Genomic DNA, 44954 nt, shown 5'->3' on the forward strand with positions numbered 1-44954 from the left:
TTGTCGATGGCCTTGAGCACGCCGTGCCGGCTGATTATGTAACGGGTGCCGCCTCCGGTGGACAGACGGGAAAGGACGGCGTACTGGCTGGCCGTGATCTCCGGCACGGGTATCGCCTGCTGCTGTTCGGCGTGCTGTTTCAGGTCCCGGGTGATGCCGCCAGCGAGGTAGTAGCAGCCGGTGTAGGCCAGGTCGAGCTGGTGGGCGGCGTTTGCGAGGTGCTCCGCCATGGCGGGGACCGCCTCCGCGTGCCGTGCCGTGCGCACGGCTGCATCATCGCCCGGCGGGCCGGGGAACGGGGCGCCCTCCAGCGGGTTGGCCTCCAGCGCGCAGGCCAGGTCGGATGCGGCGACACTGGCGGCCAAGACGACGGAGGCGAGCAGTTCCAGAGCCGGGCGGCTGCCGGGTATGGCGGTGTACTGGCTGCCGTCGAGGGCGGCGAGGCGGAACATGGCCTGTTGGACCAGCTCGTTCGTGTCCACAATCTTCGCCGTGAGCTGCTGCCGGGCGTCGGTGCCGGGTGTCAGGGCGAGAGAGCGGATCTCGCTGTGCAAGTCCTCGAAGTCGCTGCCGAGTTGCCGCAGTCGGGCGATCTCGGCTTGCAGGTCGATCTGGCGCATGGTGCAGTGCTCCGGGGAAGGCGGACGGTGGTCAGCGGCTGCGCCGCTTAACCTGTGTGGTGGGCGGCGGTGCGAGGGCGGCACCGGGGCGGGATGGCGTCGGCGGGATGTCCTGCCAGGCCGCGATGCCGAGGTCGATGCGCACGCTGATGCCGTCGGCGTAGAGGTGGGCCTCGGCGCGGACAACAGCGCTGAGGGCATCGCGCTCACCGAGACCGGGTGGCAGCGCGTACTGCCGCTTCGCCCCCGCTGGTATGAAGCCGTACTGGACGAGGACAGCGTCGGCCTGGCCCGTGGCCGCGCTCGCGGTGACCGCATGGTCGGTGAAGCGGATGGTCACGTCGGGCTGGGCAGCCGGGCTTGCGCCGTGCTGGCGCGTGGTCCAGGCCAGGTCGACGAGGTCCAGGGTGTGGGCCATGAGCCCATAAGCCGCGACACCGGCGCGCTCGTGCGCGTCCTCGGCAGTCTCGGGCGGCAGGAGGAAGAGGGTGCGGCCCTGGTGCTCGCGGGCGGTGAATCCCGCCCCGGTCAGGATGCGGGCGGCGTTGCGGAGAGGGCGGTTGAGGACGACGAAGGTCCAACCGTCGCCGGTCGAGCCGATGAAGACGTCGTGGTGGTCGGTGAGAGCCATGGTGCTCCGGAGAGTCGGGGTGCGGTGAGCGCGAACCGGGGGTGTGGCGCAGCCCGGTCAGGCGGCCGTGCCGTAGTCGCCCTGCTGGGGTGCGTGCTTGGCGATGGCGCGGGCGGTGATGGCCTTCGACGCGCGGGCGGAGGCGGCGGACAGCTCGTCAGCGCCGGGCTCCAGGTACCAGGGACGCAGGTCGAGCATCGCGGCGCGCATGCCGGTGGCGAAGCACAGCGCGGTGCCCTTGGGCAGGGCGCGGATCGCATCTGCGGGCAGGATCCGTTCCTGCCGCATCGACACGGAGGTCGACTTGCCGGACTCGGAGTGGGAGGTAGAGGTGGTCTCGACGTCGTGGTCGCCGATCAGCCGGGAGAGCTTGTCGGCGAAGTCCGGGTCGTCGATACCGGAGCCGATGACCTTGACGGTGGAGGCGGACCACATGGCGTCCATGCCGGCGTCGCCCCAGACCTTCTGGCCCTGGCGGTAGGACTGGAGGATGGTCATCGGGATGATCCCGCGCGAGCCGAGGTGGGAGTACAGGTCTGGCAGGTCGCTGATCTTGCAGACGTTGGCGGCCTCGTCGAGGATCGCGAGCATCGGCGGATCGAGCCGCCCGCCGGCGCGTTCGGCCTGCGCGGTCGCGGCCCGCATCACGGAGTCCGCGCACGCGGCGATCAGTGCACTGGCACCGCCGCCTCCGTCCTTCGACAGCAGGTAGAGGGTGTCGGTGGAGGTGACGAACTGCGACGGGCGAAACTCGGGGACGTCCTTTTGCGGGGTGATCCACGCGGCGATCTGGGAGTTCAGCAGGGCGGCGGCGTACTGGCGGGCCGTCTCGTAGATGCCGTCCCTCGTCTCCGGCGGGCCCTCCACCGTGCCCTTGAGCTGCGCGGCGACGGCGGTGAAGCCGTGGTCGCGCAGGACGTCGAGCGGCGTGCGATCGGCGGGGAAGGCCAGCCAGGTCATGACGTCCGTGATGGGCCGCTCGTCGAGCGCGGCGGCGAGGAAGAGCTGGGAGAGGATGTTGGAGCCGGCCTTGGACCAGAAGTCGCCTTGCTGGCTCGCGTCCACGCTCGCGGCGAGGAAGTGGCCGGCCAGCCGTCCGGCGCCGTCCAGCGTCTTGGCGTCGGCGAGGGGGTTCCACCACATCTGGCGGGCGGCGTGCGCGATCTGCTGCGGGTCCATCGACCAGACCCGGCCCACCTCGGCGCGCGCGTCGAGGGTGGCGGTGTAGGCGTCGCCGGCCGCCTTGTTGGAGGTCAGCAGGACCGGGCCCGGTGCGGCCAGGATCGAGGGGATCGCGAGGCTGGTGGTCTTGCCGGACCGTGGGGCCATGATCGCGACGGCGACGTCCTCGTACCCCATGCGGACCTCGTGCCGCGTCCCCTGCAGATTGCCGAGGAGGATGCCGGTGTCCTTGGTATCGATGTGCTTGGCGGTCTTCAGGCTCGGGCGCAGGGAACGGGCCTTGGCGGTGATCGCCTTGGCCATCAGAGGCTCGATGTCCTTCGGCTCCGCCATCCCGGCGATCTTCTTCTTCCGGCCGCCACTGCGGTTGTTGTGGCGGGACCACAGGACACCGACCACGGCACCGAGCGCGAGCAGGGCTGCGGTCGGGACGATGCGTGCGCCGATCAGCAGGGACGTTTCACCGGCCTGCGGCCAGAGCTGGTCGGGGTGGAGGAGAGCGGTGGTCGGCTGGTAGGGCGCCCAGTCGTGGCCGGTCAGCCAAGCGGTGACATTGCCGGACAACCAGGCGAGGTGGGAAAGAGGGATGACGACGGCGAGCACTCCGAGAAGGAGCCGGAAGGCGATGTCGTACCCGTCGGAGGAGCTGTTAGCGGGAGGAGGCAAGGGCGGTGTGCGCTTCTGGGAGGGAAAGGGCGTCGGAGATCAGCGGGTGCGGCCAGGGCCGGTCGGAGGACGTCGCGGGGCCGGCGGGTTCGTCAGCGGGGAAGCCCGTCGGCCGGCGAGCGAGCGGACACGGTCCTCCAAGGCGGAGACGACCTGGGCGGCGGGCAGTTTCCGGAACGTGCGGGTGATGAGCTTGGTGCCGTAGGCCGGGATGTTGAGCGGGCTGCCGGTGCGCGGGAGGGGACTTGGGTCGGCGAGCGCGCCGGTGAACGCGGTGATCCCATGTCGTGGAGCGTGCTCGCCGAAACGGGCCTGCCACACCGGGCCCTGGGTCTCGCTGAGCATGATGGTGGCCCACCAGCAGTCGGACGTGGCGCTGACGTAGTGCTACGTGGGCCTTGCCATCGGGTGAGACGAGCCCGTCCTTGTCGGAAGCGGGCGTCCAGCCGGCCTTCATGAGCGGTTCGTACGGGTCGGTATCTGCGGCGTCGCCCGGGTCGGTCAGGGCGTCGGTGACGGCCGCGATGATCTCGACCGGAGTGCGGGCGCCGAAACTCGCATACCAGGCGGGTCGGTCCGGCTCGGGCGCGTGGTGCAGGGTCCACCACTGCCCGTCGGGGTCGGGTTCCAGACGCACGAGGGCCTTCTGGCCGGGGCTGGAAAGGATCACGCGTGGGATCAGGGGGTCGTGGCTGTAGCTCCAGCCGCAGGCATGGTGCAGGGGGACGGTGACCCAGGCGGGATCGCCGCCGCCGGCCAGGTGACGCGGGGCGACGAAGCCGACCTCCACCGTCTCGGGGATCTCAGGCACCGTCAGCTCCGCACCTTGCCGGAAGATCCGGTCGAGAGGGCTGCGGTCGCGGTCGGCGGCGGGGCCAGAGGCGATGGTGCGTGCCGGGCAGCGGCGTTGATGTCGTGGACGGCGTGGCCGTGGGTGGCCCAGTCGTCGAGGCAGCTCCAGGCATCGGCGTGGTACGCGGCGAGCGCGTCGTCGAACGCCTCGGTGCCGGGCCGGGCGTCCGCGGGGAGGCTGTCGCGGGTCTGCAGCCACTGCTCGTGCAGGGCGTCGAGCCGGTCGAGCCCGTCGCGCAGGGTGCCGAGCTGCCAGACCCAGCGGTTCTGCACGGCGCGGGAAGGGAGCATGGCGAGCTGCGTCTGGGCCGTGGCGAGGAGATGGTGTGCTCCCGCACGGACGGTCTCGAATGCCTGGGCGGTGTCGGCGTCGCGCTGGCTGGCGCGGAGGCCGTAGGCGTGGTCGTCGTACGGCCAGCCGTCGAGATCGGTGTTCTCGTCGGAGTACGCGTCCCAGGCATCGAGGATCTTCTTGCTCTCGCGCAGGTAGCGGCGGAGCTGCTGGAGCAGAGCACGGTGGGAGTCGGGGGGTGTGGGAATGGCGGCTTCCTTGTTCAGCAACTCAGCGCCGGACGGGGGCGGTCGCGGTCGTCGGTGGTGGTGCCGGGGCCGTGGTGGTCGCCGGCTGCTGACGGCGGCGAGCGGCGCGTGCCCGTGCGCGCAGGGTGTCGAGTCGGGTGGTGTGCGCGGCGACCACCTGCTGCGGGGTGAGCGGGCTCGGCTCCTGCACGGCGCTGTAGTGGGCGGTGTGGTCGTACATGCCGCGCTGGAGCGGGCCGGTGTCGGTGAGCGCGGTGACGAACGCGGTCACCAGGTGGGAGGGGGTGCGGCTGTCGAACCAGGCGTGCCAGATCCGGGGGCCCACGGGATGGCCGTGGCCTTCCTCGCGGGTCTCGATGTGCCAGGACCACGTGTCGTGGTGGTCGAGGAGGCGCAGTTCGATATGGCACATGGCGTCCGGTGAGTGCGCCTTGCCCGGTGGGCCGAGCAGCCAGCCCGCCGAGATCACCGCCTGCCAGGGATCCGGTTGTTCCTGGGGCGGCGGGGCGATGAGGGTGTCGGTGACGCCGGCCAGGATCTCGGCGGGGACGAGTTCGCCGAACTCGGCGTACCAGCTGGGTTCGGTGTCGGTGGCCTCGGCCCGCAGCCGCCACCAGGCGGAGGTGGCGGACTGCGGGTCGAACTGCAGGCGGTGACGGTGGTCGGGGCTGCGCAGGACGATCTCTGGGCTCAGCGGGTCGGACGTGCCGGTCCATCCGGCCGCAGCCAGGCCGTGGGTGACGTGGCGGGCATCGCCGGGTCCGGCGAGGTGGCGGGGACTGGTGTCGAACGGGATCCGCCAGGCGTGCTTGTCGGCGAACTCGGCGAGCTGCCGTTCGGTCACCGGCACTGGCAGTACTCCGGCGTGTTGGAGGTCGCGATCGTGAGCAGGGTGCGCAGGTCGTCCAGCGCGTAGTGCAGGGCGTGCTGGTCACTCTGCTCCCACGCGGCGTCTCGCAGCTCCGCGACCAGCATGTGCAGGTCGGGGGTGCGCGGGGTGTCCGGGTGGTCGAGCACGGCGCGGGCGAGGGCGCGCAGGGTGTCGCCGAGCTGGACGGGGATGCCGGTGTATTCATCCAGCAGCGGCTCGACCAGGGCGAGCGCCTCGCCCGGGTCAGGGGTGTCGCGCAGGTACTCGGTGAGCCGGGACAGGGTTTCGGTGGCGGTGTGGACGTCGTCCGGGGTCAGTGCGGGCACGGGGCTCCTTGGGAACGGGTTCGGACCGGTCAGCGGCGGGCGTGGTGGGTGGTGGCGTGGGGGCGGGCCGTGGTGCGGGGCCGGTTGGCAGTCCAGTTGCGGGCCCAGGTGGCGGCGCGGGCGGCTTGGACGCGGGCCTGCTGCCAGGCGCTGAGCTGGGAGGGGAGGACGGAGACGGAGGTGGTGCGGATCTGACTGCTGTGCGGGACACGTCCGCGCGGGCGCATCACGGGTTCGGGGCTGGCGAGCGCGGTGGAGAAGGCTTGCACGAGGTGCATCGGGGTGCTGGGTGTGAACTGCGCGGTCCAGCCGTTGCCCTGCTGGTCCTTGGCACCGGACCACCACATGGCATCGCCGTTGGGCATCTGGTGGAACTGCATCCAGGCGGTTTTGTCAGGGCTGGTCGCGGTGACGTGTCCGGCGTCGGGCGCAGTGCGCCAGCGCTGCTCCTGAAGTGGCGCCCACACGTTGGGGGCGTGGGCGGAGCGGGGGCGGGTGAGGGCGTCGGTCAGGCCGGCGACGATCTCCACCGGCGTCTGCCGGCCGAGGTTCGCCCACCACTCGTCCTGGTGCCCAGTCGCCTTACCGTGGATCGTCCACCCGCCCGGCAGAACATAGGGGTCGTAGGCGATGCGGACCGTGCGGTCCGGGCTCTCCAGGAAGAGCGGGCCGCCCGCCGTGGACTTGTCCCGCCAGCCGGAGGCGCGCAGGAACTCTGAGACATGGCGGATGTCGCCGCCGCCGGCGAGGACGCGGGGTTCGACGAGGTAGTGCTGCTCGGCCTGCTCGCCCGGTCCCCAGCCCTGCCACTGCTTCTTTGTCACCGGCGCCGCCGGACGACGAGCGGTGCAGGGACTGGAGGCTTCGCTGTCTTGGTGGCGGGCTGCGTGCTGACGTGCCGCAGAGCCTCGCGGTGTTCGTCCAGGTCCCCGCCCATGGCGTCGAGTTCGTTCGCTGCCCGGCCGAGGGCGAGCCATACCTCCGCCGGCAGTACGCCGCGCTCGGCCTGGTTCTTGGCGAACACGCTGCTGGTGGAGACGAGGTGGGTGACGCCGCCGAGAACTCCGTCGTCCGGATCGAGGACGCGGGCGATGACCTGCGTGGCCTGGTGCGGGGGGAGTTGGGCGAGGTGGTCGGCGAGCTGGCCGAGCTGGCGGGTGATCTCGTCGGCCAGCCGCACCGGGTACGGGGTGGGGTGAGGCATGCTCCTCCAGGTCGGAGTTGGTCAGTGGTGGTGGCGGTGCCCGGTCCGCTGGGTCTCGGCGGGGACGGTCTCGGGGCGTGCGCCGGCTAGCGGTGAGGTGTGGTCGAGGCCGGTGGCGATGCAGGCGCGCAGGTAGCGGCGGAACAGCGCGGTCGCGAGGCGGGGCTTCAGGCGGTGCGTGATCGGTGGGGGTGTGCGGGGTAGTACGGGTTTCTCCGGTTGGTGTGCGGTGCGGGCGCGGGCGGCCCCGGCGGCGCGCCGGGGCCGCCGTTCGGCTTACGGGGTGCGACGGGGCGGCGCGGGGCGCTCGGGCGCAGCGGCCGGTGCCGGGTGCTGCGTGGCGGGGCGGGGATGGCCGGAGCAGATCTCGTGTACGGCCTGCTCGTAGGCGTTCGGGTCGAAGACCTCGGGCGTGCAGTTGACCTTGTATCCGGTCATGAGGAGGGCGGGGATCGCGCGGCTCGCCAGGCGCTTCTGCTCGTCCGCATCGAGGTGCTCGGGGACCTCGTGCCAGATGTAGACGGGGCCGGCGGTGCGGACTTCCTGGCGCTCCAGGCCGAGCCGGTCGAGCAGGTCGAGGAGCTTGTCGGGGGCGCAGGTGGCGGTGTCGGCGTGGATGGTGGTGGTCAGGGCCTTGCGGTAGATCTCGACGTCGGTGCCGTACTCGTCAGCACGGTTGCCCATGAACGGTTCTCCAGTTCAGCGGTGGCGGAGTACGGGAGTGGCCGGCTGCTTCGCCGGGCTCGGCGGCACAGGGGTGGGTGCCGGTCGGTCGGGGGTGCGTGCGGCGTGATTGCGGGCGAGGAGGATCCGGTCGGCGGCGCGCGAGAGAGCCTCCGCCGTGTTGCCGAGCTGTGAGGCCGGTTCCGGGTTTTCGCCGTCGGCGTCCAGAAGCTGGGACCACGTGATCCAGGCACTGACGACGACCTCCCGGACGAGCGGCAATAGGCCTGCGCTGGGTCCGGCGACTTCGGTCAGGACTTCGGCGGTCTCCGCCCTGCTGCTGGCGCGGACGGCCCGTTCGGAGAGCTGGGCGAGGTAGCGCAGGGCGGCTTCGCGTTCGCCGTCCGGCGAGGCAAGAGAGTTCAGAGCCGGGTCGAGGTGGACGCTGTAGCCGGCGGCGAGGAGGGCGTGCGACGCGGCCGTGGCCTTCAGCCGCTGCTGCTCGACGGTCAGGCCGTGCGGCAGACGGTGGTAGTCCCCGCGGGGGCCGGGGACGTTGAGGAAGCCGCCGCTTCGTTGGAGGATGCCGGCCACTGGCTGGGTGCCGCCGATGGCGACGACCAGCCCGGTGCGGGGGTCCTTGGTGATGGTGAGGTACTCCAGCACCAGGAAGTCGGGCTCGTTCTGCTTCATCGAGCCCTGGTCGTCGAGGCCCGGTGCGCAGCCGGGGCCGGCGGCGCGGCCGGCGGTGTGGCGGTGGGCGCGATCCGGCCCGAGGGGTGCTGGAGCGCGGTGGCGATGCCCTGAGCGTCGAGCTGCCGACCGGTCTCGCGAACGGCGCGCGCCTGAGCTGCGGTGTCGTCGCCGCCCAGCCGGTAGATCCCGGTCTGCTGGTCTTGGACGAAGCCGTTGGCGGCCAGCACGGCGGTGGCCGTCTCGCCGACCGGGGCGGCGGCGAGGCTTCCGTCCGGCTGCCAGGTCAAAACGACCCGCTCCGGCTGGGACGGCTGGACGCCGGCCACGGCGTTGTGGCGGACCTGGGCGAGCGCGGTGTCGTAGCGGGCCAGCAGATCACCGGCGACCTGTTCGGCGCCCAGGAAGGGATCATCTGTCAGGACGATGCCGTTGGGCTCGCGCACGCCGCGGTATGCCTCGTCGGGAAGATCACGGAGGGCGACGGCGGCGATGAGGAATCCATCGCGTTCGTCGTGCCGGTCGAGGACGACGAACTGGGCGCCGTCCTGGCGGGTCAGGACGGCCGCCTGCTGGAGCAGGTGCCCGGCGAGGGATTCGGCGACAAGGTCCAGGTCCCAGATCCGGTCGGCCAGTTCGACCAGGTCGTCCTTGCGCTCAGGCGGGTGGTAGGTACTGGCCCAGGCGCCGGGCAGTTCGCTGGCGAGAACGTCGGCGTACGAGGCGAGGCGCTCGGAGTCTTCGTGGTTGTGCATGGTGTCCTTGGTGGGGTGAGGCGGTGTCAGCGGCGCAGCCCAGCGGCCACCGGAGGCGGTGGTGGGGCCGGCACGATGCGCGGCGGTGGCGGGCAGGCACACACGGCGGACCGTTCGCGTTCGTTGGCGGGGACTTCTTCGGTGCAGGTGCTGCGGCCGGGGTGCGGGGCGTGACGGTCGGCGAGGGCGTTGCGGGTGTGGGCGAGGTCGGTCCGGATGACCTGCAGGCGCTCGTCGGCGAGGTAGCGCAGTCGCCCGGCGATGTGCGGGTCGGCCGCGTCGCCGAGGCCGTCGTGGAAATCAGCGGCGGCGTCCAGGACTTGCTCAATGGCGGCGAGGACGCCGTCGTGGGAGGAAGTCAGCTCGGTCAGAGCGTCGGCCACCTCCTCGGTGGTGGTGGCCTCGCGGATGCGTTCGGCGAGGTGGACGACCGAGGCGCCCAGCGGCAGATCGCGGGCCGGGCGGCGGTCGGTGTCGAAATCCTGGTCGCAGTCGACGTGGTAGCCGACAGCCCGGAGCCGGGCCACCGCCTCGGTGGCGAGGCGGATTTCGTCGTCCTGAGTGAGTCCCGTGGGGGCGCGGTGGTAGGTCTCGTGGAGGCGGACCACGGGCACGAAGCCCGCGCGCTGCAGCAGGCTGTGGGCCTCAGGGTCGCCACCGCGGGCGAGGACCTCCTCGGAGTGCGGATCGCGGCGGACGGTCAGGAAGCGGTCGGCATGGGGCAAAGAAACGTTTCTCCTACGATGATCGGCAGGCGGAGGTCCGGGCGGCGGGCGGAGATGGGGCAGCGACGCGCGGGCGGGGCTGTGTGTTGAGATGGGCGGCCGTGGTGTCGAGGTCCTGCTGGATGCCGTGGAGACGACGGGCGATCAGCTCCAGGCGGCGCGCGGTGCCGGGGCCGGCGGTGCCGGGCTGTCGGGCGATGCGGTGCGCGGTGTGCTCGACGAGGCCGCGGACGGTGGCCAGCGGGCCGGACTGCTCGTCGGCGAGCTGCGAGAGGACCGCCGCGAGCTGGGCCGATGCGGTCGGCACCGATTCAGTGATGGCCCAGTGTTCAGGTGTGATCGGTACGGGTGTGAGGCGCAGGTCCTGTTCGATGCGGCGGGCCTCGTCCGAGAGCCGCCGCAGAAGGTTGCCGGGCTGCTGCTGCCAGCTGCCGTCGAGGCGGATGAGATTGGCGATCAGGTCGAGGCGTCCGGGCTTGGCCTGGACAGCGATCCACCGGCAGCCGTTCTCGTCACCGGGGATCTCGATGCCGGCGGCGCGGGCGAGGCGGTGGGCGACCTCGGCCCACTCCGCACCGCTCAGGTCACGGTCGTCGGGATGGAGCCAGGTGTCGAGGTGGAAGATCGCATGCCGGTCCCCGCGAGGGCTGGCGGCGAACGGGTTCTCCAGAAGCGGATCTTCGAGGTGCTCGGCCCACTGGGCGGACGTCCACGTCGCCTGCTCGTCATCCAGGGTGTACGAATCAAGGCCCGGCCAGTAGGCGACGACGGTGTGCTCGGTCAGGCCCTCCTCCGGTGTCACCGAACGCCCCAGCGCTTCGCCGAGTGGGTCGTGCGGGGCGTGGGCGCGTTCGTTGACGCGTGGGATCACGTCGGTATGCCTCCGATGGTTTGGGTGTGGCTGTGCAGGTCCCTGGCGGCGTCGACCAGGGAGCGCTCGCGCACCAGATCGGCGTGTACCGCGATGTCACCCGGTGGCAGAAGGTCCAGGGCGCGGTCGATTGCCGCGAGCCCTTCGTCGTATCGGCCAAGCCGGCGCAGTGCGCCGGCCACGCGGAAGAGCACGATCGGGTCCTTGCCGGTGTCGAAGGGCGGCCGGGTGCTGAGGGCGAGGAGCCGTTCCGCACCCTGGTCCAGGCCCTGGCCGAGCCACAGGCCGTGCAGCAGAACGTGCAGGGTCTTGGCGTGCTCGCCGGCCTCGTCGAGGACCTCGTCCAAGAGGTCCAGGCCCTCGGGGCGGGACTGGCCCAGCAGTGCGAAGGCGTACAGGGCCCGGCTGTAGCAGTCCAGCCCTGCGCGTGCGGCCGGGGGAAGCTGCTCGATGAGTGCCTGGAGGGTGGGGCAGCGGAAGTCGAAGCGCAGGGCGCTCAGGTACAGATGCCGGTAGGTGCGGGCGGTGACCGGATGGGGGGGCAGCGGCGGTGATCTGCTCCGGGCTCAGCAGGCTGAGGATGCTGTGTCCGGTGGCGCGAGCCGTCCAGGCGGCATCTGCGCAGACCTCGGCCGATTCCCGCCAGTCGGCGTCGAGTTCGCGCAGGTCGGATGCCAGGCGGGCAGGCCAGGACGGGTCCGCCGGAGTAGCGGTGGCTCGAGACCGGGTCTGCAGGAGGGCGAGCGCACGGCCGGGGCGGCGGACGGGCAGGCTCACCGGCCGCCCCGCGCGTCGGCGACGTGCACGAGCTGGCCGAGGACCGTGGTGGCGTACCAGCCGCAGTCGATCAGCGCGTTGTGCTCGGCGTACTTCGGCAGGAGGCGGTCTTCCATGGCGCGCAGATAGATCAGGCAGTCCGGGCAGCGGCGCGACAGGTGCACGAGGTAGCGGGGGTGGGCGGTGAGGTACGTCTGCGCGCCTCCGGTGGCGTCGCGAAGCCGCCATCCGTCCTCGTCGGTCGGGGTGTGCCAGGACGGTGCGACGACGCGCATCGAGTCCCCCCACAGTTCCCCGCCGGCCACCCCCTTGAGGACGACGACCTGGTCGCCGGCCTGGAAGTGGGCGTGGGTGATGTCCCGGGCGGGGGTGAGCGGGTCGGGCGTCGGCGCGAGGGCCGGGGTCGGCGGAGGTGTCCAGGAGGGCGGGATCATGCAGGTCCTTCCACACGGAGCGGGGTGGCGGCGGGAGGATCAATAGTCCGCAGGATCGCCGGTTTGGCTAACCGGCGATCCCCGGCTATGGTCCGGCCGCTGTCAGCGGAACGGGTTCTCCGTCCCGCGGTCGGACTCGCTGGCGGCGTCGAGGAGTTCGAGCAGGTCAGAGCCCTCTGCGTCCCGCTGGTCGATCCACCACCCGGCCCGGATGATCGCGCGGGCCTTGTCCTCCAGCTCCGCCCAGTCCGCCTCGTCCCAGGTGCCTTCGGCGACGAGGGCGGTGTGCGCGGAGGTCATCAGCTGGTGGCGGGAGCGCTCGCCCCACTCCAGTGCCTTCTCGGGCCCCTCCAGCGGCGGCATGCCGAACTTCTCGGCCCACTCGGCGGCGGCCTTCTGCTCCTCGGCGCGCTTGGCGGCAAGCCACTGCTCCGTGGACTCGGTGTCAGCCTCACGGGCGGCCTTCCAGCAGTCGGTGCAGTCTCGGTCGGCCAGCCAGCGGGCGAAACCCGCCCGTCGGTCGGCGGGGCGGTCGGACAGATCATGGGTGATCTCGTGGCCGCAGGCGTGCTCGACGTTCCATTTCATGCGGACAGCCATAGACAAATCTCCTCAAGTCTGATCAGAAACGGGTGTATTGGGGTTTAGCGGTGGCGTGTGGGTGCCGGGGTGCGGGACGGTGCCGACGGCGGCGTGGTGTCCAGGGCGGGGCGCGGTCGGATCCGTGGCCTGGGGGTGCGGTGCGGCGGCAGAACGGCGACGGTGGCGCCGAGGTCCTCGGCCGCCTCGTGCACTTCGCGGGTGAGGAAGTCGACCTGTCGGCCGAGCGCGGCGAGCCGGGCGGCGATCTGCCGCCCCTGCACGGTTTCCAGGGCGTGTGCGAACTGGCCTGCGGTGTCCAGGAGTTCCTCGAGGCGGACCATCGGGCCCGCGTCGTGGCCGTGCTGAGTGGCGGTGAGCAGGGCCTCGGAGACGTCACCGGCGGCCCGGGCCTCGACGACGTCCCGGAGTAGCTCCTGCAGCGACACCTCGGGTGCGGGCTCTGGGCGGTTGAACCGCGAGACGTCCGGCCGCAGTACGCCCGGCGGAACCGCAGGGGGCAGCGCCTGGCCGGCCTCGTACTCGTTGCGGTAGTGCCCGATGACCTGCCAGCCCGGCGCGTCCGGGTCGCCGGCCAGGGCGATCACGGTCGAGGTGTCGTCCTCGACCAGGTAGGCGAGGGTGATCGGCCGGCCGTCGGCGGCGTACCACGACTCGATCAGATCCAGCTCGCCTCGCCGCTGCGCTGCCTGGGCCCTTTCGGTCCACATCTGCTGTTCCTCGCCGGTCAGCGGAGCCTTGGGCTGGTGGCGCTGCCCGGCGAGGTCGGTGGCGATGTAGCTGTGGTCCGCCCACGAGGCGAGGTGCGGCCATACGGTCGTGTGCTGCTCGCGCTCGGCGGTCGAGCCGGGTGCGGCGGGCCGGTTGAGGACACGCATGATCTCGGTGTGGGAGGTGGCGAGGCTGTCGAGCAGGGTGCGCCACCCGGTGGTGTGCCGCGCCGGAGGCAGCTCGTCGAGGGCGCGGTGGGCGGCATCCAGCAGTTCGTCGGCGTGTGGCGCGAGGTAGGTGGCGTACGCCTGGGTGACTGCCTGGTTGCGGCGGGCACGAGCGGCTGCTGCGGCGTGGTGGTAGATGGTCCGCCCGTGGCGGTCCCGTGTGGTGTCGAGCGCGGTCTCGACCTCACGGTCGATGACAGCCATCCGCAGCCGGAAGTCACGTGCTCGCCGGGCGAGTTCGCTCGCCGCGGGAGTGGGGGAGTCGGGGATCGGTTCCTCCTGGTGGTGGCTGTCAGCGGCGTGGCCGACGCCCTGCCGGCGGGGCCTGCGTGGTCATCGCCGGCGGACACTTCGGGGTGGACTGGCCGGGACGGGGGACGCGGAGGTCGGGGTCGAGGTGCACCGGGTAGCGGGCGGCGGTCAGCATCTCGGCGGCCCAGGTCGCGTGCTCGTTCTCCCAGTCGCGGCCCAGGTCGAAGGGGAGGCGGATCCAGTGGCCGCGCAGGGACGGTTCGAACAGGAAGCCCGCCCGGCGCAGCACGTCTGCGGCGAAGGCGTTGAAGGTGCCCGCGACCTCGACTTCGCCACCCGGGCCGCGGGTGATGCGGATCGCCTCGTCGCTCCTGCTCACCGGGCCCGTCCCTTGTCGGCTGCCGGGGTATGGCCGGCCGCGGGCTGCGGCATGGGCCGACCGGGTGTGGCCGCCACAACGGAGGGTCGCTGCGGGGAGCGGGCGGCGGCCTGCGCGATGCGGGTGCGGCGATCCGTCAGCCCGTTGCGTGCCGCCGGCCTTGGCGGGGGTGCGGTCAGGGCGGGGTCGAGGGCGTCATCGGCCTGCACCTCGTAGCCGTGGCGGCGCAGGTCGTGGACGGCCTGGCACGTGCGGCGGAAACCGTCCTGTTCAGGGCGGGTGAGCCGGTACAGGCCCGGAGTATCGGGGACGGGCTCGAACTGCTCGCGGACGAGGAACCAGTGGGCCAGGTGCGCGGGGATGTTCGCGGTGGCGGTGGCCACGAAGCCGTGTTCGGGGTGAGCGCCGAAGCGGAAGTGGTCAGACAGGTGCGGGGGCCTTTCTTCTCAGGTCACCGGCGCGCGGGCGTCGCACCGGGAGGCGCGGGCAGGGCAGGCGGGTGCGTCCGTAGCGCGGCCGATCGCGGCGGGGAAGACGCAGCCGGGGCAGGCGTGGGGCGCAGGGCTGTGGCGGTTTCGCGAAGCCGGGCGCCGGCCTCGGCGTATTTCTCGGCCGTGACGATCCGCATGGCCTCGGGGTCGTTGCGCAGAGGAGAGGTGGCGAGGTCCGATGGCCTCTCGCTGGAAGCCGGTCGTGGCGTAGGTCAGGGCCTCGGCGAGCACGTCCAGGGCGCCCGCGATCCCGGCAGCTGCCTGTGCGAGCCGAGCCAACGCGACGCGTTCGGGCAGGTAGACCGTCTCCGGCGCGGTGAATCGTTCCTGTGCGCGCTCGGTGGCGTACTGCAGATGGTGGGTCAGTACGCCGATGTCATCCGTCAGCGTGACCACGTCGACCGCCGCGGGGCTGGTGGGGAACACCGCGGCCAGTTCGTCCAGACGCAGGGCCAGGTAATCCAAGGTGGCCTGGGTGATGGAGGAAGACTTCAGACCGCCCCGGCTGCATCGCTCGTCTCCCGCGTGGAGAAGGCGGCTCGCAGGCTGCATCCGTAGTTCCACGCGTGCTGCCGAACAGGCGACTCCAGGACGTCGTACGAGTCCTGGCGAGTCATCTGACCTGGGTGTTTGCGGTACCGATAGACCGGGACGGGCAGCAGGATCCCCGGCGCGAGGCAGGTGACGCCGACGGCGGCCATGTAGTCTCGCCCTGGACGAGCCCGCCCATGGGGGCCGCGCGCACCAGGTCGGTGCGGGCGAGAATCGTGGTCGGCCCGATCGGGATCGTGTCCTGCGGCTGCACCCAGTAGTTCATGACGTCGCCGGCCTCGTGCCGGCCCGGCGGCGTGGGGCAGCGCCACAGGCTGGTCGAGCCGTCCGGGTGCAGGTCCTCGCTCCACCCGGCGCACCAGCTCACGCCCGTGGACTCCAGGGTGGTCAGCCGCGCCGCCATGGCGTCGTCGGTGAACTCGTCATCGTCGTCCGCCCAGTTCACGTACGGGGTGCGGACCTGGGTGAGGGCGAGATTGCGGGCGCAGGCGGCGCCGACCGGGCGGGGCAGCGCGAGGGTGCGGATGCGCGAGTCATCCGCGAGCGGCGCGGGCAGGCGCTCGGGGGCGGCGCCGTCAAGCGCGATCACTGCCTCCCACGGCACGGACTGCCGGGTGAGGCTGGCGTGCATGGCGGCCAGGTAGCCGAGCCGGTCCTCGCACAGGCGGGTGGCGATGACGACCGTGATCAGGGGTGAGGCTGGCGTGGGCAGGGGAATTCCTCCGGGAGGGCTGGCATGGAGCGTCAGCGGCGAGCGCCGGGGCGGGCCGGGGAGCCCTGCGCCGGGGGCGTCGCGGGAGTGGCCTGGGGCACTGCGGCGCGCACGGGTGTGAGGAGCGGGGTAGGCGCGATGGAGGCCCAGTGCGCGGGACTGTCGCTGAAGACGGTGCGCGGATCGGTGTTCCAGTCCACGACCCGGCCGATGTCCTTGTGGAGCAGGCTGATCACTTCGATCCCCTGAGGGTGCAGAACGTATCCCCACTGCATGTCCTGCTCGTCGGCGGTCTTGTCGGTCACCGTCATCCGCACCGGAGGGGAGCCGTCCGGGCTGATCAGGTGGTCCAGGGTGCTGCTGGGCCAGTCTTCGCCTCCGGTCAGCGCGGCAGCGAGCGCGGGCGGGGCGCCGTCGAGGAGATCGGTGCCCAGCTCGTCCCAGCCGACCGCGACATCGTCCACGAGGTGACGGGACATGGCCTCCAGATCGCGGCGGAACCGGTGCTGGAACGCGGTGAGGAGCAGGGGCAGGTGGTGGCTCGGCACGCCGTCGAGATGGACGTAGATGCCGCTGTAGCCGAGACCGGTGGGGCGGGCGATGAAAGAGCGGGTCGACAGGGGGTCTCCAAGGACACGGGCGGATGCAGTGGGGAGTCCGCTGAGGCTCAGGGGCGTCGGCGGGTGGGGTGCGGACTGCCGGCGTCGGGGGCCCAGTCGGCGGTCCTGACCAGCGGAGGACGCAGGGCCCGGTTGAGGCTGCGCAGCGCAGCGGCGTGGCCGAGCGTCGTGTTCAGCTGGCTCTCCACTGGTTCGGCTCCGCCGGGCCGGGACGTGAGCCGGTGGGCGTCGGCAAGACCGGTCACGGCCGTGCTCAGGTGCGTGGCGGCGCGGCTGCTGTGCACGAGCGCGGTGGCCAGCTGGGACAGGTACTGACGACCGACGTCGGTGCCGGCGAGGGAACTCTCGGCAGACTGGCGCAGGTTTCGGAGACGAGACCGGAGGCCAGGTTGTGCAGGGCGACGAGCTGGTCGAGCACGGGCAGCAAGCCCGCGTGGGGAGTACCGGTCTGTGCCAGGACCAGAAAGTCGGCGGTTTCCTGGATGCGGCGCTGCCACAGGCCCAGGCGCCCGCGGACAAAATCGCCGTGAGGGATGCTCATCGGCTCGGGCCCTTCGGCAGGTTCGCCCGCGGCGCGGGTGGGCGGGAGGGGGAACCGGGCGGGACACTGGAGCGCACGGACACGTTGAAGTCGAGGTGCCGGAGGCGTTCGAGGCTCTTGATGAGCTGGCGGCTGATCTGTTCGTCGGGGAGGCTGTCCGGCAGGTGGCAGTCGCCCGTGGCAGGGTCCAGCAGGAAGCCGTCCCGCGCGAGCAGCTCGATCAGGGCGCGGACGTAGGTCGTACGGATGCGGGGACGGCGCTCGGCGTCGAAGGTGACCTGTACCTGGAGGTGGCCGACGCTGGCCGCTCGCAGTGCGGGCAGCGAGGCGAAGCGATACTCCAGCAGCATCCGCCGGCGCACCGCGGATGCGGCCCTGACGGGGTCGGCCGGCACCGCGATGCCGCGAGGGCTGGGGAGTCCTTTCACGTGCTCCTGATGGCAGCCGGCGGGCAGCATCGGCAGCACGAGGAACTGGCCGGATCGGTGTGGCCGTGGCAGGACGTACAGCTGCAGGCCGTAGGGGGAGGTGAGCACGCACCGCTGGACGTCGGCCGCGTCGAGGGCGGCGTACGCCAGCGGACCGCTGTGCCAGATCCGGTCGTTGCCGGCCTCCTGCGCCACGAGGGTGGTGGCCGGTCCGGCCTGCCAGCGGCCGGGCAGGTGCTCGGCGAGCGCGGCGGCGAAGCCGGCCACGGGCGAGGGTGATTCGGGGCGCGAGTGGCTCATGCTCACGCTGCCGAGGAAGTGGACAGGCCCTCGGCAGCGGTGCGGCGGCAGGTGTAGCCGATCAGCTTCGACTTGCCCGGCGTGGCCGGGACGGTGGCGACGTCGGAGCAGTTGAAGGTGTAGGCGAAGTACGGGCTCGGCTTGTCCTTGAGCCAGGCGCGGTCGTCCTTCTCCGGCACGATCTGCAGCCCGGAGTGGGCAACCGCGTCGCGCTGGGTGTGCGTGTGCGCGAAGACCACGAGCGCGTCGCCGTCGGTGGTCTTGAGCGCGTAACTGTCAGGGAACTCGGTGGCAGCGGAGGTGAACTCGGTGGTGCCGCGGCTGCCGAACTTGTGGATGGTCTCGTCGTGGACCTTGATCTGCCGGGTGGACGTCTTCGTCGTGGCGTAGACCTTCTTGCCGCTCATTGTGCCGCCGGTGGCGAAGTTGTCGAGGACAGCCGTACGCAGCACGTCGACGGGCGCGGCGACGGCCTTGGTGGAGGTGGCGTCGACGGCGGTGGCGTAGCCGTCCGCGTCGAGAGCGATCTCCGGGATCTGCTTCTTGTCGTCGAGGTCGACGGCGGCGACCATCTCCCACCGCTTCAACTTGTCCTGCTCGGTCATGATCAGAACGCGGGCGTACTTGTTGTCCTTGCCGCTGTAGGTGACGGCAGCGAACCACTTGGGCTGGCCGGCGGTGAAGCGGGGGATGTAGACGTCGGTGGCGGCGAGGTAGTACGACCACGGCTTGTACTTCTCGCGGTCGCCCTTGGGCAGGCCCTCGTCCTGCTTGTAGTCCGCGACCGACATCGCATACAGCGGGCCGTCCTCGATCGTGTCGAGCAACTGGCGGTTGTTGTCGGCGTTGGCCTCGTTGTTGATCTTGGAGTAGTGGGCGATTTGGGCGAGTGCCGCCTTCTTCGTCAGCGCCGGCTCGGCGGTCGGCGTGGGGGAGACGGTGTGCGTGGCACGGGCGGTGGCGGGGTCGTCGGCGCTGCCGGAAGAAACGCAGGCGGTCGCAGTCAGGGTGACGGATACGGCGGCGGAGAGCAGCAAGGCGGTGCGGCGGGCGGAGGTGTGCAGGGGAATGAGGATGCTCCGGGGAAGGGGGCGGGTCAGCGGTTACGGGATGTGGCAGCGGAAGCTGTGGGCGGGCGCGGCGCGGCCACGGCGGGCGTCACCTGGGTGTCGGCGGCAGCGCGCAGTTGTTTCGCGGCGCGGGCGAGGTGCGTACGGGCGTCACCGACGCGGTCCACTAGCCCCTGATGTGCGGTGGTGATCGACCGGTCGCGGGCGGGACTGGGCGGCTGGTGGGTGAGGTGGGCCAGGAGGCCGAGGTGGCGGACGGCGGCGCCGAGGGCGGCGAGCGCGGCACCGACTGGCTGGGCGGCGCTCGCCAGCGCGAGGGTGGTGCGGCGGTCGGTGGCCGTGGGCTGGTGGGGATAGCGGATGGCGGCCCGGTGGCGAAAGGCGCTCTCGCCGACCAGGTAGCCCAGCAGGCGGGCGAGTTGCCGGACTTCGTCGTCCAAGATCTCGCTCAGCCCCGGGTCGGGGTGGACCTGGTCGGTGAGCGGGAGGTGGTCGGCCACAGTGTTGAGCCGGTCGGCCACGTCGTGCAGCAGCATCCGCTGGTCAAGATCAGACACCAAGGGCAACTCCAGGCTCTGGGGCGGGCGAGGGGAGGTGTGGCTCGTGCGGGGTTGGTGCCTTCGCGGTCAGCGGCTGCGTGTCGGCGCCGTCTTCGTGGGCGGCGGTGGCGGAGGCGCGCAGGCGGCCGATGCGGCGGGACGGAGGTTCACGCCGAAGCCCTGCTCGGTCAGACGGCGTGCGACCGCCTGAATGCGCGCCATGCCCTCGTCAATGCCGTTGAAGTCGGCGGGCAGGAGGAGGGCGCCTTCGGGCGGGCGGTACTGGAAGCCGTAGCCGTACAAGAGCGTGCGGACCTCGGCGGGCACGCTGTCGTGCGGGGCGCCGAAGGCTCCGTCCCGGTACCAGATGAGCGTGACGGTATGGGTGACCGCGGTGGGTTCGGCACGGCGTACGGGGTCGGGCTGGAGGCGGGCGTTGTGGCGCACCGCGGCCAGTGCGTGCTGGTAACGCGGCAGGACGCGGCGTACGACGTCGGCGGCGGCGCGCGCGGGATCGCCCGGGACAGCGATGCCGCCTGGCTCGTCCACACGGCGGAAGTGGTGGGGCTGGAAGCTGTCAGGGATGGGCGGGACGACCAGGAACTGGCCCGGGCTGCGTTGCCGGTCGAGGACGTACAGCTGCTGGCGGTCGGGTCCGTCGAGCACGGCGTGCTGGCCGAGTCTCTGGCCGACGGCCCAGCTGGGCTCACCGGTGTCCCAGACGCCGTGGTCGAGTGGGAACTCGTCGTCGGTATAGCGGTGGTAGGTGCTCGTCCAGGTACCCGGCAACCGCTGGGCGAGGGCGCGGGCGAAGGCAGACAGATCGGTGCGGTGGGTGAGACCTGCGGGACAGCGCATTCATTCCTCGACAGTGCTGGTGGCGCGCTGGTTGGTACGCAGGCGGCGGGCAGCCTGGTGGTAGCGGGGCAGGAGCCGTCGGGTGACCGTGTGTGCGGCGCGGGCCGCCTCGGAGGGGACCGCGATCGCGTGCGGGGCGTTGTGGTCGCCGAAGTAGTCGTGGGTGATGCCGTGCAGGGATAGCGCGCCGACGAGGACCTGTTCATGGTGCAGCGGGCGGTCGATCACGACGAGCTGGAGGCGGCTGGGGCCGGTGAGAATCGCGGCGCGGGAAACGTGGAATTGCATCCAGGCGCTGGCCAGGCATGCGTTGTCCCACAGCTCGTCGAGGAAGTCGAGCTGGCTGGCCGGCTCGTCGAAGTCGGTTACGTGGAACGTCCATTCGCCGGGCAGGCGGCGAGAAAGGCCATGGGCAAGGGCTTCCAGATCGCTGCCGGAGGTGACGATCCGGGCGGCCTCACGCCGTGAACGGCGGTACTCCCGTTCCTGGTTATCGCGCCATAGTTCCTCGACGCGCTTCCCCGCAGCTGGAGAGCCGGCGTCCGGGAGGATACGGGGCAAGTGGTATTCCACGCCGATGCCCTGCCGGGCGGCAGCGGCAAGGAACCGCTCGAGCCGGGCCGGAACGTCGTGGTCGTACCTGTCGTGGATCAGGATGTAGCCGAAGACGCCTCGTGGGCGCCAGAAGCCGTGGTCGGTCAGGAGCGTGTGGGCTGCCGCGGGGGCGTCGTTGCTGGTGAGGGCGATGACACCGATCTGGTCGTGATCGCCGAGGCTAATAGAGGGCATAGGGCTTTTCTGTAGGGCCGTCAGTGTCGAACAACGCCAGCCCGTGCGGGTGGAGTTGATGGTGGACGATGAAGGTCCGGCCGGCGACCCGCCATCGTCCGCGTCCGTGGCGTGCGCACGGGCAGGGGGCGGGGGAGTGGCCGGTGTGGTCGAGCAGTCCGAGGGGCTCGGAGGCACCGCGAGGTTCGAGGACAGTTGCTGCAGTCCGGTGCGGCGTCGTCTGTTCAGCGGGTTTTGGCACGTGGACCTCGTGGTGTCGGGAATGCGGGGGCTGCATCGCTTGTCGCCGTGGGCGGGTGTTTCTTTGATCTCATGGCAGCCTCGTGACCTGGCAGTACGCGTCGTCGGAGGTCTGCTCGCGGGGGCGGAGCCGTCGAGGTTGCGTCGGGGACGGCGAAGGGCTGTGTGCCGCCGATGAGGGAGGGGTGGCCGTCGAGTTCGGCGAGCCAGTTGAGGAGCTTGGGCAGGTTCTTGTCGGGCCCGTACGCGAGGTAGGTGCCGTCGGCGCTGTCGCAGCCGAACCACTCGGCTATCCCCAGACGTGTCCGGGAGTTGACGCGACCCATGTGCACGCCCTTGCCGCGGGCCTTCGCCTCGCGGGCCAGCCGTTCGGCGACGGGACCGAGTTTCCACTCGGTCGATCCGGCCAGGAACAGGACGTCGAAGCTGTCCCACGGCAGCAGCCCGGGTGCATCGCAGCCGTCCTGGGCCGCGTAGGCCGCGGGGATGCCCAGTTCGCGGATGCGGGCCAGCCACGGCAGGGATTCGGTGAGGGTGCTGGCGGCGTCGAACGGCTGGTCCGGGGCGAGCGCCCAGAGGCAGCGATCCGGCCCGTACCGTTCAACGGTCCGGTACAGCCAGGCGAACCACGCTTCGGCGCCGGGCCAGTAGCGGCCCTTGCCGTCGCTGCCGAACTTGGAGTTGTCGCAGGCATACAGCGCGCCCTCGGGGATCCGGCTGCCTTGCGCGGGGGTGGTCATGCAGCCGATGCGTCCGGCGCTCATCGCGGCCCGTATCTCAGGCCCCGAGGGAGTGCCGAGGTAGCGCAGCGTGCACCTCCCCGGCGGCGACGCGCACCGTCATCCGGGCCCCCGGCCAGGCGGGAGGCCACGAAGTCGGGCCCGTGACTCTTGGACCTCACCATCCCGCCGAAGGCGACACGTTCCAGGTCTTCGAGGCAGACGACTGGGCAGTGAGCGTCGTGCGTGCCTGGTTCACCGGGTGCGACCCGGCATGGGGATATTCGCCGTCGGCAGCCCCGGGCTTGGGCCCGAAGGGAGGGCAGCGCTGGTGGCCTGGCGCGCGGGGGCCAGGGCACGCATGCGGTCGACAGCGGTGTGCAGGTCCTCACCGAGACTACGCAAGGTGGCCGCGGCGTCCTCAAGGTCGTAGTGGAGGTCGAATCCGTCGTCCTGCTCGGCTTCCTTGGCTTTCTCCCCGGCTGCTTCGAAGAACTCGCCGAGCCGCTCCAGCAGGCCGCTGGTGGGGTCCAGGACCTGGTGCAGCAGGGCGGCGGCGTCCGCATGCGACTCGGTTGCGTTGAGCCGGTCGGTGAGAGCGAGGAGCGCGTCGCCGTAGACGTAGACGGAGGTGCGGTCCGCGTTGTCGGAGACGTCCGGGGTCTTGGGCGCGCGGAGCGTCGGCGTGGCTGCGGACACGTGCGCGCTTGCGGTGGACGAGGAGGGAGCGGGCAGCAGCACGAGCTGGATGAGCCGCTGGTCGATCGCCTCGATCAGGTGCGTGGCGTTGCCGCCATGACGGGCTTCGGGCCGCTCAGGGGCACCGGGGTCGGCGGAGGGGGCCGAGTCGTAGATCACTTCGAACAGCGCCTGGTCGTCGGGATGCTGGCGGGTCACGATCCACCCCTCCGGGTCCCCTGGCGGACGGTCGCAGGAGGGCTCCTGCGGCGGGCCGATGATCAGGTAACTGTCGTCGGGGAGTGATACGTGCACGATGTACGCGCTGAGGCCGAACTCGATGTCGCACTCCAGCCCGCGCTGCCGCAGCGGCGTGGTGATGTGCGCGTGGCGGCGCCACAGCTCCTGCCACCAGGCGGTGTCCACGTTGCGGTGGTCGGGGAGCGGCGCGAGCGCGGACGTGCGGCGGGCGTCGGTGTGGGAGGCGGTCGGGGTGTTCTTGTCCTCAGCGACCACGGCTTCTCCGGCGCGAGGGTGCGTGGCGTAGCGGCGGGGTCGGGCGAGTGGGACTGGGCTTTGGCTCCGGAAGAGGGGTGAAGTCGAATTCGTACTCGTCGTAGGCGTTGATCAGGCCGTGTTCCATCTGGGCTTCGCGCTCGGCGACTTGCGCCATGAGGTCGTCGTGCTCGGCCTGGCATCGCTGGTACTCGGCCCAGTCGGCGTCGCTGAAATGGGCGGGGCGGTTCAGGGGACTCCTTGAGAGGGTGATGCCGGCGTGGATGCTTCGGCGCGGGCTAGCGGTGGCGTGCGCTCGGCCTCGGCGGCGGGGGCGGCGGGCTCTCCCGCCGGGAAGGCGTGCGGAAGAAGCGGTGGAAGTTGAGGTGGTCGTCGAGTTCCTTGACCGCGTCGCGGAGCGATTCCGACGTGCGCCGCAGATAGGCGCGCGCCGTGGCATGGTCGATGACCATGCGGTTTTCCCGGTGGTGCCGGTCGGTCGGGCTGGAGGACCGGGGCAGGGAAAGGGCGGTCTCCGCTGTCTCGGCGAAGTACGGGGCTGCGTGGCTCGACATGGTGGCCGCAGTCGCGAGGTGGGCGAGTACGGCGCTGCCGGCGCGGTTCGTGCTGTGGGCGGTCCGGGCGAATTCGGCAGTCATGCGGACGACGTCGCGGGAGAGGGCCTGCGCGTCGGCGGCATGCTGGAGCAGATCGGCGTAGGACGGCGTGGCCGGCACATGACCGGTCTCGTCCAGCAGCTGCCACTGCTCGGCGGCGTCGAGGAGTTTGGCCTTCATGTCGTCGAGCGCGCCGATAAGGTGGAGGGTAGCGTCGCGAGGTATCAGTTCGCGCTGGGCATCGGAATTCATGAGCCTCTTGCTTTTCAGTGCATACGGGCGTCGGTGTCGAAGAGCGCCAGTTCGTGGGGGTGCAGGAGGTGCTGCACGATGAAGCTGCGCCCGGCCACTTTCCACAAGCCCCGGCCCCGGTTGAGGTGGGAGATCGCGTCGGTCTCCACCGAGGTCAGGCCCAGAAGCCCTGCCGCGGCGTGGAGTTGGTCGGTCTCCTGCCGGTAGATGATGCGGGTGGAGCAGTCGGCGAGCAGACCTTCGGCCAGGGCCCGTCCGCGTGATCCGGCGTCGCCGGCGGTGAGCAGGTCGGACAGTCGGTGGATCACCATCAGGTTGGCGATGCCCAGGCCGCGGCTCAGCTTCCACTGGGCCTGCATGCGCTGGAGAAGGCCGGGGTGGCGCATCAGGCGCCATGCTTCGTCGTAGACGATCCAGCGCCGGCCGCCGTTCGGGTCGGTGAGGGCGGACTCCATCCACGCGGAGGCGCAGGTCATGGCGAGGACGAGCGCGGTGTCGTCGCCGGACCCGCCGAGCCGGGACAGGTCGATGGTGAGCATCGGCGAGCGGGGGTCGAACGCCACGGTGGAGGGCGCGTCGAACATGCCGGCCAAGTCGCCGTGGACCAGGCGGCGCATGGCATGGGCGAGGTCGCGGGCCGCTTCCCCGAGCCGTCCGGACATCATCCCGGCGGCCTCGTCGAGCGCGGTCGGGTTGTTGAGAGCGGCGGCGACGTCGCCGAGAAGCGGTGTACGGCCGGAGTCGGCGGCGCGGATGACGACGGCGTCGAGAGCGACGTCGAGGGCGGTGTGCTCCATCGGCAGCAGGTCCCGGCCCAGGACGGTCCGGGCCAGCGAACCGAGCAGCAGGAGGCGCCTCTTGCGGATCTCCCCGACCCAGTCGGCCTCGGCCACGCTGTCCGGTCGCGGGGCGGCGTCCAAGGGGTTGAGCTTGCCGGGCAGTCCGGGACCGAGAGCGACGGACGTGCCGCCCAGCGCCTGGGCGACGGGAGTCCATTCGCCCTTGGGGTCGCAGGGGACATAGACGCGGTAGCCGAAGGCGACGGAGCGCAGCGCGAACGACTTCGCGAGTGCGGACTTTCCCTGACCGATCACGCCGGCAAGCAGGATGTTGGGGTTGGTGAACCCCTCGATCTTGCCGTACAGCGCGAAGGGGTCAAACACGAAGCTGGCTTCCGCGTGCACGTCACGGCCGACGTAGATGCCTTGGGCACCGAGGCCGCCTTCGGCGAGGAAGGGGTATGCGCCGGCTGCGATGGCGGTGGTCATGCGATGCGAGGGCAGGCGGAGCCGGTTCCCGCGGGCGGAGGCGGGCCCCGGGCGCCCGCTCGGCGGGTAAAGGGGAGCGGGTGAGTCGTCTGCGGTGGGGACGGCGCCTGCCGGGTGGGCGGTGGCTTCGGCGCGGGCCTTGGCGGTGGCTTCGGCGAGCTGGCGACGGGCTGCCCTGCGGCTGGCCCGGTCCGCGCCGTGCGGGGTGAACAGAGGGCTGGCGGCGGCGCGGCGGGCGCGACGGGCGGGCCGGTGGCTCATCGGGGGCCCTCGATTCGGCGGGTGGTGCTCATCGCACGCACGCGGTGGTGTGCGGGCGGTTGAGGTCGGTGGGGGTGGTCTTGCGGCGGACGATGTGTCCGGCGGCCAGGTGGCGCTGGCAGATCGTGAGGACCGGCGGTCCCTCCGGGAGCCGTTCCGGATGGCACTCGGTCGCGTCTGCGGAGGCGGCGGGTAGGAGGTGGAAGGCGTCGTGCACGGCGGCGGTCGCCTGCCAGAGCCGGGTGTGTGCGGTGGCGAGGTGCCGGCCTGCGGCGGGATGTGGCGGGCGGGCGGATTCGGCGAGCAGGTCGAGGAGTTGGTGCAGGGCGGTGAGGTGGGCGTGGAGTACGTCGAGGTGCACGCGGTCCACCTGCGCCGGGGAGGTGGGGGCTGGCCGGGTCAGGGCACGGGTGTGATGGCGGACCCCGGCGCTCGCGGCTCGGAGGTAGGGGTGCGCGTCGTCCGGACGCGTACGAGAGGTCAACGGGTGCGATTCCTTCCTGTCGCCGTGGCGGGACAGGGGCGTTCTGTGAGCGGATTCCTCACAGGGCGGTGCGGGCGAGGGGCAGCGCGGCGAGGGTGAAGGCGTCGGGCTGCTGGTAGTTGAGGCGGCGCAGGTCGACGCCGGCGGTGACGGCGGCGGTCTCAATCTGGGCGCAGGCCGCGTCAAGGAGGGCGTCGGTCTCGGCGGTGACGGTGACCAGGCCGGTCAGGGCGACGTCGGCGTGCCCGGCGATGAGCTGGCGCTCGCGCTGTTTGACGTCGGCGTATTCGACGGAGTCTTCCTCGCTGTCGACCTGGCCGCGGCGGGCGCGCTCGCTGGCATCCGCGATGATCGCAGCCTTCTTCCGCTGGACATCCCGCAGCGCGGATTCGAGCCCCTGCGGCACGTATATAAGGGACAGGCTCCGGCGCACCCCAGCGGTGAACATCAGCCCGTGCAGAAAGCCGGCCCCCATCTCGGTCCGCGGCCAGTTCTCCACCCAGTACGTGGCGTGGCGGGCGGTGTCGGTGGCGAGCCGGTCGTACTCCTCGACTTGGACGACGGGCCCGGCGGCTGCGGGGTCGGCCTCGGCGCGGCCGGTGGGGGACCACTGCTGGAGGGCGGCGAGGGACTTGGGGTCGTAGGCGGTACGGATGACGGCGGCGATCTCCCGGGCGTTCAGCCATCCGGTGACCATCAGTCCGGCGTTGCGGGCGGCCTGGGCGATGGAGGCGGTGGTCTGTTCCATGACGGTGAACGCGCCCGGGAGCCCGCCGCCGGCCTGCGAGACCAGCCGCTTGGCGGCCTTGAGGTCGAGGGAGATGGCGAGGTAGATCTCGTGCGGGGCGGCGGCGGGGCCGGCGGAGGCGACGAGTTCGGAGTAGATCTGCCCGGCGACCGGTGTCTGGGGCTGGCCGTGCTGGGTCCAGTGGCGGGTGAGGGTGTCGCCGGAGTCGGGGACGGTGCGCTCCAGGACCTGCACGGTGGCGACGTGGCCGGTGCGGGCGATGCCCGCCAGGGCCCGACCCCAGCCGTTCACGTGGTGGTTCTGCGTCGCGGGGTCGAGCAGGGCGAACGCGCGGGAGGTGACGCGGGCGACGGCGGTGAGGGTCTGCCGGTGCGGGTCGTGGACGGCGGCGGCGCCGTTGGCAGAGTCGCCGGGGGTGACGACTTTGAGGGAGGCGGTGGTACCGGGCAGGTGGAGGACGCCGTCCTGCCGGGGCCGGGTGACGGGCCGGGCGAGCCAGAGTGTCTGCCCGGTACGGCGGCGGTTGGCGTAGCGGGCGACGATGGGCGCCCAGTCGATGAGGGAGCGGCCGTGCCGGCGGATCGCGACGAGCGCGGCGACCGCCGCCCACAGCGGGGTCAGCGCGATGGCGCCGAGCAGACCGGTGGAGACGACCGTCACCAGCAGCAGCGCCAACGCCGAGGAAACGAGGACGAGTTGCGGGAGGGAGAGGCCAAGAAGGATGCCGCGGCGGGACCGGTGCGGGAATTTCACCGTGACCGGGGCGACGGAGAGATCAGACAAGGGGCTGGTCCTGGAGGGCGCGGGCGGGGCCCTGGGGGCGGGAGGTGATGGGCACGTCCCGCCCCCAAGGGATCGGACAGATGCTCAGAGGCCGGCCGGGGGCGGCGGCGACGCTGTGCCGCTGTTCCCGGCGGTCTGTGAGCCGGGGGACGGCGGGGCGCCCTGCGGCGGCGGGGTCGTGGTCGGCGGGGCGGACTGCCATCCGCCGGCCTGACCGGCTGCGGCACCCCCTCCGGAGCCGCCCGGTCCCGGGGCGCCGCCCATCTGGCCGCTGGTGTCGTCGGAGACGCTGGTCGGCGCGGGCTGCACGGCCTTCTCCAGGCCGGACTTGACGGCCTCGCCCGCTGACGAGACACCTGTGCCGCCGTTCTGGGAACCCTCCTGGCCTGCGCCTCCACCACTCGGGCTGGGCGCGATGTCGCCAGGGAATCCGCCGCCACCGGGAATGGTGTCCGGGCCCTGCGGGGCGGCTCCGGCGCCCGCTGCGGCGCCGCCGGTTCCGGCGGCGGCCGCCATCGCGGCGGCCTTCTTCCCGGCGCGCTCGGCATGCTGCTTGGCGAGCTGGGCACCGGCGCCGCCGGCACGGTGCAGGGACTCTCCGTCGGATCCTTCGGCAGCCCAGTGGACGAACTTGAAGGTTGCGTAGGGGCACAACAGGATCAAGACCATGATGACGATGCCGGCCATGACGTCGGCGAGTGCGGCCAGGCCGTCCTTCGACTCGGTCTTGCCCATCGCGGCGATCCCGAGCACGAAGATGATCGTCATCAACAGTTTCGAGACGACGAGGGTGGCGGTGGCCTCGATCCAGCCCTTGCGCCAGCGGCGCGCGGCTTCCCAGCCGCCGCCGGCCCCGGCAAAGACGGCCAGGGTGACCATCACCAGGATGCCCACCTTGCGCACCATCATCACGCACCAGTACAGGACGGCGCCGATCGCGGCGCCGAGGGCGGCGAACACCATCACCAGCCATCCGAGGCCCGAGAGGGCACTGATCTGGCTGACCTTGACGATGCGGCGAACCGCGGTCTCGATCGACAGGTTGGAGGCTTTGAGGAGCCCGGCCGACAGCGCGTCGACCACTTCGATCGCGACGGTGGTCAGCGCGATGGCGGCGAAGGCGAAGATCACGCCGGACGCGGTGCCGGTGAACGCCTGCGTCAGGGCTTGCCCGTCGCGTCGGATCGCGGCGCGAACGAGCTGGGCGCAGAACGTGGCCACGAGGATGACCAGGCCGATGGGGAGGATCGTCTCGTAGTTGTCGCGGAACCACGATGCGTTGAGGTCGACGCGGGTGGTGGCGTCGACCGCCTTGGCGGCGAGGTCGGCCGAGGCTGCGGCGAGTTCGCCGGCACTCTTGGCCATCCAGTCGCCGATGGCCTTGCCGGGGTCGGAGGCGAAATCCACGGCTTCGCCGACCGCACAGACCTTGTCCGCGAGGGGGAGGTCACAGAACCCCATGGGGATTCCTTTCGGTCAGGGCGCGACGCGCGGGGCGATGGCGACGAGGGAGCAGTCGGCCGAGGGACGGCACTGCACGGCGAGGGTGATGGAGCGGTCCTCCGCCCCGTGGCCGCCCTTGGCCCAGGCGATCGTCTGCTGGCCGGTAACGGTGACGGCGTAGATGTACGCCTCGGTGATCGCCGAAGGATCTTCGGCGAGGGCCTGCTTGAAGGCGGCCGGGTAGTGGGCCTCAGAGACTGTGGCGGTGGCGCGCTGCTGCTGGTCGGCCATGCGCGCCCAGAGCGCCGGGGTGGGCATCTGCGCGGAGACCGAGGCCCAGTCGCTGTACTCGCTCTCAGTCGTCATCCACGCCTGCATGCCGGTGAGCTGCTGCTCGTTGCTGGTGTCGCGGGTGTCGTAGGACCAGAGCATCTCGGCGGCGGCCATGGCGAACGCGAGGGGATCCGAGATTCGCGGCGGCCGGGGCACCGACCCTGTGTCGGCCGCCGATTTCTGCGTGCCGTCCGAGGTTGCCGGGCTGGTCGACGAGGGTGCTGCAGGGCTGCTGGACGAGGAACGGTGCTGTTCGCCGCGGCCGGTGAGGTAGGCGGTCGCGCCGGCGACGGCGAGCAGGCAGGCCAGACCGATTGCCACCAGGGCGGCACGACGGTTCGCAGACCAGCCGACGCCGTAGCCCGTCAGGGAGAAAGACGGTTTGCGCATCAGCGGACCTGGGAGCCGAGGGCGGAGAAGAACGCGACTATGCCGTTGGCGGCACCGAGGCCGAGCGCGGCGCCTGCCGCGACGACCGCGCCCTTCTTCCCGTTCGCCTCGGCTTGGTGGCCACCGGTGTGGTGGCCCCACGCCCAGACGCCGAGCGACATGGCAAGCGCGCCGACGACGGCCACGATGCCGAACAAGTTGATCGAGTTGACGACGTTTTTCAGGACGGCCAGGCCAGGCAGGCCACCGCCCTTGGGGGAGATACCCGGGTCGTAGGCGAGCTGGATGAAGCGGTCGGCGAGTGGGGTCATGGGTGTGGCGGGGCTCCTTGCGCGCGGGCCACAGGGCCCGGCAGAGGTGAAGAGAGAGGGAAAGAGCGCGAGAGGCGCGAGCGGGGCCGGCGTCAGAGGACGCGGCGCGCCGCCAGGACGGCCCAGTCCTTGATCGCGGTGATCCGGACGGGCCTGGATGTGCGCGGGGCCTCGATGACGAGGCCCTCGCCGAGGTACATGCCGACGTGCTCGGGGCGGGCGGCGGTGCCGCGGCTGAAGATCAAGTCACCGGGCTGCAGGGCCTTCGGAGAGACGGCCTTGCCCTCATTGACCTGGGTATACGTGGTGCGGGTGAGCGTGATCCCGGCCTTTGCGTACGCCTGCTGCATCAGCGAGCTGCAGTCGCAGCGGCCCATGGGGTCTTCACCGCGGGGGTTGGTGCAGGAGCCGCCCCACTGGTACATCGTGCCGAGTTGCTGCATCGCCCAGACGATCGCCTTGCGCGCCCGAGGGTCGGTGTCCTTCGGAATCTTGTAGCCCTTGGGGATGGCCCCCTCGGGGATTGGCCCGAAGGCCGAACCGTCGCTCGTGGTGCCGCAGTCGGACGTGGAGGGCGGGGTCTCGATGTCCTTGTCGGCGGTGTCCTTGCCGGTGGTGGGGAACGTTGCGGCGATGGCCTTCTGCAGCGCGGTCGCGAGCGGTTCCCACTGGGCGTACGCGTCTGGATAGCCAGACCTCTGCACTTCCTGGGCGGCCTGAGTGACGGTCATCTGCTGCCAGCCGTCGACCTTCAGCAGGTGCTTGTAGAACTGCTCGGAGGCGTAGACAGGGTCGTGGATCTGTTGAGCTGTGCCCCACCCCTGGCTGGGGCGTTGCTGGAACAGACCCAGCGAGTCGCGGTCCCCGGAGCCCAGGTTGCGCAGCCGGGACTCCTGCATCGCGGTGGCGAGCGCGATGATCTGGCCCTTCTTGGGCACGTCGAGGCTGATGCCGGTGGCGACGATGGTCTGGGCGTTGGGGATCTGCTCATCGGGCAGAGTGAGGCCCTCGATGTGGACGTCCTTGCCGGAGGCACCGTCGAGGATCTTGGTGACCTGATCGGCGACGGCGTCGGTGTCCAGGTCGGCCAGGCATTGAAACGTGCTGGTCTGGGCGGCTTCGCTGGAGGAGGCCATCATCATGGCCGCGCCGCCGAGGAGAAATGGGGAGAGGAAGACGACGCCGATACCGGCGGCGAGCGCCTTCAAACGGTGCGGCCCGCTCGCGGGGCGACGTTGTGGGGCAGGTGTGAGTAACGAGGCGTCATGGACGGGTCCTTCGGGGTGCGGTGTCCGGCGTGCCGCGTGCGCGGGGCGTGGTGGAAGGGAGCGCGGCGGCCGGTGGCTGGGCGATAGGGGCGGGCCAGCGTGGGCGAGTTGCCGCTCGCTGAATGGGCCGGGCCGTGAGCTAGGTGTGCCGGGGCAGGGGGGAACCTCTGCGAGGCGTGGAGAGAAATGGGCCAGCGGCGGTGTGCGCCGGGCGGTTCCAAAACATTAGGCCCGGATCGCCGGTTGACCAAAAAGTTGGCGCGAGGGGTCGGATTCCGACCCCTTTTCAGTGCACTTCTTGGTTGACCGGCGATTCGCCTCTACAGTTTTGGGACTCCCCTCGCCTTTCCCCGGCTGTGGCCTTGGGCTTCTGCATGCCCGATTCCTGCCCGCGGGGTTCCTCTCGTGCGAACGGGGTTTCCTCCCGCACTCTCACACCCGAATCGGGGTACCTCTTTGCCTTTTTCCCTGCACCAGGGCGACGCGCTGAGCGTCCTTGCCACTCTGCCGGATGACTGCGTTGACTCGGTCATCACCGACCCGCCGTACAACTCCGGCGGTCGCACCGCGAAGGAGCGCACCTCCCGCAGCGCGAAGCAGAAGTACACCTCCGCCGACGCCGGCCACGGCCTGGCCGACTTCGCCGGCGAGAACATGGACCAGCGCTCCTACGGCTTCTGGCTCACGCAGATCATGACCGAGGCCCACCGGCTGACGAAGGTCGGCGGGACGGCGCTGCTGTTCACCGACTGGCGTCAGCTGCCCGTCACGACGGACGCGATCCAGGCGGCCGGCTGGCTGTGGCGCGGGGTGCTGGCCTGGCACAAGCCGCAGGCCAGGCCGCAGAAGGGCCGGTTCACGCAGAACTGTGAGTTCATCGTCTGGGCGTCCAACGGGCCGATCGACGGCTCCCGTAACCCCGTCTATCTGCCGGGCATGTACTCGGCTTCGCAGCCCTCGGGGGCCAAGCGCCAGCACATCACGCAGAAGCCTGTTGAGGTGATGCGCGAGCTGGTCAAGATCGCCCCGCCGGGCGGTACGGTGCTCGACTTCTGCGCCGGCTCCGGCTCCACGGGCGTCGCCGCGCTGCTAGAAGGCTGCGACTTCATCGGCGTGGAGAAGACGAAGCACTACGCCTCCGTCGCGGCTGACCGGCTCACGGAGGCCGTCCGTCAGACCCTCACCCAGGATGACGTCGTCCTGACCGCCTGAGTCTTCAAAGCCCTTCCCCTGGAATGTATTTGGGGCCCTTCCAGCGGCCGTCGCTGAGGTGCTCCCAGGCGGTCGTCTGCACATCGTCGATGACCCTTCACCCCCTTCTTTCCTCCACGGCTTCAAGGAGGCCCTCTTTTTCATGCCTGAATCCGTAGAACCCCACGAAGCTGGGGAATTGGAGCCGATACGGGTTCCTGACCCTCGCCTTGAAGGAATTGAGGCCAGCGTCCGGAAGCTGATGGAGCAGTCTGCCCAGCAGGCCCAGCAGCTCGACCACCTCGCCTCCGTCCCGGACACCGGCCCTTCGCCGTTCGCGGCGTTCGGCCTGCCGGGGCTCGGCGGACCTTCCCCGGCGGCTCCACCCGAGCCGCACCCGATTCTGGAGCTGGAGGGTGAGGAGTACGAGGACGAACTCGATGCTTTGAGCGACTGGGTCGATGACTTCCTCCTGCCGGTCTACGGAGCCGAGGTCACCACGGCGGCGCCCTGGTGCCTGCAGTGGCAGGCGCACGACGATGTGGTGGCCTGGCTCCACGCGCTCTGGCTCGCCTACCAGCAGCACAAAGACCCCGAAGCCGGTCTGAGCGGGCTGTTCGTCTGGCATCGGGATTTCCTCACCCACGCCATCGCGGCGATCCGGGCGCCCGGCGGTCCGCTGTCGGCGTGCATGACCTCCCCCGAACGGCCCGCGCACCGGCTCCTGCCCGGTCCGCCTCCCTCGGCCCGCGCGGAGAAGGCGAACACGACGGAGACCGACCCGCCCGGCTCCGGTGAACCGGGCCGGCCGACGTCATGAGCGCCGGGCAGCCGGCCTTCGGCCTCAGCTTCGACCCCCGTGCCCTGACCGACCTCCTCCAGGCCACCAGCGACATCCGCGACCTGGCACTCGCCCAGCTCCAGGACGTGGTGAACGCCGAGCAGTTCGGCACCAAGCTGACCGGTGATCTGTCCGGCTACCGCAAGTTGGTCGTGGACGCACGCAAGGAATGGCGCGTCGTCTACGCCCTGCGTCCGGCGCCGCCGATGTCCGCGCACCGCAACGAGATCCACGTCGTCGCCGTACGGCCGCGAGCAGGCAACGACGTCTACGACACCGTCGGCCAGCGCCTGGGGATGGCTCGCCGGCCGGTAAGTGCCCGGACCCACGCCGCCCGTTCCCGCTCGCCGCAGCTCACGGCTCGTGGGCCTGTGCCGAAGCCGGGGCCGCTGCCCTCCGTGATGCCCGGCCTGCCCCGCCCGGCCCATGGCCCCTCATCGCAGCACCATGCCCGCTGACCCAAGGAGCACTCGCCGATGCCCCCTGATCCCGCCCCGGGAACAGCCCGGCGTGCCATCTCCCCACTCGACCACCGCGTCGAAGCCGCGACTGGCCAGGACGTCGACGTCCTCTGGGCCCGCCGCGACCGCGGTGCCCTCGACGAGGGGCACGCCCGCTTGGTGGACCTGCACCGCGAGCTGGCCAAGGCCGAGATCAGCGTGACCTTCTACCGGACACTCCTCCACCGGCTCAGCAGCGGTGAGTTCCCCGTCGACTCCGCCCTGTTCGCGCGGATCCATCGCACGGTGGACCAGCTGGAGGAGGCCGCTGAGGAACGCGACGATGCCGCGGCGTGCGTGATCGCCGTCCTGGAGCCGATCGAGGCCGCCGCCCGCAGTACACAGCCGGGCGGCCGGGAGGCGCTTTCGGTAGCCGACCAGGCGGCGCTGCTGGCCATCGCCGGCGGCGCCAAGTTCCACGAACACCTCGTGACGGGGCGTAGGTCCGTGGCCACTGCCTCCGGCACCCGGATCCCGTACGCCCACCTGCAGCGGCTCGAATCGGCCGGGCTGGTCTTCCGGGATGCCAGCCATCCCGTGCATGCCGGGCAGCCGGTCGCGTTGACCGACGCGGGCCGCGCCGCTCTCGCCGGCAGCCGCCGCCCGAGCACGACTGCAGGCCCGGCCCGTGCCCGGCCCGGGGCCTGGCCAGGCACCGCCGGGCACCGCCGCTGACCCCCGCCCACCGACCGAGAGACCCTATGCCCCCGCCCGAACTGGACTTTCGGCTGGACGACTTCGAGTCCGCCGACGAGCGGACCGTGGACGCGTTCTGGCACGCGATCGGGATCGAGCAGGACATGCTCACCGCGCTCGCCGAGCACCACACCCCCGACGGGTCGCAGAGCTTCTACGTCCTGCACAACGGCGCCGCCACCTGGGGAATCCCAGGTGAACCTCAGCTCGTCGCCCTGCACCTGCAGCGGGACTTGGCCGGACGGACCTTCCGTTTCGAGCATGCCGAACTGCCCTTGCCCGCGATAGCGCAGTCCTGGCTCATTCACCGCGGCTGCCCGCCAGGTGCTATCGGCCTGCTGCCCGGCATGGGAACTGCGCCGGCAGATGAGACGACCCGCGCGCTGGAGCAGCGACTCATGGGCGACGGGGACCACTTCGCCCTCCTGCACAGCTACACCCGGGACGACCCTGACGACATGACCACCGTCGTGGTCCTGCGTGCCCTCGACGAGCGCAGCCCGGTGCCGTTCCGCGTGCTCCACGAGGAAGTGGACACCGACACGTGGACGCACACCCTGCGTGAGGGGGGCTTCGCCACGATCGGCGCGGCCCTGCATTGGTGTGACGACCGCCTGGGCGGCGAAGCCGCTCCTCTGCCGCCGGTCAGGCTCACGGCCCGGTCCACCCGGCCTTCCGGCACGGTGCCGACAGCTCCTGTGCGGCGTCCGCCAGGCCGCAGCCGCTGACCCTCAAATCCGCTCAGTCGGCCGGAACATAGCCGACGATCGCCGGTTAGCCAAACCGGCGAATCCGCGGACTCTTATACAGCCGCTGGGGCGCAAGCCCGGTCCGCATCTCTCGGCATTCCCATTTCCCCGTACGGAGGTTATTTCCGCATGCGCTCCACCCGAATAGCGATATCCGCCGCGATGCTCGGAGCACTCGCTCTGCCGTGGCTGTCCGCCCCAACCGCCAGTGCGGCCACCGTCTCCATCGTGGCAACAGCCAGCAGCTGCTACAACCTCCCGCCGCTCCCGTACACGGTCCACACGAAGGCCGTGACCATCCGCTCCAAGGCGTCCGCGAAGTCCACCAGCCTCGGCATCCTCTACCGCGGTCACAAGTTCACCGTCCACAAGACCAGCGGGAACTGGCACTACATCACGGACAAGACCACCGGTGTGAAGGGCTGGGTTTCCGGCACCTACGTCTACCGCGATGTCCGTATGTGCCTCGACTAAGAAATCCTTCAACTCCACCCCGCAATAGCCGAGTTGATCCGTCTCCTTTCGCTGCCCTTCTCCGCAGAAGACCAGCATTTCCCGTGCCTTTGGAAAGGAGTTCTCTGTGTCCGACGGCATAGAGGATGTCGTGGGCGTGCTCACCGAACAGATCGAGCGCCGCTTCGAGATGAGTATGGACGAACTGACCGCCGCGGTCGCTGCGGCGCCGGACGCGAACCCCGAAGCCACCGACGTTGTGAAGTGGCACGGGCTCCTCACCGAGTCCCAGGCGGCGCTCCAGCGCGCAGAGGACGACCTCCTCGCCGCGCTTCAGACGCAGCCCAGCGAGGTCGACGACCCGACGATGACCCTTGCCCACCGCGTCACCGCGGCCGTGACCACGCGTGACGGACGGGCGATGGTCGTGCGCTGGCTCCTGGACCCCAGCGCTCCCGGCAAGAAGGACCTCGCCGCCGAGCGTCTGGCCCGCCTGGGCCGCGGGGCTCCCCGAGGCCCGGCCGTGCACACCAGTGCGCCGGCCCGACCTGCGACGGCGCCCACAACAGGCCGAGGAGTCCTGCGGTGAGCGTCCGCGACAAGCCCTGCACGCAGGACGCCCGGCTCCGGGAGGTCTTCGGCGCCCCGGTCGTCAAGCTGTACGAGACGGCAGCCACCCCGGACGCCTCCGCCGCGCTGACCCGGGCGCTCGAACTGCGCTCGTTCCTGGCCCTGGCCGAGGAACAGGTCGCCCGGATCCGCGACCGCGTGCACGAGGCGATGGCGCCCGAGCGCGACATGGACGAACTGTCCGCCGACGACCTTCGGTTCGACGCGCAGTGGCTGAAGGCGGCGCTGGATGCCCGCGACGGCTACCGCGCAGCCCTCGGCGACCTGCTGCGCAGCATGCCTCCGCCCGGCCAGCAGACCCGGCCTGCCCGCACGACCCAGCAGACGCTCACGACCACCCTGCCCCCTGCCACCGCTGCCCCGGCACTCCAGCGTGCCGGGGCGGCCCAGCCCCGCCGACCGTGAAAGCCCTCGCCGATTGCCCCAGCCCACGTCCGCTGAGATCGCCGCACGGATCGAGGAGTTGTACGGCGCTGCTCTGACCGACCTCCAAGCACACGCCCAGGACCAGCCGCCCGGCATGCTCGCCGCCCTCCTCGGCAGCCACGACCAGCTCGCCCTCGCCGAGCAGAGCATCACCGTGTACCGCGAACGGCTTGAGCAGTTCGTCCATCCCGAGCGGCAGATCGGCACCCACGAGGTGTCGCACATCCTCGACTGCGCCCGCCGCCTCGCAGAGGCCGTCGCCGTCCGCGACACCCAAGCCGTCACCACCCAAGCGGTCTTGCAGAGCCTCGGCCGCACCCCCTCGCCGCAGCCGCCCACCACCGGTGCGCCTGCTGCCGTTTCCGCTCCGCCAGTACCGACCGTGAGCGCCGCCCCGAGCCGCTGATCCGAACGGGCCCCGGCCTTTTTCGCACCCAGGAGTTCCCCCTTTTGGCCACCACCGGTCTGCCACCCGCCGCCGATGCCGACATCGCCCGGGTCACCGAAGCCCTCCACATGATCACCCCGCGCTGGAACGTGCGGATCCTGCTGGCTTTGAACGAGCCGCCGCAGCGCTACACGCAGATCGCGGCCAAGCTGCCGTATCTCCACAGCGGCCAGCTGCACCCCAAGATCCGCTCGCTCTGCGACGCTGGCCTCGCCCAGCGCAGTGAGTACTCCGCCCGCCATGTCACCTACGGCCTCACCCAGCGCGGCCGACAGCTTCTGGCGGTGCTCCCGGTGATGGCCGCCTGGGCCGAGGAGCACTTGGAGCAGCCGGAGCAGCCGCTGTCCGCGATCGAGCAGGTCGAGGACTGCCTCACCCTCCTCACCCGTCGGCAAGCCCCGGCGATCCTGTGGGTGCTGAAAGCGCGCCAGGAGGCGAGCGCCCGGGCCCTGGCGCGCATCGTCATACCCGACAGCTACTGGACCAACATCTACCCGCCGCTGCGCCAGCTCATTGACGACGGCCTGGTGGCGACTGCGGGCTTGGGACAGCCCTACCGCCTCTCGCCGTCCGGCGACGGACTCGGTCACGTCTTCGGGGCGCTGTCCATGTGGGCCGCCGGACGCCCGGTGGACCACGCCGCGAGGCACCCGCTCTGGGGCCGGCTGGACCCGAGCGCGAATACCGCCCCCCGTACCTGGGTCAGCCACCCCTCCCGGCTTCCGGCCCCCTCCGCCCGGCCGACCCCTGCTGGGCAGACCCAGCCCGCCCGCCGCCCTGCCTGGCACAACGGCGACCTTTTCTCCCACGCCACCCCAGTCCGCTCGAAGGCCGCCCTGCCGACGGGAGGAGCCCGCCGATGATCCCCGCCCTCTCCCCTCAGCAGCTGAAGCACGCGTGCACGGCGCTGTCGTCCGCCGCCCTGATCCGCCTGGTCAGCGAGATCGACGACCACGGGGCCATCCCGCCCCGCGCGCTGACCCGCACCCTCACCGACCTCACCACCCACCAGATCCGGCAGGCCACCGAGCAGGCAGACGTACTCGGACTCCTCGACCGCTCCCACTCCGGCCTCGGACTCACCGCAGCCGGAGGGGACCTCGCCGACGTCTACGACGCGACCGCCCGCTGGGCCCGACGGCACAACCACCCAGCGCCGATCTGCGACTTCGCCGGGCGGATCCGCCACACCTTCGCCCTGCTGGCCGAGCCGGCCGCGGCGGATCCTCGCCCCACCGGCGGCGAGGCCACCGCCGAACTCGCCCGCGTCCACCAGCTGCTGGCTGAGTGGATTCACACGCACCAGTCCCAGCAGATCCGCAGCACCTACGGCGTCGCCGCGTGACGCCGGACGCGGTGGCGCGTCCCACCGCGGGCCTGGTGCGCAGGATCTATCTGCCGCGCGGGGCGGATGCCGCCGCATTCGCGATGACCACCTACGGCATCCCCCTGCTCGTCCTGGCCACCACCGGATCGGCGACCCTGACCGGGCTCGCCTTCGCGCTGGAGTGGATCCCGCGCATCGGCGCGTTCACCGTGGCCGGGACCGTCGTCGACCGCTACGGCACGGCCCGCATCTTCCGCGCAGCCTGTCTGGCACGAGCCTTCGTCGTGCTCGCCGCCGCCGTCGTTCTCACGGCCCTCGATGCCCGGACACCAGCCGCGACAGTCACGGTGATGCTGCTCGCCGCGTCCACCGGCGTGCTCACCGAGTTCAGTTTTGTGGCGACTGAAACCGCCGGCAGTGAGGCAAGCCGGAAGGCTGGCCCCCGGGCGCACCGGGTGCAGTCCGTCCTGCTGGGGATCGACCAGACCGCCACTCTGGCCGGGCCTGCGCTCTCCGGCCTGCTTCTGGAGCACGCCGGTCCAGCCGTCATGCTCGGAACACTCGCGAGCCTCTCCCTCCTCGCCGCCGCACTCGGCCCCCACGTGCGCACCGCACCGCTCGGCGTGGCTCCTGTCAAGCGGGGACTGCGGACGGGCTGGGCGACGCTTCGCTCGTTGCCCGCCCTCGCCTGGCTGGTCGGCGGCCTCATCGTCTCCAACGCAGCCATGGCCCTCCTGCAGGCCGCCGTCCCGGTCGTCGTCGTCACCGAGCTGGACCACTCCAGCGCGGATGCCGGACTCATCTGGTCCGCCGCAGCCGTCGCCTCCCTGCTCGCCATCACCGCATCCCGCAGCGCGATTGACCGCTGGGGCCTGTGGCCGGTCGGCGCCGTGGCTGCCGCCGTCGCGGCCACAGCGACGTTCGCCGTCGCCCAGGCCGACACCTACCGCGGCTACCTCCTGCTGATCGCTGTCGTGATGGCCGGCGAAGGGAGCCTCACGGTCGTCTTCCGTACCCTGCGCTCCCACTTGATCCCGCCCGACGTCTTCGGCAGCACCCTCGCCGTGACGGTTCTGCTGCTCCTGCTGCCCTTCCCCGCCGCCGGCCTGCTCGTCGCAGCCGTGCCAGCCGCCCAGCTCGGGCACGCCATCACCGTCGCCGCCGTCCTGCAGGCCCTCGGCTTCGCGATCGTCTTCACCCGCCTGCGCACCCTGCCCACATCCCTGGCCTGACCCTCCCGGTACGAAAGGAGCCTTCGCCGCTCATGTCCACCATCACGCAAGCCGGACTGCCCGGCCTCGACCTTCCGCACCAGGACGTGCGGTCCCCGATCACCGAGCAGTTCCACGCCTTCGATGCCGGCCACCCCTGGGTGTACCGGGCCCTGGAGCAGCTCGTCGTCCAGCGCCTCGCCGCCGGCGTGACACGGGTCGACATGAAGGCGCTGTTCGAGGCCCTGCGCTACCGCCACCCGCACGGCGTGAAGGGCCTCAACAACAACTACACCGCGCTCTACGCGAGAAGGCTGCTCGCCGATCACCCGGAGTGGGCCTCCGCGATCGCGGTCCGCCGTCGGCGCAGCCCGTGACCATCGGCCCGCCAAACCCCTCCCTTCACCTGATTCTTCGAGGAGCACCTTCTTGTCCGATCGTCCTGTCGTTCTGGTCGTGGCTGCGGCCGACATGGAAGCCGAGGCGTATCGCGGCTACTGCCTTGCCTCCGTGGCCGCCGCGTACGACGTCGTTCTGATCACCAGTGAGGAACCCTCGTGGGAGGTGCCGTTCATCCAGGACTGCGTGGTCGTGCCCGATCCCACCGACCAGGCTGCGCTGTCCGCCGCCGGCCGGGCCCTCGCCGACCGCTACGAGCTGGCCGGCCTGTTCACCTGGACCGAGTGGTACCTCGTCCCGGTCGCCCGCCTCGCACGCCAGCTGGGCCTTCCCACCACGGCGCCCGAAGTGATGCAGGCATGCCGCAACAAGGCCACCGCAAGGAGCCTGTTCGCCCGCCACGGTGTCCCATCGGCCGTATCGCTGAGCGTCCGCACCGGGCAAGAGGCCCAGGCCGCCGTGGAGAGGATCGGCTACCCGGTCGTCCTCAAGCCCGCCGCGCACGCGGCCAGCATCGGCGTGATCCGCGTCGACAACCACGACCAGCTCACGGCCGCGTACGACTTCGCGGCACGCGCTGCCGCTCTGGGGGCGGAGAACACGAGCGTGCTGGTCGAGGAGTACCTCGACGGACCCGAGGTCTCGGTCGAATGCGTCACTTACCAGGGCCACACCACAGTCGTCGCCATCACTCGCAAGACCGTCAGCGCACCGCCCTTCTTTGAGGAACTGTCGCACTCCGTAGACGCGTCCGACCCGCTCCTCGACGTGGTCGCCCCGGCGGCGCGGGCCGCGATCGGCGCGCTCGGGATAACCGACGGCGTCAGCCACGTCGAGATGCGGCTCGTCGACGGCCGGCCGCGACTCGTCGAGGTCAACGGCCGCATCGCCGGCGACATGATCGGCCATCTCGTCCGCCTCGCCACCGGCATCCACCTGCCCCGTGTGGCTGCCGACATCGCCTGCGACCGCGCCCCCGACCTCACCCCCACTCAGCGCTCGGCTGCCGCGATCCACCTGATCTACCCCGAGACCTCCGGCACCCTCACCGCCCTCTGCTTCGACGGTCCCCGGCCGCCGTGGCTGGACCGGATCTCCTTCCAGCGCAGCGTCGGCGACCGGCTGTTGCTCCCGCCCGAGGGAGACATGTTCTCCGCCCGGATCGGCTTCCTGATCACCACCGGCGCCTCCGCTGAAGACGCCCGGCACTGCGGCCAGGAGGCGCTCCGCGCCCTCACCCTCGAGGTGGCGCCCCACCAGGCCGGCCAGGACAGCGGTAGGGATCTCCTCGCTTGAAGACGGCACCCCTCATGGCCCGCCGTAGCCGTGGGCTGCTGACCGGCTACTTCCTCGGCCTCGGCGCGGTGATGGCCGTCTGGGGCACCCGGATGCCGGCCGTTCAGCAGGCCGCCCACCTGAGCACCGCACACCTGGCCCTGGTGCTGCTGGCCGCCGCGCTCGGCATGGTCGCAGGACTGCAGACCGCAGGCCGTCTCGCCCGGCCGACGCGCCTTCCTGCCCTGCTCACCTCCGGCGCCGCCGGCCTTGCTGGATGCCTCGCCCTCCTGGGCCAGTGCGACAGCCTGCCGTCCCTGCTCACGGCCGCCCTTGCCTTCGGTGTCGCGCACGGTGTGCTGGATGTTGCCGCCAACTCGGCGGCGGTGCGCTGCCAGAACGCCTACGGCAGACCCATCATGTCCGGACTGCACGCCGCCTACTCCATCGGCGCCCTCGCGGGAGCCGCTCTGGCCGCCGTCACCGCCCACACCGCCCACAGCACCCTCTTCCTCGCCACCGGCCTGGTACTCACCGGGGCCGCGCTCATTGCCGCACCGGCAACCCGCTCCCTGAACGGCACCGATCAACCGCCTGCACCCGCCAACCTCGGCCAGGGTGAGGCCCGGCCGGCACTCTCGTCCAGGCAGCTGTGGCTGCTGGGCGCGCTGGCTGCCTCGAGCCTGCTGGGGGAGGGAGCGGCAGCCGACTGGGCCGCCGTCCACCTGCACAGTCTGGATGCCTCGACGGCCGTGAGTGCAGCCGCGTTCGCCCTCTACAGCGGGGCCATGACGACCGGACGGTTGGCCGGCGACCGGCTCACCACAGCCTTCGGCGCCCCCGGTGTCGTACGGGTCGGCGCGATCCTCGCCGCGGCCGGGCTTACCACCGGCGTCGTCACCTCCAGCACCCCGTTGGCTCTGGCCGGCTGGGCGGTCTTCGGGCTCGGTCTGTCCATCACCGTTCCCTGCCTGATCAGCGCCGCCGGAGTCGGCGGCCCAAGGGCCGTGGCCACGGTCGCCGTCACCGGCTACCTGGGCCTGCTCGCCGGCCCCGCCCTCATCGGCGCCCTGGCCACCGTCACCACCCTGTCCACCGCGCTGCTGCTGCCCGCCTTGCTCGCAGCCGCCGTCGCCGCCCTGTCCCATCGTGCCTTGGAGAACACCTCCCCTTGACCCTCACCACCACGACCACCGCCCTCGACGCTGTGATCCTCGACTACAACGGCGTCATCGGCCACCAGCCCGGCGCTGACCAGTGGCGTCACCTCGCCCGCCTGGCCGCCTGGCCCGACGACGACGTCGTTTCGTTCCAGAACGCGTTCTGGAGAGCTCGCGAGGCATACGACGCCGGTCAGCTGAGCGATCTCGCGTACTGGGCCCGTGTACTCGGCTACCACCCCGGCCCGCGCATGCTGCGCGAACTGCGCGCCGCCGACACCGCGATGTGGACGCACACCGACGACCGTGTCCTCGCCGTCTTGCAGAGCGCCCATCGGCGCGGGCTGCCCATGGTGCTGCTGTCCAACGCCCCTCACCCTCTCAGCGACGTCCTCGACACCCACGACTGGTGCCGACGGCTGATGACCCAGGCGCTGTACTCAGCCCGGCTTCAGGTGTGCAAGCCGGACCCGGCTGCTTACCGGCAGGCCCTGGACGCCACCGGCGCCGTCGACCCGCAGCGCGTGCTGTTCATCGATGACCGGGCGGACAACTGCCGCGCCGCCGCCCGCCTCGGGCTGCGCATGCTGCACTACACCGGCCAGCCCGCCGACCTGGAAGCAGCACTGCTGCCCAGCACCGGCTGAGCCGCTCTCCAACGCCTATCTCTCAGGACCCGCGTGTCACCCCACGACGACCTTCGCACCATCGACGGGGACGTCTACGTCTCCCCGCGCTACCTTGCCGCCGCCACCGCGATCGGCGACCCCGGCCTCGCGCCCCTTCTCGACCTCGGCTGGGAACTGGAGCACGACGACCTCGGCAACGTCTACATCCAGGCACCCGACCGCAAGGTCCGCCTCGGCTATCTCCCCGAAGGGGAGGACGACGGCCTGTGGCGCATCAACGCCTATAAGGATCCCTTCGGCCCGCCGACTTGGGGAGCCTGCTTCAACGACAGATGCCCGACCGAGTTCGTCGCCGCGTTCACCACCGCGCTCGCCGAGGCGTACGAACAGGGCCCGAACGCCTACCTCGCGGTGCCGGACCCGGGCAGCGCGGACCGCGATCCGTTCCTCGCGGTCGTACCGCTCATCACCCGCGGCTGGCAGATCGAACACCCCCGCTGGGGCGTGTTCGCGATCCAGTCGGCCGACGGCCTCGCCGGGCTGGAGTTCACCACCGGCCGCCTCGACCCCGAAGCGGAGCTGACCACCCGCGACGCCCGCTGGCAGCTGTGGGCCGGCACCTCGATCGACCGCCCCGCCTGGTACGCCACCGCCAGCACCGACACCCCCGTGGCCCTGATCAAGGCCGTCACGGAATGCGTCTCCGATCCCGCGCCGCTGCCTCGCTGGCGGGAGGAAACGTACAGCTACGTCCAGGGCATGGCCCAGCTCACCCCGGTCATCCCGCCACGCCCACCGGCCCCGACTCCGCTCGACGTGCAGCGCGCCACGCGCCGCCCGGCCGCGCTCCCAGCGTCCAGCGTCCCGCGCTGGAGCACCTCCAGCCGACCGGCACTGCCCGGCGCACGCCGTTGACCACCCGTCACCCGCCGTCCCACTGGAGGCACCCGTTTGGCCATGTACGCACGCGAATTCTTCATGGAGCACCTGAAGCTCCCGTTCGCCGAGGCCGCCGTCGTCGGCACCACCTACTTCGCTACACCCGTTTCCGGTGCCCCGCTACGACTGCGGATCGACTTCTCCCGTTCCATCCGTGAGCACGAATACGACGGCTTGCGCCTCGCCACCATTCACCGGGACGGAGGCGAACTCGACGCCGTGGCACTGCGGTTCGAGGAGCACAAGACCTTCGACCACCGCGATGCGGCTCAGGGCCGTACCCCTCGGGAGTCGGGGTACGGCAGGTTTCAGGAGTTCCGCGACCGACCCGACTGGGTCCCGTGGGAAGGCGCCCATACCGACGGACTGCGTGATGCCGTCGAGCGGTACGCGTCTGTGTGGTTTCCCGGCGCTTGGCAGGAGCCCGCGTCGTCCCGAGCCCTGGGCCGCACTGCCCGGAAAGCCCCGTCCCCGCCGGCCGCCCGCAGCGGTGGCCGCGCCCGCTGAGTCGCCGGCCCTTCGCCACCACGCCCAGCGTCCCGCGCGCCGTCCCGACAGGAACCCCTCGTGTCGTCCGACCCCTTCAAGAACCTCGCCCCCGATCACGCGCTGAGGGTCCTGCCCCGCCACCTGGCTGGTCCCGGGCTGACCGACCTCCGTGCGGCCTGGCCGTTCCCCTTCGACGAGGACTGGTCACTGCACCAGCCCGCGGAAGGCCCGGCCTTCGCCACCAGCCCCTGCCTGCGGCTGTGGACCAGCCTCGTCCCCGAACCCGACAACCCCAGCAAGGGCCAGTGGATCATCGCCGCGAACCGCGAACCGCGAACCGCGAACCGCGAACCGCGAACCGCGAACCGCGAACCGCGAACCGCGAACCGCGAACCGCGAACCGCGAACCGCGAACCGCGTAC

56 protein-coding genes and 3 pseudogenes (1 of these 59 running past the window's edge) are annotated in these 44954 nt (G+C 71.3%); 19 read left to right on the forward strand and 40 right to left on the reverse strand.

What is annotated here, in order from left to right:
- The 40 genes and pseudogenes from ABT063_RS33610 to ABT063_RS33805 form a co-directional block, all read right to left on the reverse strand.
- Positions 1-620 carry the 5' portion of a hypothetical protein gene (locus ABT063_RS33610; protein ID WP_351063664.1) on the reverse strand. 220 nt of this gene lie to the left of the window's left edge, so the window shows 620 of its 840 coding nt (coding positions 1-620); the start codon lies at positions 618-620; its stop codon lies beyond the left edge, outside the window.
- A 31-nt stretch (positions 621-651) separates the two neighbouring features.
- On the reverse strand, positions 652-1251 hold the full coding sequence (locus ABT063_RS33615) for a hypothetical protein (RefSeq protein ID WP_351063666.1): 600 nt from the start codon (positions 1249-1251) through the stop codon (positions 652-654).
- Between the two features lie 57 nt (positions 1252-1308).
- Entirely contained in the window at positions 1309-3099 is a 1791-nt protein-coding gene (locus ABT063_RS33620) for a type IV secretory system conjugative DNA transfer family protein (RefSeq protein ID WP_351063667.1), read from the reverse strand.
- Between the two features lie 39 nt (positions 3100-3138).
- Complete coding sequence (locus tag ABT063_RS33625; protein WP_351063668.1) at positions 3139-3444, reverse strand: SPDY domain-containing protein; 306 nt, start codon at positions 3442-3444, stop codon at positions 3139-3141.
- Positions 3445-3652: 208 nt separating this feature from the next.
- Positions 3653-3910, reverse strand: a pseudogene (locus ABT063_RS33630) (SPDY domain-containing protein); the annotation flags it as partial.
- A gap of 2 nt (positions 3911-3912) precedes the next feature.
- The gene (locus ABT063_RS33635) at positions 3913-4512 is read right to left on the reverse strand and encodes a hypothetical protein (RefSeq protein ID WP_351063669.1); all 600 of its coding nucleotides are present in this window, start codon (positions 4510-4512) and stop codon (positions 3913-3915) included.
- 1 nt (position 4513) lies between these two features.
- Positions 4514-5341 carry an SPDY domain-containing protein gene (locus tag ABT063_RS33640; protein WP_351063671.1) on the reverse strand — a complete coding sequence of 276 codons (828 nt, stop codon included), beginning with the start codon at positions 5339-5341 and terminating at the stop codon, positions 4514-4516.
- Positions 5332-5688: a hypothetical protein gene (locus ABT063_RS33645; RefSeq protein WP_351063673.1), complete on the reverse strand. Its 357-nt coding sequence runs from the start codon at positions 5686-5688 to the stop codon at positions 5332-5334. The genes ABT063_RS33640 and ABT063_RS33645 overlap by 10 nt, the downstream gene beginning before the upstream one ends.
- A 29-nt stretch (positions 5689-5717) precedes the next feature.
- On the reverse strand, positions 5718-6512 hold the full coding sequence (locus ABT063_RS33650) for an SPDY domain-containing protein (RefSeq protein ID WP_351063675.1): 795 nt from the start codon (positions 6510-6512) through the stop codon (positions 5718-5720).
- Positions 6509-6892, reverse strand: a complete 384-nt coding sequence (locus ABT063_RS33655) for a hypothetical protein (RefSeq protein WP_351063677.1) — start codon at positions 6890-6892, stop codon at positions 6509-6511. Before ABT063_RS33655 ends, ABT063_RS33650 begins: the two co-directional genes overlap by 4 nt.
- Positions 6893-7168: 276 nt before the next feature.
- Positions 7169-7576 (reverse strand): hypothetical protein, encoded by a 408-nt coding sequence (locus ABT063_RS33660; RefSeq protein WP_351063679.1) that lies wholly within the window; start codon positions 7574-7576, stop codon positions 7169-7171.
- 15 nt (positions 7577-7591) lie between these two features.
- A complete protein-coding gene (locus ABT063_RS33665; protein ID WP_351063681.1) occupies positions 7592-8248 on the reverse strand; it encodes a hypothetical protein in 657 nt (218 codons plus the stop codon).
- Complete coding sequence (locus ABT063_RS33670) at positions 8245-9003, reverse strand: hypothetical protein (RefSeq protein ID WP_351063683.1); 759 nt, start codon at positions 9001-9003, stop codon at positions 8245-8247. The genes ABT063_RS33665 and ABT063_RS33670 overlap by 4 nt, the downstream gene beginning before the upstream one ends.
- Positions 9004-9029: 26 nt before the next feature.
- The gene (locus ABT063_RS33675) at positions 9030-9728 is read right to left on the reverse strand and encodes a hypothetical protein (RefSeq protein ID WP_351063685.1); all 699 of its coding nucleotides are present in this window, start codon (positions 9726-9728) and stop codon (positions 9030-9032) included.
- Between the two features lie 13 nt (positions 9729-9741).
- A complete protein-coding gene (locus tag ABT063_RS33680; protein ID WP_351063687.1) occupies positions 9742-10599 on the reverse strand; it encodes a relaxase/mobilization nuclease in 858 nt (285 codons plus the stop codon).
- Positions 10596-10946 carry a tetratricopeptide repeat protein gene (locus ABT063_RS33685; RefSeq protein WP_351063689.1) on the reverse strand — a complete coding sequence of 117 codons (351 nt, stop codon included), beginning with the start codon at positions 10944-10946 and terminating at the stop codon, positions 10596-10598. Before ABT063_RS33685 ends, ABT063_RS33680 begins: the two co-directional genes overlap by 4 nt.
- A 426-nt stretch (positions 10947-11372) precedes the next feature.
- A complete protein-coding gene (locus ABT063_RS33690; RefSeq protein WP_351063691.1) occupies positions 11373-11810 on the reverse strand; it encodes a hypothetical protein in 438 nt (145 codons plus the stop codon).
- Between the two features lie 102 nt (positions 11811-11912).
- Positions 11913-12410, reverse strand: a complete 498-nt coding sequence (locus tag ABT063_RS33695; protein ID WP_351063693.1) for a hypothetical protein — start codon at positions 12408-12410, stop codon at positions 11913-11915.
- 44 nt (positions 12411-12454) lie between these two features.
- Positions 12455-13552, reverse strand: a complete 1098-nt coding sequence (locus tag ABT063_RS33700; RefSeq protein ID WP_351063695.1) for a hypothetical protein — start codon at positions 13550-13552, stop codon at positions 12455-12457.
- Positions 13553-13640: 88 nt separating this feature from the next.
- Positions 13641-13979: a hypothetical protein gene (locus ABT063_RS33705; protein ID WP_351063697.1), complete on the reverse strand. Its 339-nt coding sequence runs from the start codon at positions 13977-13979 to the stop codon at positions 13641-13643.
- A complete protein-coding gene (locus ABT063_RS33710) occupies positions 13976-14362 on the reverse strand; it encodes a hypothetical protein (RefSeq protein WP_351063699.1) in 387 nt (128 codons plus the stop codon). Before ABT063_RS33710 ends, ABT063_RS33705 begins: the two co-directional genes overlap by 4 nt.
- Before the next feature lie 63 nt (positions 14363-14425).
- Positions 14426-15022, reverse strand: coding sequence for a hypothetical protein (locus tag ABT063_RS33715; RefSeq protein WP_351063798.1), 597 nt, complete (start codon positions 15020-15022; stop codon positions 14426-14428).
- Positions 14962-15653 (reverse strand): annotated as a pseudogene (locus ABT063_RS33720) (glycosyltransferase). Before ABT063_RS33720 ends, ABT063_RS33715 begins: the two are co-directional and overlap by 61 nt.
- A 113-nt stretch (positions 15654-15766) precedes the next feature.
- A complete protein-coding gene (locus ABT063_RS33725; RefSeq protein WP_351063701.1) occupies positions 15767-16282 on the reverse strand; it encodes a hypothetical protein in 516 nt (171 codons plus the stop codon).
- A gap of 119 nt (positions 16283-16401) precedes the next feature.
- Positions 16402-16638, reverse strand: a complete 237-nt coding sequence (locus ABT063_RS33730) for a hypothetical protein (RefSeq protein WP_351063703.1) — start codon at positions 16636-16638, stop codon at positions 16402-16404.
- Positions 16639-16891: 253 nt separating this feature from the next.
- The gene (locus tag ABT063_RS33735; protein ID WP_502990932.1) at positions 16892-17623 is read right to left on the reverse strand and encodes a hypothetical protein; all 732 of its coding nucleotides are present in this window, start codon (positions 17621-17623) and stop codon (positions 16892-16894) included.
- A gap of 2 nt (positions 17624-17625) precedes the next feature.
- Positions 17626-18660 carry a DUF8094 domain-containing protein gene (locus tag ABT063_RS33740; RefSeq protein ID WP_351063707.1) on the reverse strand — a complete coding sequence of 345 codons (1035 nt, stop codon included), beginning with the start codon at positions 18658-18660 and terminating at the stop codon, positions 17626-17628.
- A 59-nt stretch (positions 18661-18719) separates the two neighbouring features.
- The gene (locus tag ABT063_RS33745; protein ID WP_351063709.1) at positions 18720-19250 is read right to left on the reverse strand and encodes a hypothetical protein; all 531 of its coding nucleotides are present in this window, start codon (positions 19248-19250) and stop codon (positions 18720-18722) included.
- A 69-nt stretch (positions 19251-19319) separates the two neighbouring features.
- Positions 19320-20090, reverse strand: coding sequence for a hypothetical protein (locus ABT063_RS33750; RefSeq protein WP_351063711.1), 771 nt, complete (start codon positions 20088-20090; stop codon positions 19320-19322).
- Positions 20091-20879 carry a hypothetical protein gene (locus ABT063_RS33755; protein ID WP_351063713.1) on the reverse strand — a complete coding sequence of 263 codons (789 nt, stop codon included), beginning with the start codon at positions 20877-20879 and terminating at the stop codon, positions 20091-20093.
- A gap of 224 nt (positions 20880-21103) precedes the next feature.
- Positions 21104-21883, reverse strand: a complete 780-nt coding sequence (locus ABT063_RS33760; protein ID WP_351063715.1) for a hypothetical protein — start codon at positions 21881-21883, stop codon at positions 21104-21106.
- Positions 21884-22093: 210 nt separating this feature from the next.
- Entirely contained in the window at positions 22094-23032 is a 939-nt protein-coding gene (locus ABT063_RS33765; protein WP_351063717.1) for a hypothetical protein, read from the reverse strand.
- Positions 23033-23310: 278 nt separating this feature from the next.
- Entirely contained in the window at positions 23311-23880 is a 570-nt protein-coding gene (locus tag ABT063_RS33770; protein ID WP_351063719.1) for a hypothetical protein, read from the reverse strand.
- Between the two features lie 14 nt (positions 23881-23894).
- Positions 23895-25409 (reverse strand): VirB4 family type IV secretion system protein, encoded by a 1515-nt coding sequence (locus ABT063_RS33775; RefSeq protein ID WP_351063721.1) that lies wholly within the window; start codon positions 25407-25409, stop codon positions 23895-23897.
- A 28-nt stretch (positions 25410-25437) separates the two neighbouring features.
- Entirely contained in the window at positions 25438-25893 is a 456-nt protein-coding gene (locus ABT063_RS33780; protein ID WP_351063723.1) for a DUF6238 family protein, read from the reverse strand.
- Between the two features lie 58 nt (positions 25894-25951).
- A complete protein-coding gene (locus tag ABT063_RS33785) occupies positions 25952-27424 on the reverse strand; it encodes an SCO6880 family protein (RefSeq protein WP_351063725.1) in 1473 nt (490 codons plus the stop codon).
- Positions 27425-27508: 84 nt separating this feature from the next.
- Positions 27509-28885: an SCO6881 family protein gene (locus tag ABT063_RS33790; protein WP_351063727.1), complete on the reverse strand. Its 1377-nt coding sequence runs from the start codon at positions 28883-28885 to the stop codon at positions 27509-27511.
- Between the two features lie 15 nt (positions 28886-28900).
- On the reverse strand, positions 28901-29590 hold the full coding sequence (locus ABT063_RS33795; protein ID WP_351063729.1) for a hypothetical protein: 690 nt from the start codon (positions 29588-29590) through the stop codon (positions 28901-28903).
- Positions 29590-29901, reverse strand: coding sequence for a DUF6112 family protein (locus tag ABT063_RS33800; protein WP_351063731.1), 312 nt, complete (start codon positions 29899-29901; stop codon positions 29590-29592). The genes ABT063_RS33795 and ABT063_RS33800 overlap by 1 nt, the downstream gene beginning before the upstream one ends.
- Positions 29902-29993: 92 nt before the next feature.
- Entirely contained in the window at positions 29994-31109 is a 1116-nt protein-coding gene (locus ABT063_RS33805; protein WP_351063733.1) for a C40 family peptidase, read from the reverse strand.
- A 516-nt stretch (positions 31110-31625) separates the two neighbouring features.
- Here ABT063_RS33805 and ABT063_RS33810 point away from each other — a divergent pair.
- The 19 genes and pseudogenes from ABT063_RS33810 to ABT063_RS33900 all read left to right on the forward strand — a co-directional run.
- The gene (locus ABT063_RS33810) at positions 31626-32381 is read left to right on the forward strand and encodes a DNA-methyltransferase (protein WP_351063734.1); all 756 of its coding nucleotides are present in this window, start codon (positions 31626-31628) and stop codon (positions 32379-32381) included.
- A gap of 241 nt (positions 32382-32622) precedes the next feature.
- Entirely contained in the window at positions 32623-33180 is a 558-nt protein-coding gene (locus ABT063_RS33815; protein ID WP_351063736.1) for a DUF4913 domain-containing protein, read from the forward strand.
- Positions 33177-33659: a hypothetical protein gene (locus ABT063_RS33820; RefSeq protein WP_351063738.1), complete on the forward strand. Its 483-nt coding sequence runs from the start codon at positions 33177-33179 to the stop codon at positions 33657-33659. Before ABT063_RS33815 ends, ABT063_RS33820 begins: the two co-directional genes overlap by 4 nt.
- Before the next feature lie 18 nt (positions 33660-33677).
- A complete protein-coding gene (locus ABT063_RS33825; RefSeq protein ID WP_351063740.1) occupies positions 33678-34376 on the forward strand; it encodes a hypothetical protein in 699 nt (232 codons plus the stop codon).
- A gap of 26 nt (positions 34377-34402) precedes the next feature.
- Positions 34403-35125: a hypothetical protein gene (locus tag ABT063_RS33830; protein WP_351063742.1), complete on the forward strand. Its 723-nt coding sequence runs from the start codon at positions 34403-34405 to the stop codon at positions 35123-35125.
- Between the two features lie 150 nt (positions 35126-35275).
- On the forward strand, positions 35276-35620 hold the full coding sequence (locus ABT063_RS33835) for an SH3 domain-containing protein (protein WP_351063744.1): 345 nt from the start codon (positions 35276-35278) through the stop codon (positions 35618-35620).
- 106 nt (positions 35621-35726) lie between these two features.
- Entirely contained in the window at positions 35727-36188 is a 462-nt protein-coding gene (locus ABT063_RS33840) for a hypothetical protein (protein ID WP_351063745.1), read from the forward strand.
- Positions 36185-36634: a hypothetical protein gene (locus ABT063_RS33845; protein WP_351063746.1), complete on the forward strand. Its 450-nt coding sequence runs from the start codon at positions 36185-36187 to the stop codon at positions 36632-36634. Before ABT063_RS33840 ends, ABT063_RS33845 begins: the two co-directional genes overlap by 4 nt.
- 13 nt (positions 36635-36647) lie before the next feature.
- Positions 36648-37061 (forward strand): hypothetical protein, encoded by a 414-nt coding sequence (locus ABT063_RS33850; protein WP_351063748.1) that lies wholly within the window; start codon positions 36648-36650, stop codon positions 37059-37061.
- Between the two features lie 44 nt (positions 37062-37105).
- Positions 37106-37966 (forward strand): winged helix-turn-helix transcriptional regulator, encoded by an 861-nt coding sequence (locus tag ABT063_RS33855; protein WP_351063750.1) that lies wholly within the window; start codon positions 37106-37108, stop codon positions 37964-37966.
- Positions 37963-38448: a regulator gene (locus ABT063_RS33860; RefSeq protein WP_351063752.1), complete on the forward strand. Its 486-nt coding sequence runs from the start codon at positions 37963-37965 to the stop codon at positions 38446-38448. The genes ABT063_RS33855 and ABT063_RS33860 overlap by 4 nt, the downstream gene beginning before the upstream one ends.
- Complete coding sequence (locus ABT063_RS33865; protein ID WP_502990930.1) at positions 38445-39662, forward strand: MFS transporter; 1218 nt, start codon at positions 38445-38447, stop codon at positions 39660-39662. The genes ABT063_RS33860 and ABT063_RS33865 overlap by 4 nt, the downstream gene beginning before the upstream one ends.
- Positions 39663-39694: 32 nt before the next feature.
- Positions 39695-40018 (forward strand): hypothetical protein, encoded by a 324-nt coding sequence (locus ABT063_RS33870; RefSeq protein WP_351063754.1) that lies wholly within the window; start codon positions 39695-39697, stop codon positions 40016-40018.
- A gap of 94 nt (positions 40019-40112) precedes the next feature.
- Positions 40113-41336, forward strand: a complete 1224-nt coding sequence (locus ABT063_RS33875; protein WP_351063794.1) for an ATP-grasp domain-containing protein — start codon at positions 40113-40115, stop codon at positions 41334-41336.
- Between the two features lie 14 nt (positions 41337-41350).
- A complete protein-coding gene (locus ABT063_RS33880; RefSeq protein ID WP_351063796.1) occupies positions 41351-42490 on the forward strand; it encodes an MFS transporter in 1140 nt (379 codons plus the stop codon).
- Positions 42487-43122, forward strand: coding sequence for an HAD family hydrolase (locus ABT063_RS33885; protein WP_351063756.1), 636 nt, complete (start codon positions 42487-42489; stop codon positions 43120-43122). Before ABT063_RS33880 ends, ABT063_RS33885 begins: the two co-directional genes overlap by 4 nt.
- 33 nt (positions 43123-43155) lie before the next feature.
- Positions 43156-44019: an SPDY domain-containing protein gene (locus tag ABT063_RS33890; protein ID WP_351063757.1), complete on the forward strand. Its 864-nt coding sequence runs from the start codon at positions 43156-43158 to the stop codon at positions 44017-44019.
- Between the two features lie 42 nt (positions 44020-44061).
- Entirely contained in the window at positions 44062-44550 is a 489-nt protein-coding gene (locus ABT063_RS33895; protein WP_351063759.1) for a hypothetical protein, read from the forward strand.
- Between the two features lie 60 nt (positions 44551-44610).
- Positions 44611-44954 (forward strand): annotated as a pseudogene (locus tag ABT063_RS33900) (hypothetical protein); the annotation flags it as partial.

Source organism: Streptomyces sp. NPDC002838, from assembly GCF_040295365.1.
Lineage (GTDB): Bacteria > Actinomycetota > Actinomycetes > Streptomycetales > Streptomycetaceae > Streptomyces.

Bases quoted from the DNA above. Each gene is read 5' to 3' on its own strand.
- ABT063_RS33615 (WP_351063666.1), bottom strand. From the start codon at position 1,251: ATGGCTCTCACCGACCACCACGACGTCTTCATCGGCTCGACCGGCGAC.
- ABT063_RS33625 (WP_351063668.1), bottom strand. From the start codon at position 3,444: ATGCTCAGCGAGACCCAGGGCCCGGTGTGGCAGGCCCGTTTCGGCGAG.
- ABT063_RS33655 (WP_351063677.1), bottom strand. From the start codon at position 6,892: ATGCCTCACCCCACCCCGTACCCGGTGCGGCTGGCCGACGAGATCACC.
- ABT063_RS33660 (WP_351063679.1), bottom strand. From the start codon at position 7,576: ATGGGCAACCGTGCTGACGAGTACGGCACCGACGTCGAGATCTACCGC.
- ABT063_RS33665 (WP_351063681.1), bottom strand. From the start codon at position 8,248: ATGAAGCAGAACGAGCCCGACTTCCTGGTGCTGGAGTACCTCACCATC.
- ABT063_RS33670 (WP_351063683.1), bottom strand. From the start codon at position 9,003: ATGCACAACCACGAAGACTCCGAGCGCCTCGCCTCGTACGCCGACGTT.
- ABT063_RS33690 (WP_351063691.1), bottom strand. From the start codon at position 11,810: ATGATCCCGCCCTCCTGGACACCTCCGCCGACCCCGGCCCTCGCGCCG.
- ABT063_RS33695 (WP_351063693.1), bottom strand. From the start codon at position 12,410: ATGGCTGTCCGCATGAAATGGAACGTCGAGCACGCCTGCGGCCACGAG.
- ABT063_RS33700 (WP_351063695.1), bottom strand. From the start codon at position 13,552: ATGGCTGTCATCGACCGTGAGGTCGAGACCGCGCTCGACACCACACGG.
- ABT063_RS33715 (WP_351063798.1), bottom strand. From the start codon at position 15,022: ATGCAGCCTGCGAGCCGCCTTCTCCACGCGGGAGACGAGCGATGCAGC.
- ABT063_RS33735 (WP_502990932.1), bottom strand. From the start codon at position 17,623: ATGAGCCACTCGCGCCCCGAATCACCCTCGCCCGTGGCCGGCTTCGCC.
- ABT063_RS33750 (WP_351063711.1), bottom strand. From the start codon at position 20,090: ATGCGCTGTCCCGCAGGTCTCACCCACCGCACCGATCTGTCTGCCTTC.
- ABT063_RS33755 (WP_351063713.1), bottom strand. From the start codon at position 20,879: ATGCCCTCTATTAGCCTCGGCGATCACGACCAGATCGGTGTCATCGCC.
- ABT063_RS33760 (WP_351063715.1), bottom strand. From the start codon at position 21,883: ATGAGCGCCGGACGCATCGGCTGCATGACCACCCCCGCGCAAGGCAGC.
- ABT063_RS33770 (WP_351063719.1), bottom strand. From the start codon at position 23,880: ATGAATTCCGATGCCCAGCGCGAACTGATACCTCGCGACGCTACCCTC.
- ABT063_RS33775 (WP_351063721.1), bottom strand. From the start codon at position 25,409: ATGAGCCACCGGCCCGCCCGTCGCGCCCGCCGCGCCGCCGCCAGCCCT.
- ABT063_RS33790 (WP_351063727.1), bottom strand. From the start codon at position 28,885: ATGGGGTTCTGTGACCTCCCCCTCGCGGACAAGGTCTGTGCGGTCGGC.
- ABT063_RS33795 (WP_351063729.1), bottom strand. From the start codon at position 29,590: ATGCGCAAACCGTCTTTCTCCCTGACGGGCTACGGCGTCGGCTGGTCT.
- ABT063_RS33800 (WP_351063731.1), bottom strand. From the start codon at position 29,901: ATGACCCCACTCGCCGACCGCTTCATCCAGCTCGCCTACGACCCGGGT.
- ABT063_RS33815 (WP_351063736.1), top strand. From the start codon at position 32,623: ATGGAGCAGTCTGCCCAGCAGGCCCAGCAGCTCGACCACCTCGCCTCC.
- ABT063_RS33820 (WP_351063738.1), top strand. From the start codon at position 33,177: ATGAGCGCCGGGCAGCCGGCCTTCGGCCTCAGCTTCGACCCCCGTGCC.
- ABT063_RS33825 (WP_351063740.1), top strand. From the start codon at position 33,678: ATGCCCCCTGATCCCGCCCCGGGAACAGCCCGGCGTGCCATCTCCCCA.
- ABT063_RS33830 (WP_351063742.1), top strand. From the start codon at position 34,403: ATGCCCCCGCCCGAACTGGACTTTCGGCTGGACGACTTCGAGTCCGCC.
- ABT063_RS33835 (WP_351063744.1), top strand. From the start codon at position 35,276: ATGCGCTCCACCCGAATAGCGATATCCGCCGCGATGCTCGGAGCACTC.
- ABT063_RS33860 (WP_351063752.1), top strand. From the start codon at position 37,963: ATGATCCCCGCCCTCTCCCCTCAGCAGCTGAAGCACGCGTGCACGGCG.
- ABT063_RS33870 (WP_351063754.1), top strand. From the start codon at position 39,695: ATGTCCACCATCACGCAAGCCGGACTGCCCGGCCTCGACCTTCCGCAC.
- ABT063_RS33875 (WP_351063794.1), top strand. From the start codon at position 40,113: ATGGAAGCCGAGGCGTATCGCGGCTACTGCCTTGCCTCCGTGGCCGCC.
- ABT063_RS33880 (WP_351063796.1), top strand. From the start codon at position 41,351: ATGGCCCGCCGTAGCCGTGGGCTGCTGACCGGCTACTTCCTCGGCCTC.
- ABT063_RS33895 (WP_351063759.1), top strand. From the start codon at position 44,062: ATGTACGCACGCGAATTCTTCATGGAGCACCTGAAGCTCCCGTTCGCC.